This is a genomic window from Streptomyces sp. NPDC060198 (assembly GCF_042728415.1).
In the GTDB taxonomy this organism is placed as follows: Bacteria; Actinomycetota; Actinomycetes; order Streptomycetales; family Streptomycetaceae; genus Streptomyces.
Window position 1 is genome coordinate 1 of record NZ_JBHWZJ010000019.1, and the last position, 41,686, is coordinate 41,686.

33 protein-coding genes and 1 pseudogene are annotated in these 41,686 nt (G+C 70.9%); 20 read left to right on the forward strand and 14 right to left on the reverse strand.

Annotated features, from left to right (window positions below; translation table 11 throughout):
• Position 1: 1 nt before the first annotated feature.
• Positions 2–1,087, reverse strand: a complete 1,086-nt coding sequence (locus ACFWEP_RS04870) for a hypothetical protein (RefSeq protein ID WP_387365626.1) — start codon at positions 1,085–1,087, stop codon at positions 2–4.
• Between ACFWEP_RS04870 and ACFWEP_RS04875 the strand changes: the two are divergent.
• Positions 1,071–1,394: pseudogene (locus tag ACFWEP_RS04875) on the forward strand (transposase); the annotation flags it as partial. The gene ACFWEP_RS04870 and the pseudogene ACFWEP_RS04875 overlap by 17 nt on opposite strands.
• A gap of 39 nt (positions 1,395–1,433) precedes the next feature.
• The gene (locus ACFWEP_RS04880) at positions 1,434–1,727 is read left to right on the forward strand and encodes a hypothetical protein (RefSeq protein WP_387365629.1); all 294 of its coding nucleotides are present in this window, start codon (positions 1,434–1,436) and stop codon (positions 1,725–1,727) included.
• A 440-nt stretch (positions 1,728–2,167) separates the two neighbouring features.
• Here ACFWEP_RS04880 and ACFWEP_RS04885 read toward each other — a convergent pair whose 3' ends face one another.
• Positions 2,168–3,184 (reverse strand): amidohydrolase family protein, encoded by a 1,017-nt coding sequence (locus tag ACFWEP_RS04885; RefSeq protein ID WP_387365632.1) that lies wholly within the window; start codon positions 3,182–3,184, stop codon positions 2,168–2,170.
• 114 nt (positions 3,185–3,298) lie between these two features.
• Here ACFWEP_RS04885 and ACFWEP_RS04890 point away from each other — a divergent pair, with 114 nt between their 5' ends.
• From ACFWEP_RS04890 to ACFWEP_RS04925, 8 genes are all read left to right on the forward strand, one after another.
• Positions 3,299–3,958 carry a GntR family transcriptional regulator gene (locus tag ACFWEP_RS04890; RefSeq protein ID WP_387365635.1) on the forward strand — a complete coding sequence of 220 codons (660 nt, stop codon included), beginning with the start codon at positions 3,299–3,301 and terminating at the stop codon, positions 3,956–3,958.
• A gap of 120 nt (positions 3,959–4,078) precedes the next feature.
• Positions 4,079–5,065: an ABC transporter substrate-binding protein gene (locus tag ACFWEP_RS04895; protein ID WP_387365638.1), complete on the forward strand. Its 987-nt coding sequence runs from the start codon at positions 4,079–4,081 to the stop codon at positions 5,063–5,065.
• 26 nt (positions 5,066–5,091) lie between these two features.
• Positions 5,092–5,868, forward strand: coding sequence for an ABC transporter permease (locus ACFWEP_RS04900; RefSeq protein WP_387365707.1), 777 nt, complete (start codon positions 5,092–5,094; stop codon positions 5,866–5,868).
• A complete protein-coding gene (locus ACFWEP_RS04905) occupies positions 5,865–6,650 on the forward strand; it encodes an ABC transporter permease (RefSeq protein ID WP_387365641.1) in 786 nt (261 codons plus the stop codon). Before ACFWEP_RS04900 ends, ACFWEP_RS04905 begins: the two co-directional genes overlap by 4 nt.
• 3 nt (positions 6,651–6,653) lie before the next feature.
• Positions 6,654–7,544, forward strand: a complete 891-nt coding sequence (locus tag ACFWEP_RS04910; protein WP_387365644.1) for an ABC transporter ATP-binding protein — start codon at positions 6,654–6,656, stop codon at positions 7,542–7,544.
• A complete protein-coding gene (locus tag ACFWEP_RS04915) occupies positions 7,541–8,287 on the forward strand; it encodes a 4-carboxy-4-hydroxy-2-oxoadipate aldolase/oxaloacetate decarboxylase (protein WP_387365647.1) in 747 nt (248 codons plus the stop codon). Before ACFWEP_RS04910 ends, ACFWEP_RS04915 begins: the two co-directional genes overlap by 4 nt.
• Positions 8,284–9,402, forward strand: coding sequence for a 4-oxalomesaconate tautomerase (locus ACFWEP_RS04920; RefSeq protein WP_387365650.1), 1,119 nt, complete (start codon positions 8,284–8,286; stop codon positions 9,400–9,402). Before ACFWEP_RS04915 ends, ACFWEP_RS04920 begins: the two co-directional genes overlap by 4 nt.
• On the forward strand, positions 9,399–10,349 hold the full coding sequence (locus ACFWEP_RS04925) for a VOC family protein (RefSeq protein ID WP_387365652.1): 951 nt from the start codon (positions 9,399–9,401) through the stop codon (positions 10,347–10,349). The genes ACFWEP_RS04920 and ACFWEP_RS04925 overlap by 4 nt, the downstream gene beginning before the upstream one ends.
• A gap of 108 nt (positions 10,350–10,457) precedes the next feature.
• On the opposite strand, the gene ACFWEP_RS04930 is transcribed toward ACFWEP_RS04925, so the two are convergent.
• The gene (locus ACFWEP_RS04930) at positions 10,458–10,910 is read right to left on the reverse strand and encodes a hypothetical protein (RefSeq protein WP_387365655.1); all 453 of its coding nucleotides are present in this window, start codon (positions 10,908–10,910) and stop codon (positions 10,458–10,460) included.
• Positions 10,911–11,337: 427 nt separating this feature from the next.
• Between ACFWEP_RS04930 and ACFWEP_RS04935 the strand changes: the two genes are divergently transcribed.
• On the forward strand, positions 11,338–11,604 hold the full coding sequence (locus ACFWEP_RS04935; protein WP_387365658.1) for a hypothetical protein: 267 nt from the start codon (positions 11,338–11,340) through the stop codon (positions 11,602–11,604).
• A 276-nt stretch (positions 11,605–11,880) separates the two neighbouring features.
• Here the strand turns inward: ACFWEP_RS04935 and ACFWEP_RS04940 are convergent, their stop codons facing one another.
• On the reverse strand, positions 11,881–12,855 hold the full coding sequence (locus ACFWEP_RS04940; protein ID WP_387365661.1) for a hypothetical protein: 975 nt from the start codon (positions 12,853–12,855) through the stop codon (positions 11,881–11,883).
• A gap of 612 nt (positions 12,856–13,467) precedes the next feature.
• On the opposite strand from ACFWEP_RS04940, the gene ACFWEP_RS04945 reads away from it, so the two are divergent.
• Together ACFWEP_RS04945 and ACFWEP_RS04950 are read left to right on the forward strand one after the other, a co-directional pair.
• Positions 13,468–14,496: a hypothetical protein gene (locus tag ACFWEP_RS04945; protein ID WP_387365663.1), complete on the forward strand. Its 1,029-nt coding sequence runs from the start codon at positions 13,468–13,470 to the stop codon at positions 14,494–14,496.
• Positions 14,497–14,949: 453 nt separating this feature from the next.
• Positions 14,950–18,231, forward strand: coding sequence for a GH92 family glycosyl hydrolase (locus ACFWEP_RS04950; RefSeq protein ID WP_387365666.1), 3,282 nt, complete (start codon positions 14,950–14,952; stop codon positions 18,229–18,231).
• Between the two features lie 154 nt (positions 18,232–18,385).
• Here the strand turns inward: ACFWEP_RS04950 and ACFWEP_RS04955 are convergent, their stop codons facing one another.
• Complete coding sequence (locus tag ACFWEP_RS04955) at positions 18,386–19,636, reverse strand: MFS transporter (RefSeq protein WP_387365669.1); 1,251 nt, start codon at positions 19,634–19,636, stop codon at positions 18,386–18,388.
• Between the two features lie 396 nt (positions 19,637–20,032).
• On the opposite strand from ACFWEP_RS04955, the gene ACFWEP_RS04960 reads away from it, so the two are divergent.
• Both ACFWEP_RS04960 and ACFWEP_RS04965 read left to right on the forward strand, forming a co-directional pair.
• The gene (locus ACFWEP_RS04960; RefSeq protein ID WP_387365671.1) at positions 20,033–21,952 is read left to right on the forward strand and encodes an ABC transporter ATP-binding protein; all 1,920 of its coding nucleotides are present in this window, start codon (positions 20,033–20,035) and stop codon (positions 21,950–21,952) included.
• A 195-nt stretch (positions 21,953–22,147) separates the two neighbouring features.
• Positions 22,148–22,786 carry a DUF998 domain-containing protein gene (locus ACFWEP_RS04965; protein ID WP_387365674.1) on the forward strand — a complete coding sequence of 213 codons (639 nt, stop codon included), beginning with the start codon at positions 22,148–22,150 and terminating at the stop codon, positions 22,784–22,786.
• Positions 22,787–22,795: 9 nt separating this feature from the next.
• On the opposite strand, the gene ACFWEP_RS04970 is transcribed toward ACFWEP_RS04965, so the two are convergent.
• The 6 genes from ACFWEP_RS04970 to ACFWEP_RS04995 all read right to left on the reverse strand — a co-directional run bounded on the left by ACFWEP_RS04970 (position 22,796) and on the right by ACFWEP_RS04995 (position 29,173).
• A complete protein-coding gene (locus ACFWEP_RS04970) occupies positions 22,796–23,824 on the reverse strand; it encodes a LacI family DNA-binding transcriptional regulator (RefSeq protein WP_387365677.1) in 1,029 nt (342 codons plus the stop codon).
• A 93-nt stretch (positions 23,825–23,917) separates the two neighbouring features.
• Entirely contained in the window at positions 23,918–24,238 is a 321-nt protein-coding gene (locus ACFWEP_RS04975; protein ID WP_387365680.1) for an L-rhamnose mutarotase, read from the reverse strand.
• Between the two features lie 73 nt (positions 24,239–24,311).
• The gene (rhaS, locus tag ACFWEP_RS04980; protein ID WP_387365683.1) at positions 24,312–25,400 is read right to left on the reverse strand and encodes a rhamnose ABC transporter substrate-binding protein; all 1,089 of its coding nucleotides are present in this window, start codon (positions 25,398–25,400) and stop codon (positions 24,312–24,314) included.
• A gap of 131 nt (positions 25,401–25,531) precedes the next feature.
• On the reverse strand, positions 25,532–26,599 hold the full coding sequence (locus ACFWEP_RS04985; protein WP_387365686.1) for an ABC transporter permease: 1,068 nt from the start codon (positions 26,597–26,599) through the stop codon (positions 25,532–25,534).
• Positions 26,592–27,641, reverse strand: a complete 1,050-nt coding sequence (locus ACFWEP_RS04990) for an ABC transporter permease (RefSeq protein WP_387365710.1) — start codon at positions 27,639–27,641, stop codon at positions 26,592–26,594. The genes ACFWEP_RS04985 and ACFWEP_RS04990 overlap by 8 nt, the downstream gene beginning before the upstream one ends.
• A 2-nt stretch (positions 27,642–27,643) precedes the next feature.
• Positions 27,644–29,173 (reverse strand): sugar ABC transporter ATP-binding protein, encoded by a 1,530-nt coding sequence (locus ACFWEP_RS04995; protein WP_387365689.1) that lies wholly within the window; start codon positions 29,171–29,173, stop codon positions 27,644–27,646.
• Positions 29,174–29,525: 352 nt separating this feature from the next.
• On the opposite strand from ACFWEP_RS04995, the gene rhaI reads away from it, so the two are divergent.
• The 3 genes from rhaI (at position 29,526) to ACFWEP_RS05010 (ending at position 34,451) form a co-directional block, all read left to right on the forward strand.
• Positions 29,526–30,692, forward strand: a complete 1,167-nt coding sequence (gene rhaI, locus ACFWEP_RS05000) for an L-rhamnose isomerase (RefSeq protein ID WP_387365692.1) — start codon at positions 29,526–29,528, stop codon at positions 30,690–30,692.
• Positions 30,693–30,779: 87 nt separating this feature from the next.
• Positions 30,780–32,825 carry a bifunctional aldolase/short-chain dehydrogenase gene (locus tag ACFWEP_RS05005; RefSeq protein ID WP_387365695.1) on the forward strand — a complete coding sequence of 682 codons (2,046 nt, stop codon included), beginning with the start codon at positions 30,780–30,782 and terminating at the stop codon, positions 32,823–32,825.
• A 129-nt stretch (positions 32,826–32,954) separates the two neighbouring features.
• Positions 32,955–34,451 (forward strand): rhamnulokinase family protein, encoded by a 1,497-nt coding sequence (locus ACFWEP_RS05010; RefSeq protein ID WP_387365698.1) that lies wholly within the window; start codon positions 32,955–32,957, stop codon positions 34,449–34,451.
• 76 nt (positions 34,452–34,527) lie between these two features.
• Here ACFWEP_RS05010 and ctaD read toward each other — a convergent pair whose 3' ends face one another.
• On the reverse strand, positions 34,528–36,216 hold the full coding sequence (gene ctaD, locus ACFWEP_RS05015; RefSeq protein WP_387365713.1) for a cytochrome c oxidase subunit I: 1,689 nt from the start codon (positions 36,214–36,216) through the stop codon (positions 34,528–34,530).
• Positions 36,217–37,112: 896 nt separating this feature from the next.
• On the opposite strand from ctaD, the gene ACFWEP_RS05020 reads away from it, so the two are divergent.
• Positions 37,113–38,768 (forward strand): GAF domain-containing protein, encoded by a 1,656-nt coding sequence (locus ACFWEP_RS05020; RefSeq protein WP_387365716.1) that lies wholly within the window; start codon positions 37,113–37,115, stop codon positions 38,766–38,768.
• A 51-nt stretch (positions 38,769–38,819) separates the two neighbouring features.
• On the opposite strand, the gene ACFWEP_RS05025 is transcribed toward ACFWEP_RS05020, so the two are convergent.
• The gene (locus ACFWEP_RS05025; RefSeq protein WP_387365701.1) at positions 38,820–39,551 is read right to left on the reverse strand and encodes a response regulator; all 732 of its coding nucleotides are present in this window, start codon (positions 39,549–39,551) and stop codon (positions 38,820–38,822) included.
• A gap of 255 nt (positions 39,552–39,806) precedes the next feature.
• Here ACFWEP_RS05025 and ACFWEP_RS05030 point away from each other — a divergent pair, with 255 nt between their 5' ends.
• Positions 39,807–41,159: a globin domain-containing protein gene (locus tag ACFWEP_RS05030; protein WP_387365704.1), complete on the forward strand. Its 1,353-nt coding sequence runs from the start codon at positions 39,807–39,809 to the stop codon at positions 41,157–41,159.
• Positions 41,160–41,189: 30 nt separating this feature from the next.
• Here the strand turns inward: ACFWEP_RS05030 and ACFWEP_RS05035 are convergent, their stop codons facing one another.
• Positions 41,190–41,669: a hypothetical protein gene (locus tag ACFWEP_RS05035; RefSeq protein ID WP_387365719.1), complete on the reverse strand. Its 480-nt coding sequence runs from the start codon at positions 41,667–41,669 to the stop codon at positions 41,190–41,192.
• Positions 41,670–41,686 lie beyond the last annotated feature (17 nt).

A 41,686-nucleotide genomic window follows, 5' to 3' on the forward strand; every position in this document is an offset into this window, starting at 1 on the left:
CCTACAACTTGGTCTTGATGCACTTGTCGTAGATGGTGTCGATGCCGAGTATGGAGGAACTGGCGGTCAGCATCATGATGGCGATGCGCTGCCCCTTGAGGTACGTGGTGCGTGCGCTCATCACACGAGTGACGGCCGCACGGATCCCACCCCAGCGCTTGATGGCTCGCCAGATCCTTCGGATCTTGGTGACGGCGAAGTACGAGGTGCCGAGCAGTGACAAAACGGCTCCCACGCACACGGTGATACGCCAGGCTCGGCCCCAGGAGAACCAGCCCTTGCCGTTCAGGTCGTACATGGTGACCGGGTCGAGCTGCAGGAACCGGCCGGTCGTGGAGTCGTAGAGACGCGCGCCCATCAGCGTGAGTCCGGAGAGGGTCTCGCCGGAACGCTGCTGAGCGCCGAGCCAGCCATAGCGTGCAGGCACACTGCTGGCACGGACGTTGCCGTACTCATCCGTGTCCTGCGAAGTGGCTGCCTTGCTGGTGTCCAGCGGTAGCTGGAGGGCGATGTCGCCGTGGATGTCGCTGAGCGGCAAGACGGTGTCGCCAGTCTTGCCGGTGGTGGCGACGAGACCACCGCCGACAGACTCGACGTATCGGGTGACAGCGCCTTGGGTGTCCTCGGTAATCCAGGACGGGCTGTCGCAGCCGCAGTCGTAGCGGTTGACCTTGGACGCGCTGGTCGTCCACGTGCCACCGCTGTTGGTCTCGGCGATCGAGGAGCGGAGGCGCTGGGTTCCATCGAGCTGCCAGGTCTGGCGCTTGGTGCCGACGGTCTCCTGGTGGACCATGTCGCTGTTGTCGTAGCTCAGGCTCACGCCACCCGGCTGGGCAGCGGTGCGGCCGAAGGCGTCGTAGGGGTAGCCGGTGTCGACCTGTCGGTCGCCGCTGTCGTAGGTGTAGTTGGTGGTTGCTGCTCCCGTAGTGGTGCAGTCAGCGCCGGGGGTGCTGGTGGCACTGGCGAGGGACTTGCGGTTGGAACGTTCGTCGAAGGTGTAGGTGCGGGTGGTACAGACCGTCTCAGCGGTGTCCTCGGCCGTGGCCAGGCGGCCGATCGCGTCGTACCGGGTCGGTGACGGCAGCACCTTCCCGAGTGCCGGCCACCTCGCCGCCTACGCAGGACTCGCTCCGGCAACCCGCAGTTCCGGGTCCTCGATCCGCGGCGAACAGCCTTCCCGGAGAGGAAACAAGCAGCTCAAACGTACCTTCCTCCTCTCCGCGTTCGCCTCTCCGGGCGATCCTGCCTCCCACGCCTACTACGACAAGAAGATCGCCCAAGGGAAGCACCACACCCAGGCCCTGCTCTGCCTCGCCAGACGCCGGGCCGACGTCCTCTTCGCGATGCTCCGCGACGGAACCTTCTACGAACCCCAACCCGTCCGAGCGACTTGAGACCTGCTTGCCCTCCGCCCAAGCCCATGGTCAGCGGCCATGGGGGACGAGAATTCCGAGCACTTGGCACTCATCCGTCGCTGGCTCGCGGGCGAAACCGTCAACAACACCGTCGGCATCAAGGTCGTCAGCGGCCCCTTCCACGGACGGACCAAAATCGTCGAGCTCGACCAGTCAGGACTGCCGCCCGCAGGCTTCCGAGGTCGCCCCGGTCGAACATCAGGACCCTGGAACTCCGCCGCCAAACACACTTACCTGGCAGTTCCAGCCCCCGACACCTCTGCGGGCTGGAACTACGAATACGCAGGCATCGACACAGCCGCAGATGCATGACGCACGCCCGACACCGGGGCCACCCCAACAGCTTGACCAAAGAGATGGGAACACCCCCCAGGCCGGGGGACGGACTCCGTTCGGCCATCATCGAGGGCAGAACTCTCCGATCCGGCCGGGGCTGGAAACGTGCGCCGTCCGATGTCGGCCTCGGACGCGATGTCGTACAGCGTGGTCTCGTCGAAACCCTTGCGCTCGAAGGGCGCGAAGCCGATGCGTTCGAGCTCGGTCCTGGAGGTGGCCCGTGGACGACCACTCGCGGACACTCATCGACGCTGGTCCGTCCCTCTCCCGGTACCCGCGGCACGAACCGTGGCCCACCTCCACCCGCGTGGAGAGCACCCGGCCGTCAAGCTCACCGAAGAGCAGAACGACGGTTCACCTCCGCTCGCGCGGAGAGCACGCCGCCCTCTCCCGCCGGGCCCCGCCGGGAGAGGGTATCAACGGCCCTGCCCCCGCAGCAGGGCGTCCAGCCGCGGGTAGACCCGGCGGGCGTTGCCCGAGAAGATCGCCGCACGCTCCTCGTCGGGCAGGTCGGCCGAGTCCAGGTAGCGCTTGGTGTCGTCGAAGTGGTGGCCCGTCCCGGGATCGATCCCCCGTACCGCGCCGACCATCTCCGAACCGAACAGGATGTTCGCCGGGTCGATGACCTTCAGCAGCAGGTCGATGCCGGGCTGGTGGTACACGCAGGAGTCGAAGAAGACGTTGCGCATCAGATGGGTGTCGAGCGTCGGACGGCCCAGCATGTCCGCCAAACCCCGGTAGCGGCCCCAGTGGTACGGCACCGCGCCGCCGCCGTGCGGGATGACGAGCCGCAGGCCGGGGAAGTCGGCGAAGAGGTCGCCCTGCAGCAGCTGCATGAACGCCGTGGTGTCGGCCGCGAGATAGTGGGCGCCCGTGGCGTGGAACGCGGGGTTGCAGCTGGCCGAGACGTGCACCATGGCCGGTACGTCCAGCTCGCACATGGCCTCGTAGAGGGGATACCAGTACCGGTCGGTCAGCGGCGGCGCGGTCCAGTGGCCGCCGCTGGGGTCGGGGTTGAGGTTGAGGCCGACGAATCCCATTGCCACGCACCGGCGCAGTTCGTCGACCGCGTCCGCGAGCGGGGCTCCGGCGGTCTGCGGCAACTGGCACACCCCGACGAAGGTGTCGGGGAAGAGTTCCGTGACCCGGGCCACCAGGTCGTTGCAGGCGCGGGCCCAGGCGGCGGAGACGGCGGCGTCGCCCTCGTGGTGGGCCATGGCCGAGGCGCGCGGTGAGAAGAGGGTGAGGTCGGCGCCGCGCTCGGTGAGCATGCGCAGCTGGTTCCGCTCGATGGAATCGCGGATCTCTTCGTCCGATATACGCGGGTACGCGGCGGCCTTTCCTCCCTCGAGGTGGGCGGCGAGCTGGTCCCGCCGCCAGTCGCCGTGGGACGCCGGGGCGGTGGTGTAGTGCCCATGGCAATCGATGATCATCCGCGAACCGTCCTTGCTGTGAGTGCTGGGGGCGAGCGCACGCGCATCGTACGACAAAATTGTGCGCAATTTGAGATGGCGATAGTGTTGCCCATCCAGCCTCTGGAGGTATTCATGAGCTTTGCCCCCGAACGTTCCCGCAGCGGGAGACCCGCCAAGGAGGCGGCCGACCGGATCCGCGCGGGCATCCTCGCCGGAGACTTCGCCCCGGGTCAGCGGCTGATCGAGGCCGAGCTGTGCGAGCAGTACGGATGCAACCGGGGGGCCGCGCGAGCGGCGCTCGTGGATCTGGAGCACGAGGGCCTGGTGGAGCGCATCGCCAACCGGGGAGCCAGAGTGCGGGCGGTCGGCGTGGAGGAGGCCGTGGCCATCACCGAGGTGCGGATGGTCCTGGAGGGCCTGTGCGCCGCGAAGGCGGCCGAGCGGGTGACCGAGGTGCAGGCGGCGGAGCTGCGGGACATCGGCCGACGCATGCGGGACGCGGTGTCGCACGGCGAGGTCATGGTGTATTCGGGGCTCAACTCCCTGCTCCACGACCGCTTGCGGGAGATCGGCCGACAGCCCGTCGCCTCGGACCTGCTGGCCAACCTGCTGGCCCGCAACGTGCGCCGGCAGTTCCAGCTGGCGCTGCGGCCGGGCCGGCCCCAGGTGTCACTGCCGCAGCACCTGGCGATCATCGACGCCATCTGCGCGCGGGACCCCGCCGCGGCGGACCGCGCGGCCCGCGAACACGTCGCCGACGTGATCGTCGCGATGCGGGAGATCGACGGATGATTTAGTCCGCAACATTGCCTTCACAATTGTCAACAATCTCTGTACCGTCTCCTCCACGCGGCCGACGGTGGCCCGTCCCTCGCCCCACGGGCGGGGGTCTGAGCTCTGCGAGGAGTCCCGATGCAGCGAAACCTCCGCGGCCGCACGAAGCCCGGACGAGGTGTGTGCGCCCTCGTCGTCCTGACCATGAGCCTCGGCCTGGCGGCGTGCGGCAGTGACAAGGAGAAGGCGACGGAGGCCGGCGGTACGACTACCGTCAAGGTCGGCGTCATCCCCATCGTCGACGTCGCCCCCATCTACCTCGGCATCAAGCAGGGCTTCTTCGAGGAGGAGGGCCTGGAGCTGAAGCTGGAGACCGCGCAGGGCGGCGCCGCGATCGTGCCCGGTGTGATGAGCGACCAGTACCAGTTCGGCTTCAGCAACACCGTCTCCCTGCTGCTCGGCGGCTCCAAGGGGCTGGGCCTGCAGGCCGTCGCCGCGGGCGTGTCCTCGACGGGCGAGAAGGGCAAGGACTTCGGCGGCGTCGTCGTCAAGGGCGACAGCGCCATCAAGTCCGCGGCCGACTTGGCGGGCAAGAAGATCGCCGTCAACACCCTGCAGAACATCAACACCATCACGGTCAACGAGGCGGTCCGCGCCGCCGGCGGCGACCCGTCCGGCATCGAGTACGTCGAGCTCGCCTTCCCCGACATAGCCCCCGCCGTGGCGAAGGGCGACGTGGACGCCGGGCAGCTGGTGGAACCGTTCCTGACCATCGCTCAGGGCCAGGGTGACCGCCAGGTCACCTCCAACTACGCCGAGACCGACCCGGGCCTGCTGGTCGGCGCGTACTTCACCTCCGACACGTACGCCAAGCGGAACCCGAAGGCCGTGACCGCCTTCGGCGCGGCGATGAAGAAGTCCATGGCGTACGCGACGGAACACCCGGACGACGTCCGCGCGATCCTCACCGAGTACACCGACATCGCCGCCGACGTGCAGAAGAACGCCGTTCTGCCGAGCTGGCCCACAGAGATCGAGACCGGGTCCCTCCAGAAGCTCGCCGATCTGATGGCCGAGGACGGTCTCGCCGACTCCGCTCCCGACGTCAAGAGCCTGCTCCCGTGACCGACGTGAAGAAGGGTGGGGCAGCGATGCCCCGCCCCGGGCGCGACACCGTCCTCGGAGTGGTCGGTCTGCTGGCCGTCGTCGCCCTGGTGGAGATCCTGCCGCGCGGCGGCATCGTCGACGACAACTTCCTCCCGCCCGCCGACGCCATGGGCGACGAGCTGATCGGCCTTCTCGGCCGGGAGTCGTTCTGGACCGCTCTCGGCCAGACCCTGCGCGGCTGGGCCATCGGCCTGGCCGTCTCCATGGCCGCCGGCATCGTGGTCGGGATGCTCGTCGGCAGCAGCCGGGTCCTGCGTGAACTGACCGCCTCCACGGTCGAGTTCCTGCGTCCGATCCCCTCGGTCGCCCTGATACCGCTGGTGGTCCTGATCTACGGCAGCCGCCCGCAGTCCGCGCTGGTGCTCGTGGTGTACGCGGCCTTCTGGCAGGTGCTGGTGCAGGTGCTGTACGGCGTGGCCGACGTCGACCCGGTGGTCCGCGACACCGCCCGCTCCTACCGGTTCTCCCGCTGGACGGTGTTCCGCACGGTGGTGTGGCCGACCGCGCTGCCGTACGTCGTCACCGCCTTCCGGCTCGCCGCCGCCGTCGCCCTCATCCTGGAGATCACCGCCGAACTCATCATCGGGGTCCCCGGACTCGGGCAGCGCATCGGCGTGGCCCAGTCCTCCGGCGCCGTGGCCACCACGTACGCCCTGGTGGTCGTGGTCGGACTGATCGGCGTCCTGGTCAACATCCTCGCGCGCGCGGCCGAACGCCGTGTCCTGCGCTGGCACCCCTCGGTGAGGAGGGAACTGACGTGAAAACCCGTGCCGCGCTCCGGCAGTCGGTACTGGTCCTGGCGCTGCCGGCCGTCCTGGTGACCGTCTGGTGGTTCGCCTCGGCGGGCTCCACCAGCTTCTTCTGGCCGCCGCTGGCCGACATCGTCGAGGCCTTCCCGAAGACCTGGAACGGCGACCGGTTCACCCACGACGTGCTGCCGAGCATGTCCCGGCTGGCGCTGGGCTACGCCATCGCCCTGGTGGCGGGCGTCGCCCTGGGCGTCGCGATCGGGCTGTCGCGCACCGTCCGGGCACTGCTGGAGCCCACCCTGGAGTTCTTCCGCGCCGTGCCGCCCCCCGTACTGGTGCCGGTCATCGCCCTGTTCGCCGGTTACACCGGCTGGACGTCGAAGATCGTCACCATCGCGCTGGGCTGTCTCTGGCCGATCCTGCTGAACACCGTCGAGGGCGTACGCGGCCTGGACGAGGTGCTGCTGGACACCGCCCGCTGCTACCGGATGCGCAGGAGCACCCGGCTGCGGCAGGTGGTCCTGCGCGGCTCCAGTCCGCAGATCGCGGCCGGCGCCCGGCAGGCGCTGTCCATCGGCGTGATCCTGATGGTGATCAGCGAACTCTTCGGCGCCAACCGGGGCCTGGGCGCGTCCATCGTCCAGTTCCAACGGGGTTTCGCCATCCCCCAGATGTGGACCGGGATCATCCTGCTCGGCCTCATCGGATTCCTGCTCTCGGTGCTGTTCCGCGCCGTGGAGCACAAGATGCTGGCCTGGTACCGGGGCCTGCGGCAAGCGGATCGAGGAGCCTGAGCCATGTCCGTACCCAAGACGTCCAAGAAGGCCGACGGGCCGGTCGGTCCCCCTGCGCCGGGAGTGGCGGCGTCGGCCACCGACGCCCTCGACGTGCGTGGCCTGCGCAAGATCTACGGCGGGGCCGGCGGCGTCGAGGCCGTGCGCGACCTGACGTTCCGTGTCCGCAGCGGCGAACTGGTCTGCATCGTCGGCCCGTCCGGCGCGGGCAAGACGACCCTGCTGCGCTGCATCGCCGGTCTGATGGACCTGACGGAGGGCGAGGTGCTGCTGGACGGCGCCGTGGTCTCCGGCCCGCCCGAGGGCATGGCCGTGGTGTTCCAGGAGTACGGCCGCAGCCTCTTCCCCTGGCTGACGGTCCGCCAGAACGTCGAACTGCCGCTGAAGGAGAAGGGCCTCGGCCGTGCCGAGCGGGCCCTCAAGGTCGACGAGGCGCTGGCCGCCGTGGGCCTGTCGGACAGCGCCGGCTCCCATCCGTGGCAGCTCTCCGGCGGTATGCAGCAGCGGGTCGCCATCGCCCGCGCCGTGGCGTACGAGCCGTCGGTGCTGCTGATGGACGAGCCGTTCGCCGCCGTCGACGCGCAGACCCGCGCCGACCTGGAGGACCTGGTGCGCTCGCTGTGGAACCGGCTGGGCGTGACGGTGCTCTTCGTGACGCACGACATCGACGAGGCGGTCTATCTGGGCCAGCGCGTGCTGGTGCTCTCCAACCGTCCCACGGTGGTACTGGAAGACGTCACCGTCGACCTCCCCTCCACCCGTGACCAGTTGGAGACCCGCTCCACCCCGCGCTTCGCGGAGCTGCGCCACCACGTGTACGAACTGATCCAGCGCGCCAAGGCCGGGCACCGGCCGGAAGCGGGCACCGAGACCGACGAGGTGCGGAAGCCGTGAACGACCACCGACTCGTCATCACCGACGTCCCTCGCCCCGACCCCCGGCTGGTCGACCGGCTGCGCGTCTACGGTGTGGCCACCGTCCACGAGGCGTTGGGCCGCACCCACAGCCTCGGCCCCGACCTGCGCCCGATCCAGCAGGGCCTGACCATCGCGGGCGCCGCGGTCACCGCACTGTGCTGGCCCGGCGACAACCTGATGATCCACGCCGCGGTCGAGCAGTGCGGCGAGGGCGACGTCCTGGTGGTCGCCGCCGCCGCGCCCAGCACCCACGGCATGTTCGGCGAGCTCTTCGCCACCGCCCTGGCCAGGCGTGGCGTCACCGGCCTGGTCATCGACGCCGGAGTGCGCGACACCAGGGAACTGCGGGAGATGGGCTTCGGCGTGTGGTCGCGCCACGTCTCGGCGCAGGGCACGGTCAAGGCCACCGCGGGCAGCGTCAACCTGCCGGTCGTCGTGGCCGGTCAGCAGATCGCGCCCGGCGACATCGTGATCGCCGACGACGACGGCGTGATGTGCGTACCGCGCGCCCGGGCCGAGGAGGCGGTGGCCGCCTCGCAGGCCCGCGTCGAAAAGGAGGCGGAGAGCCGCGCCGCCTTCGAGCGCGGCGAGCTGGGGCTCGACCGTTACCGTCTGCGGAAGGTGCTGGAGAACCAGGGCGTGCGCTACCGGTCCTGGCAGGAACAGCACCCCGACGCGGAACCCTCCCCCGCCGCCGGTTTCGACAAGGACGGCCGGTGACCGCCACGGACGGGGTCCGCTGCGCTCTGATGCGCGGCGGGACGTCCAAGGGCGCCGTCTTCCTCGCCCGGGACCTGCCGTCCGATCCCGCGGAACGGGACGAGCTGCTGCTGCGCATCATGGGCAGCCCGGACCTGCGGCAGATCGACGGACTGGGCGGCGCCCACCCCCTGACCAGCAAGGTGGCCGTGGTCTCGGAAAGTTCCGAGTCCGGCGTGGACGTCGACTACCTGTTCCTGCAAGTGGTCGTGGACCGGCCGGTGGTGACCGACTCCCAGACCTGCGGCAACATGCTGGCGGCCGTCGGCCCGTTCGCCGTCGAACGCGGTCTCGTACCGGCCGGCCCGGACCACACCGACGTCCGGGTACGGCTGGTCAACACCGGGTCGGCCGCGGTGTTGCGCGTGCACACGCCCGGCGGGCGCGTCTCCTACCGCGGCGACACCGCGATCACCGGCGTACCGGGCACCGCCGCGCCGGTGGTGATCGTCGCCGAGCCCTCCGGCGCGCCCCTGCTGCCCACCGGGCGAAGCCGTGACGAGTTCGCCGGGTACTCCGTCACCTGCGTGGACAACGGCATGCCCTCCGTACTCGTACGGGCCGCCGACCTGGGCCTGACCGGCGCCGAGTCTCCGGCCGAGCTGGAGGCCGACGAGTCGCTGCGCCACCGGGTACGCGCGATTCGCGCCGCCGGCGCCGAGGCCCTGGGCATCGACCCCGACCCCGACGCCACCACGGTGCCGAAGATCGTGCTGGTGGCACCGCCCGAACAGGGCGGGGCCATCACCACCCGCAGCTTCATCCCGGAACGGGTCCACCAGGCGATCGGGGTACTCGGCGCGGCCTCCGTGGCCGCCGCCGTCCGGCTGCCGGACAGCGTCGCGGCCCAGGTCGCCGAAGTACCGCCGGCCGGCGAGCCGGTACGGATCGAACACCCCACCGGATTCCTCGACGTGGGCGTCGCGCCGGGGCCGGACGCCCACCACCCGGTGGGCGCCACGTCCGTGATCCGCACCGCCCGAATGATCTTCGACGGGACCGTCCACCCCGGTCCCGTCCGCACCCGACAGCACTCCGGCCGCACCTGGCCGGCCCCCACGGAGGTACCCGCATGAACAGCGCACGCGGCGACATCGCCCACCTCGGACACGTCGAACTGCTCACCCCCGAGCTCGACGGCACCGTGTGGTTCTGCACCGAGATCCTCGGCCTGACGGAGACCGGCCGCGTCGGCGACTCGGTGCACCTGAGGGCCTTCGACGACTACGAGCGGACCAGCCTGGTCGTCACCGCGCACTCCACCTCCGGGGTGCGCCGCACGGCGCTGCGGGCGTCGAGCCCCGAGGCGCTCGAGCGCCGGGCCGCCGCGTGCCGCGAGGCAGGCCGCGACGGCGAATGGGTGGACGGCGAGGCCGGCACCGGCCGCACGTTCCGCACCAGCGACCCGGACGGGCACGTGCTCGACCTCTACTACGAGACCGAGTGGTACGAGGCCCCGCCGGAACTCCGGCCCGCTCTGAAGAACCAGCCGCAGGCCAAGCCCAACCGCGGTGTGGGTGTCCGCAGGCTCGACCACATCAACTTCCTGGGGGCCGACGTCCTGGCCAACGCGGAGTTCACCGAGCAGGTCCTCGGGGCCCGGCCGACCGAGCAGATAAAGCTGGACTCCGGCCGGGTGGCCGCCCGCTGGCTGACCTTCAACAACAAGTCGTACGACGTGGTGTACACGGAGGACTGGACCGGCTCCGAAGGGCGCCTGCACCACATCGCCTTCGCCACCGACACCCGCGAGGACATCCTGCGCGCCGCCGACCTGGCCATCGACAACGGCGTGCACATCGAGACCGGCCCGCACAAGCACGCCATCCAGCAGACGTTCTTCCTCTACCTGTGGGAGCCCGGAGGCAACCGGATCGAGCTGTGCAACCCGCTCACCCGACTGGTCCTCGCCCCCGACTGGCCCCTGATCACCTGGACGGAACAGGAGCGCAAGCGGGGACAGGCGTGGGGCCTGAAAACCATCGACACCTTCCACACCCACGGCACCCCGCCGATCGCCTGACCGGAGGGGCGGGCCGCGGACGCCCCCTCGCGGCGCGGAACCCGCGGCCTCCGGCCCGCCCGGCCCCGGGCAGGCCGCGCCGGTGCGCCGGCCGGCTTCGGACCCCGCCTACCGGAGGGGCAGTCCCTCCGGATCGGTGAGTCCGGCGGGTTCGGCGCGGACCGTGGCGGTCCAGGCCGTGGGGTCGCAGCCTTCGCCGTTGGGGTGCTGCTCCTTCAGTTCCGCCTCGGTCCCGTCGGTCACGATCTCCTTGCCGTCGGCGGTGGACGTGACGGTGAGCCGTACCTGAACGGGGCCGGGACCGTCGGCCTCCGGGAGCGGGATCGACAGGTGGTTCGTCGGATCGCCCGGGTTGCCGGACTTCCGTTCCTCACAGACCTCGCCGACGCAGAAGCGGAGGGAGGCCGCGTTCGCCGGACCGAAGTCCGAAGCACGCCAGGCCAGCGAAACCTGCGAATCCATGCCGAGGAGGGTGCAGGCGGTCTCGCCGGCCCCGGAACAGCCGCTCAGGACCGCTGCCGCCAGCAGGACGGGCAGGACGGGCAGGACTGATCGTCTCATCTCAGTACCTCGCGATCGGGTCGGGAAGGGCGACGCCGGAGCCTCCCCCGATGAGGCGGACGCCTGATGTTCCCGTGGTGACGACCGCACGGGGCGCACTGGTTCCCCCGCCGGACCTCTCCCGGTGGCCCGGGGGCGAGCACCTCCCCGCCCGCACCGGCCTTCGGCCCGCGCTCCCCGGTACGCCCCTCGTCGCCGCTCCGAGCCCGACGCCTTTCCCGTGGCGCCATTCCGCGAGGTGCGTCGCGGCGGTGATCACGGGATTCCCGATTGCAGCGACGGCTCGCAGCTGGACCCGTAGGTGGCCACACTCGCGACATCTGGGTTCCATCCTGGCGGCGGGCTGGGCAGGCTGCGGCTTGCCATGATCCACTTCGGTCGAACGGTTCGCCCGCCATGCCCGTCCGCAGCGTTCCCGAACACAGTCATGGTCCACACACCCGTACATGCCTCCTGGCTGAACCAGGTGGAGATCTACTACTCCGCCGTCCAGCGCAAGGTGGTCTCACCCAACGGCTTCGCCGACCTCACCGAGGTCAGGGACCGGCTCCGGGAATTCGAAGACCGCTACAACGCCACGGCACAGCCACTCCGGTGGAGGTTCACCACCTCCGACCTGGACGGCCTACTGGCCAGGCTCGACCGGCGCACCGCCGATCACTACGAAGAATCCTCCGTTGCGTCGACAGCGTGATCAACCCCCGAAGGATCTGCGGAGCCGACCACTTAGTTCGCTGCTGTCGACGGGGGTGACATCCGGGTGGGCACGAGCGTGCTGGGCGGCGCCGAGATGCGGCTGCGCATCCAGCGCGACGACGTGGGCTCCGGTCCCCGGTCCCGCGGTGGTGCGAGGGGCAGGCGGCGCCTGCCCGCCGGCCGGGGCGGGGCTTCCCGCTGGGGCCTCGGGAAGGTCGCCTCCGGAAGCAGGTGACAGGCTGCGCACCGGTCTGCGACTCCGTCCGGCCGGGCGTCAGGAGACCTTTGCCCGCCAGCCGGTGAGGCCCTCTTCCTCGCCCGCGACCTGGAAGCCCACCACGAACGGCTCGTCGCCGTCGGCCGTCAGGTAGACGGTGCACTCTTCCACGGTGCCGCCGGGCGGGATCACGTCCTCGCCCTCCTCCGAGGGGCAGGCGTCGATGTCCAGCCCGTCGGCGAACGATCGCGGAATCCCCCCGATCTGCTGGCCGCCCTCGGTGATCACGCGAACGCTGTCCGCCTGACCGGCGGAGAGATCGGTCTCGCCGGGATTGCGGTAGGAGATCGTCACGTAGTACGGGGTGCGGTGCAGCTCGGCGCCGTCGAAAACGGTACCGGCGAGGTCGTCGGGGCTGCCCTTGCGTACGGACTCCAAGGTGGCCGGCAGTTCGACGATGCCCCCGTCCTCCTTCCCCGCGTCCCATCGGACGGTGATGGCGTCGCCCTGCGCCGCCACGTCCTCCGCCGCCTCGGCGAAACCACCCTCGACCGGCCAGGTCGTGACTTGGGAGGCCGGGCCGATCCCGCCCCCGACAAGGTGCGTCACCGCCATCACGCCCACGCCCTTCGTCAGCATGTACGTCCCGCAGGAGGTGTACGAGGCTCCGGGGGCCAGCGTGTCCGGCGCCGAGTCCTCGCAGGACGCCGAGGCACGCGCGGTGCCGCCGGTCAGGCGGACCTGCGTGCCGGGCAGCCAGTCGGTACCGGTCACGGTGAGGTTGCGGAACACCTCGTAGGGGGCCGGTATCTCCTTCTTGCCGGTGTTGGTGACCTCGTAGGTGAGGTAGTACGGGACCTTGCCCTTGAGACCGTCACCCAGGCGTACGCCGTCGAGGGCGTCGTCCGAACCGCGGACGAGGCCTTCGACGGAGAGTCGGATCGGATACGTCTTCTCGTCGATGGCGGTGTGCACGACGTCCCGGGCTCCGGTTTCCACCGGCAGCTCGGCCCGGTGGTCCGGGCCGTTCATCTTGTTCAGCAGAGTGTGTGCATCTGCGCATCCAGCAAGGAGAACCACTCCCGCCGATCCCGCGACAATCCCTCTGAAGCCGCTGGTCAGAAACATGAAGATCCCCCGTTGCAAAACGTTCACTAGATTGGCACATGCTATGTGATTGCTGTGCGTCGCCATGTCACACCCCGGACCCGGCCCTGTGGTTCCGTCACCTCGCGAGGGGGCGAGCACAGCCGGGCGCGCGGAAGCGCCGGGGCGGCCCGGGGCAATGCGCTCCGCGGCACGGGCAGAGGAATCCGGAATCGCCGGTCATGACGCGGGCCCTGACCGTTCGTTCCGCCATGCCGTCCCGCGGGGACATCGCCTGCCCCATGGGACAATCCCTTCCGCGACGGGCTCAGGGGGATGGCGCACAGGGAACGGGCCGGGACCGCACGGGACTTCGTCCACGGTCCGGACACGATCGACCGGGGCGCGTGTCGAAATGGCGATCCGGCTGTGCTCCGGCTGCGGATCGCGGCGCCCCGGCAGCGCCGCGCGCCCTATTCGAAGGAGTGTCTCCCTTGCCCTTCCCGCCCAGTGACATGGTCGCCGCTTTCGGCCGGCACCTGCATTTCAAGAGCTTCGGTGTGGCCGCTGGACACTCCTGACGAGGTACTCGTCGACGCCCTGCACGCCGTGGCGGCGGCACACCTCACCGGCGAACCGATTCCCTCGCCGTGGCGCTGGAACGAGAGCGAGCCGTCCGACATGACCGAACTGGCCGATCTCCTCGACGCCCGGGGTGTGCGGGTGGGGCGCGTGGCAGCGGGGAACGGCTATTTCGCGTACGGCCCTCGGCACTCACCCCAACTCGACATCGTGGGCGGGCGCGACGGCTGCTTCGTCGAGGCCGACTTCCCGGACTCCTTCGTCCGTGTCTCGCTGAAGCCCGCTCTCGGCTGGCTGGTGGATGTGTACTTCGAGGAATGCGGGGCCTGGGGCCGTGTCGATCTGGGCTGGAATCTATGGTGCAGCACGCGGCCCGGACCAGGAGTGCCCCGTGCGACGGCATCGGTGGCGGACATCGCCGACGTGCTCGGCAAGGGGCCGAACGCCTGGGACGTGGAGGTGCCGTGCGTGCCGGCCGCTCACGGGGACACGGTTCCCACCGGGCCCCGGTCCGAGTGGCAGGATTCCCTCTTTGCGGACCTGGCCGCTTCGCCCGCGCGGCCGGGAGGCGTCGGTCGGTCCGACGACGACGCCGAGCCCCGGACCTTGCCGCAGCCGCCCGGTCCCCGCCGTATCACCGACCTGGTTCTCGAACAGCTGTCGGCATTCGGCTTCGGGGACGTCGAAGAGGGGGACGCCGACGTCCCCATCCGGTCCGACGCGTTCCACATCGAATGGCACAGTCGCGCCAAGAGTCTGTCCACGTCCGAGGTACAGCGGCTGAACGGCCTCGCCGCGGCGGCCGGCGACGATGTCCCCAAGCGGCTGATCGTGATCACGACATCCGGCATCAGCCGGCCGGCGGCGGCTTTCGCCGACGACGCCAAGGCGTTCGTCTTCTTCCTCGACAGCACCGCCGACAAGCTCGTGTCCTTGAACTCCCGCGCCGGAGAAGCGCTGTTGCCCCGTACCGATCCGGCCGATCGAACACTGAAGCCCTGGTGACCCGACCCACGACCGGCGGTCTCGCCGGTCGGCACGGAATGCGACCTCGCCGGGCAGGCCCACGACCAGCCCCGTGGACCTGCCCGCTAGGGGATCGCCGTCCTCGCCGGTACGCGTCCGGCCCGGCGAGGACGGGCCGACCGCGCGCGGCACGGCTGGACGTCCGGGAGGTTGCGGACCGAGCCCGAACCGTCCGCCTCTCCTCTTCCGGTGGCCCCGCGCCGAGGGCGCGCGCACGGATTCCGCGAGGGCCTTGACACCCCGGTGTGGCAGGAGGAGCATCCTCCCGTTCGTTGACAACGTTGTCGGGACAGGGTGCCGGGCAGGCAACGGTGCTTCCGATCCCGCCCGTTGACCGTCCGTCACACACGAAGGGCAGGATCGGTGTCAGACACGCACAACCGTCGGACGCATCCCGGGCTCAGGGCTGCTCGCTGCGTCGCGGTGACCGCCATGGCAGCACTGGGGATGGCCGCCACAGCCGTCCCCGCGTCGGCAGCGTCCTCGTACCCCACCGTCAAGGACCCGGTTTCGTACGTCCACCCGCTGATCGGCACCGCGAACGCCGGCAACACCTATCCGGGCGCGGTGCAGCCGTTCGGCATGCTGGCCTGGAGTCCGCAGAACTCCCGGGGCAAGCAGGTCTCGACCCCCGCCCCCGGCGGGTACCAGTACGACGCGACGAAGATCCGCGGCTTCAGCCTGACGCATCTGAACGGTGTCGGATGCTCCGGCGCGAACGGCGACATCCCGATCATGCCGTACGTCGGTGACGTCGACACCTCGCCCACCTCGGACGCGACCGACGCGAAGTACGCGAGCGACTTCTCGCACGCCGACGAGACCGCGACCCCCGGCTACTACAAAGTGGGGCTGGCAGGCGGCGCTTCGGCGGCGCTCACCACGACCGCCCGTACCGGCACGGGGCAGTTCGGCTTCCCGGCGGACAAGCCCGCCAGCATGCTCTTCCGCACCTCCAACTCGGAGAGCGGCAGCACCGCCGCCACCGTCACGATCGACAAGGCCGCGCGGACGGTGACGGGCTCCGTCACCGCGGGCAACTTCTGCGGGCCGCAGAGCGCGAACAACCGCAAGGACCTCTACACGCTCTACTTCACCGCCCACTTCGACAAGGACTTCGCGAAGGTCGGCACCTGGACGGACGGCACCGTCGCGCCCGGCTCCACCTCGGCCTCCGGAGGTACGGGATACAGCTCGTCCGGCAACCCGGTGGCCGGGAAGGGCTCCGGCGCGTACATCACCTTCGCCGACGGCACCACCAGCGCACAGGCCAAGGTCGCCGTCTCCTACGTCAGCGCCCAGAACGCCGAGGACAACCTCCGGGCGGAGAACGGACGTCACCAGACCTTCGACTCCGTCAGGAAGCAGGCCGCCAAGAACTGGAACAAGGCGCTGAAGGCGATCGAGGTGGGCGGCGGCACCGACGCCCAGCGGTCCACCTTCTACACCGCGCTCTACCACTCCATGCTGGAACCCACCCTGACCAGCGACGTGGACGGCCGCTACCTCGGTTCCGACCGCAAGCCGCACCGGCTCGCCAAGGGGCAGAAGGCGCAGTACGGCACCTTCTCCGGCTGGGACCAGTACCGCGCGCAGGTTCAGCTGATGACCCTGATCAACCCTCGGGCGGGCAGCGACTACGCGCAGTCCCTCTACAACTACGCGAGCCAGAACGGCGGCGAGTGGGACCGCTGGCTGCTGGAGAACGGCAAGACCAGCGTGATGTCGGGTGACCCGTCCGACGCGGCGCTCGCCGGGATCTACGCCTTCGGCGGCCACGACTTCGACGTCAAGGGGGCCCTGAAGTCGTTGGTGACGGCGGCTACGGTGCCGACGGCGAACGACTCCGACAGCTCGGGCTGCAACGTCGAGTGCGTCGGCCAGCGGCCCGCGCTCGACAAGTACCTGGAGCTCGGTTACGTACCGGCGGACGGCTGCCACTGCTGGGGCGGCGCCGCCGAGACGCTGGAGGACGCGGCGGCCGACTACGGCCTGTCCGAGCTGTCCCGGCAGACCGGGAAGACCGCCGACGCGAAGAAGTTCCTGGAGCGCTCGGGCAACTGGTCGAACGTCTTCGACGCCAACGCCACCCCGGACGGCGGCTACATCCGCGACCGCAAGGCCGACGGCACCTGGGCCGGCACCTTCACGCCGGGCACCGGTACCGGCTTCGTCGAGGGCACCAGCGCGCGCTACACCTGGATGGTCTACTCGGACGTCGCAGGTCTCGCCAGCGCCATGGGCGGCAAGGACACGGCCGCGAAGCGGCTGGACGCCTTCTTCCGTACGCCGGACGGGAAGTTCGACTTCACGGCGAAGGACGCGACGCGGTACGACGCGACCAACGAGCCCGACATCAACGCCCCGTACCTCTACAACTACCTGGGCACTCCCTACAAGACGCAGGAGACGGTCCGCGCCGAGGTGGACCAGCTGTGGACCGACACCCCGGGCGGCATACCGGGCAACGACGACGCCGGCACCATGTCGTCCTGGTACGTGTTCTCGGCGCTGGGCATGTACCCGCAGAACCCCAGCCGCGCCGACCTGGTCCTCACCGCTCCGCTGTTCCCGCACGCGGTGGTGCACACCGGCCACGGGAAGACCATCACGATCAAGGCGCCGGCCGCTTCCGCGACCAACACCTACATCCACGGTCTGAAGGTCGACGGCAGGAAGACCACGAAGTCGTGGGTCCCGGCGTCGTTCGTCACCCGTGGCGGCACGCTGGACTACACGCTGGGCGCCACGGCGGACACCTCCTGGGGTGCCGCGGCGGCCGACGCTCCGCCGTCCTTCCCCGGCGGCGGCGTGAAGTACTTCACCGGCGCCACTCCGGAGCAGGTGAAGACCGAGCCCGGCACGGGCAGCGCGGAGACCACCGTCAAGGTGCAGACCCTGGAGACCGAGGCCACCTCGGTGCACTGGACGGCGACGGCTCCGGCCGGTGTCACCGTCACGCCCGCGGAGGGCGACTTCACCGTCCCGGCGGGCGGTTCGGTGAGCGCGAAGCTCACCGTGTCGGCCGGGGCGGACACCGCCGAGGGCCACTACGCGGTCCCGGTGACACTGAAGTCCTCCGCCGGGGCCGAGCTCCCGAAGACGTCGTTCGCGGTGACCGTCGCCGAGAAGAACGGCATGCTGTGGAACCGCAACAGCACCGGCATCTCCACCGACGACACGAACCCGCAGGCCAACTTCGACGGTGAGGGCTGGAGTTACTCGGCCGCCGCGCTCGCCGCGGCAGGCACGACGCCGGGCGGAACCGTCTCGTCCAACGGCTTCTCCTTCACCTGGCCCACGGCCGGCGCCGGCGATCCCGACAACATCGAGGTGACCGGCACGACCCCGCAGGTGCTGAACGTCCCCTCCGCCGAGGGCGACACGAAGCTGAGCCTCCTGGGCAGCGCCGCCGAGGGCGCGGCCAGCGGCAAGCTGACGCTGACGTACACCGACGGCACCACGCAGCAGGCCGACATCGGCTTCAGCGACTGGACGCTGGGCGGCGGTTCGCAGCAGCCGTCGTACGGCAACACGGTCGCGGTCCACACCGCGTACCGCGACGTCCAGGGTGGCGGAAAGGACCCGGTGGGCACGGAGGTCTTCTCCTCCGCGCCGATCGCGCTCCAGGCGGGCAAGCGGCTGGCGAGCGTGACGCTTCCGTCCACCACGAACGGCGGCATCATCCACGTCTTCGCGGTGGCGACCGCCTGATCCGTCCGTCCTGAACAGCCGATGAACGACCATGGGTCCGGTCCCGCCGCGATGAGCGGGACCGGGCCCGTGCTGTCGCTCGGGACGTCCTGGGCCGTCCCACATCCGCCGGGGTGCGCTGGACGGCCCGCCACCCGCATCCGCCGCTCCCGGTTCATCCCTGCGCTTGTGCGACGCCGTCCGGCTGAGGCCGGGTCCCCGTCCCCCAACGGGCTAGCGGCGGGCCGGCGGCTCCCAGCACCGCGAAGAACAACGCCAGCAGCAGCCAGCCGGTCGTGCCGAGACCGAGCACCACCGTGGTGAGGATCGCGGGGGCAAGGGCCTGGCCCGCGTCGAAGCCGAGGCCGAGGAGGCCCTGGTACTGGCCCTGGGCATGATCGGGGGCGAGACCGAAGCCGAGGGCGAAGCCCGCCGAGGACTCCCACACCTCTCCCAGGCTGTGCACGAGGACCGCCGCCAGGATCAGTGCCGCTGCCGCCCAGACCGGGGTGTGGGCCGCGAGCGCCATCAGCGGGCAGCCGGCGAGGAAGAGCAGGCCCGCCGTGCGGAACGCCCGGCCGCCGTCGTGCGGGGTTTCGACGCGGGAGCCGATCCTGGTCTGCGTCAGTACGCAGAAGGCGGCGTTGACGGCGAACAGCGCGGCCACCGTCCAGCGCGGGGCCTCGGTGTGTTCGGAGATCCAGATCGGCAGGAGCAGCGAGATCACCGGGTACTGGAGTCCCATGGCGCCGTGGAGGACGGTGAACGTCAGGAACGGGCGGTCCGTGACAGCCGACCGGCGCCCCTCCCGCGGCGGTGGCGGCAGCACCGGATACCGGGGCAGCAGGAGCAGCAGCACCGCGCCGAGGGCGAAGCTCGCCGCGTTGCCGAGTACCAGCGTGAGGTAGGCGGCACGGCTGTCCACGGCCAGCGCCAACCCGGCACCGGCCGTTCCGAGCAGGACGCCCAGGTTGACAAAGGTGCGCAACCTCGCCCGGAACAGAGCCGGGCGGTCTCCCCCGACCCGGGCCACCAGGGCTCCCCAGGCCGCCCCACCGACCGCCGCCGCGATCCGGTCCACCGTCGCGATGGCGGTCAGCGCGGCCCAGCTGTCGACGAGGACGAGGGCCGCCATCGACACCGCCTGGACCGTGAGGGCCAGCATCATGACCGTGCGCGCTCCGCGCCGGTCGGCGAGATGGCCGCCGGGTATCCCCGCGCACAGGCCGGCCACTCCGGCGATCGTGAGCGCGGCGCCGACCTGCGCGGCGGGCAGGCCCACGACCGCGGTGAAATAGAGCGCCGACGCCGCGTTGAACAGGCCGTTGCCGACCCGGTTGACGAAACTGGCGGCGATCAGCACGCGCTCCGGCCCGCTGTCCCTGCTCGTGCGTGCTGTCCGGCCCTCCGGCTCATCTCTGATCATGGGCGCAGGCTACCGGCTGCCGCAGTGGCCGCCCACGCTCGCGCCCGGGGCCACCGGACGTCACCGGAGCGGGTCAGCACCGACGGCATTCGGCCACAAACGGCCGTCGCGGAGCAGGACTCGGGCATCGCGGCCGGTGGTTTCGGGGACCGGCGCACCACCCGGCACGCTCCGGTGGCCGCGGGCGTCCCCTTCGAGGCCGCCCATCAGGCGTGAGCCTCCGTCACTCACGCACGGACGGAGGAGCGTTCGCTCCGGAAGCGACCTCCAGAACGTCAACGATTGACGCTGCGTGCACCTTTGGGGTGACAGAACTGGACAAAAACCCTTGGACGGCGGGGCAGCGGCTGCGGAAGACTCCGCTCCCTCATTCACCACAGGACGAAACGGGTCGCGATGGGATCAATCGAATCGGGCGAAGGTCTGCCGAGCAAGGGCTCGGTCATCCTCGCCGTCCGCTACTACACCCGGGAACTCTCCCGGCTCCGACGGCTGGCCGCGCCGGCCCTGCTGCTGCCGGCCCTGGGCAACATCGGGCTCTACTACATCGCCCCACTGATCGTCGCCAAGCTCGTGGGGAAGGTGGCGGGCAAGGGCGGAGACGGGATCGGCGTCGGTGCGATGCTGCCGTACGTCCTCGGCTTCGCCGGGGTCCTGCTGCTCTCGGAGACCCTGTGGCGGATCGGTCTGCACTGCTTGAACCGCGTCGAAGGTCGGGGCATCGCGCGCCTCTACGTCACCGGTATGGACGAGATCTTCGTCAAGGACTCCGCGTTCTTCCACGACAACTTCGCGGGGTCGCTGACCAAGCGGGTCCTGAGTTTCGCCACGCGCTTCGAGGAGTTCGTCGACACGCTGACGTTCTCCCTCATGGGCAACCTCGTGCCGCTGACGTTCGCCTCGGTGGTGCTGTGGAGTTACGACCCGATGCTCGTCGTCGGACTCCTGACGCTCATCGTGCTCACGGCGCTGATCGTGACGCCGCTGATCCGGCGCCGTCAGGCGATCGTCGCCAAGCGCGAGCAGGCGGTCGCCCGGGTGTCGGGCCACGTCGCCGACAGTCTGACCAACATGGAGACGGTCCAGGCCTTCGCCGCCGAGGACCGTGAGGCCGCCGAACACCGCTCCCGGGTCAAGGAGTTGTCCGGACTCATGGTGCGTTCGTGGGATTACGGGAACCTGCGCATCGACACCCTGGTGGCGCCGCTCTCCGTGCTGACCAATGTGGTGGGCCTGATGCTCGCCATCACCCTGGCGGACGGGAACCTCGGGGTGGAGGCGATCATCGTCGCTTTCACCTACTACGCCAACGCCACGCGGATCATGTTCGAGTTCAATCAGATCTACCGCCGGCTGGAGAGCTCGATGACGGAGGCCGCGCAGTTCACCGAACTGCTGATGGAGCCACCGACCGTCGTCGACCCACCGGATCCCGAACCGCTGGTGTCCAAGAGGGCGGACGTCCGCTTCGAGAACGTGACCTTCGCCCACGGGGGCGGGAAGCCGCTCTTCGACGGGCTCGACCTGGACGTCGCCGGAGGGACGAAGATCGGTCTCGTCGGCCGGTCCGGCGGCGGCAAGACCACCCTCACCCGCCTTCTGCTGCGGATGGCGGACATCGACGGGGGACGCATCCTGATCGGCGGTCAGGACATCAGCAGGCTGCGCCGGGCCGACCTGCGCAGTCGGATCGCGTACGTCCCGCAGGACCCGGCGATGTTCCACCGCACCCTGCGGGAGAACATCGCCTTCGCCCGGCCCGGCGCGACCGAAGCCGAGATCCGCCGGGCGGCCGAGGCGGCCCACGTCACGGAGTTCGCGGACGCGCTCCCGGAGGGCTTCGACACGATGGTGGGCGAGCGCGGGGTGAAGCTCTCGGGAGGCCAGCGCCAGCGGGTCGCACTCGCCCGGGCGATCCTCCGTGACGCGCCGATCCTGCTGCTCGACGAGGCGACCAGTGCCCTGGACTCGGAGAGCGAGATCCTGGTCCAGGACGCCCTGTGGCGGCTCATGGAGGGACGGACCGCACTCGTGGTGGCGCACCGGCTGAGCACCGTCGCCACCATGGACCGGCTCGTGGTCCTCGACCGGGGCCGGATCCTCGAAGAGGGCACGCACCAGCAGCTGCTGACCGCCGACGGCGCCTACGCCAAGCTGTGGCAGCACCAGTCGGGCGGCTTCCTCGACGAGAGCGACGTCGTGGATTCCCCGGCGGCGAGCGTCACGCGTCCCGACGGGGACTCCTTCGCCAAGTCCGCCCCGGGCCCCGACGGGGACTCCTTCGCCGCAACGGTCGTGGAGGCCGAACTGCGTTGAGTCCCGGGCGTCGCCCCTTCGCTGTCCCGTTTTCCCCGCCCCGTTCTCCCAGCCCCCCGTTCTTCCGGGCCCCCGTTCTTCCGGGCCTCGTGCCCGGGAGAACGGGACGGCGGCCGGGCGTCCGGCCGGCTGATCACCGATGCCGCCCGCGTGTACAGCGGGAATCGTGGCCCGTGGCCGTTCTACCGTTCACCGATGCGATATGTCCCCTGGTGGGTTCTCTTCTCCTCGGTGTGCGCTCCGATCCTGCTCGTCGGAGGCTGGTCGGTATCCGCGGAGCTGGAGGGGCCCCGGTACGACCCCGCCTCGACCACCATCAGCATCCTCGCCGCCGACGGGACGCGCGGTTACTGGGTGATGACGTCTGCGCTGGTCGCGCTGGGTGTCTGTCACGTGGTCACCGCCTGCGGACTGCGTCCCGCGGCGCCGTTCGGCAGGGTGGCGTTGGCGGGCGGCGGGCTCGCCGCGATGTTGCTGGCGCTCTTCCCGGCACCGGTCAGCGGCGGTTCGTTCGCACACGGTGTGGTGGTGACGGTGGGCTTCTCGCTGCTGGCGCTGTGGCCGGTGCTGGGCGCGCGCTGGAGCGCGCAGGGGCCGCCGGGGCGGCTCGTCCCCCTCTCCGGCGGGTCCGTGCCGTGGGGCCTGCGGCCCGGACCCTCGGTCGGTGCGAGCACGTTGATGTGGCTGGGCGGCGGATGGTTCCTGCTCGCCCTCTTCGTGCTCGACATCGCCGGAGCGGCCGAGCGCGTCATCACGTTCGCCCAGTCGTTCTGGCCCCTCGTGGTGGTCCTCTCCTGCGCCCGGAGGATCGGCGGACAGGGAACCGACCGCTGACCGGAGGGATCAGCGCGGAACGAACGTGGACTGACGCACGACCAGTTCCGGCCGCAGGACGACGTGCTCGTGCCGGTGGGCCAAGGCGTCCTCGGCCGACTCCCTCAGCAGCAGTTCGGTGGCCCGCGCGCCCATGGTGAGGGCGGGCTGGCGCACCGAGGTGAGGGGAACGGTGGCCGCCGCGGCGAACTCGATGTCGTCGTAGCCGACGATCGCCAGGTCTTCGGGTACCCGCACTCCGGCCGCGTACAGGGACTGCAGCACCCCCAGCGCCAGGAGGTCGTTGGCGCAGAAGACACCGGTGGGGCGCTGGGCCAGACCCAGCAGCCGGGCTCCGGCGTCCCGTCCCGCCGCGACGTCGAGGCGGGCGGCGGGCACCTCGCGCAGAGCCTCGGGAGTCAGGCCCGCCCCGGCGAGCGCGGTGAGGGCCCCGGCCCGCCGGTCCCGCACCTGGTTCAGGTGGTCCGGCCCGCTGACGTAGGCGAGGGACCGGTGGCCCGCGGACGTCAGGTGACGGATCGCCAGGGCGCCGCCGGCGACGTCGTCGACGGAGACGGAGCAGCCGTCGCCGTCCCCGCCCACGCGGTCCACGAGTACGAGGGGGATGCCGTGCCGGCGGAATTCCCTGAGGTTGCTTCCGTCGGAGTCGGCGGGGGTCACCAGCACTCCGCGGACGCGCTGCTCGGCGAAGAGGCCGAGGTACTCCGCCTCGTCCCGAGGGTTCTGGTCGCTGTTGCAGACCATGACCCCGAGGCCGGCGGCCCGGGCGGCGCGTTCGGCTCCCCGGGCGACGTCGACGAAGAACGGGTTGCCCATGTCGAGGACGAGCAGCGCCATGATGCGGCTGCGCCCGGCCCGGAGTTGACGGGCGTGCTCACTGCGTACGTATCCCAGGTCGGCGATGACCCGTCTCACGTGGCTCCGGGTCTCCGCCGATACGCGTTCCGGCTGGTTGATCACGTTGGAGACGGTGCCCACGGAGACGCCCGCCTCGCGTGCCACGTCCTTGATGCTCACCGCCCGTGCGGCTGCCGCCACCGGTCCCACCCGATCTTTCGCTCTGCGGTCTCCCCTCCTGGCGGCGGTCTGCCGCCCGGCGGGCTTGTTCCCCTGCGGACAGCTCTCAGCTCCTCAGACGAGGTGGAAGACCTCGGTGAGCGGTCGCATGGCCGCGTCGGGCGCCTGGCCGTCGAGCGCCTCGAAGAAGTCCGCCATCTCCCTCTGCCAGCGGGCGTTCACCTCGGTGGCGTCCATGGCGGCGCGGGCCTTGTCGAAGTCGGGCGTCTCCAGGTAGCCGACCAGGAGTCCGTCCTCGCGCAGGAAGAGCGAGTAGTTGTGCCAGCCCGCTTCGGTGAGCGCGGACCGCATCTCGGCCCAGACGGACTGGTGCCGTCGGCGGTACTCCTCGCTCCGCTCGGCCCTGACCTTCAGCAGGAAGCAGACGCGCTGCACGGTGACACCTTTCGGGAACGGGGACGGTGGTGGGGCCGCTCCGGCCGGTGCGGCCCCACATCGGGGACGGGGATCAGAACTGGAACTGGTCGATGTTGTCCTGGGTGAAGACGGTCGGCTTGCCGAGCGAGACGACGCTGTCCTTCCCGATCGTGAACGAGCCGAGGTCGCCGGCCTGGTAGGTCTCGCCCTCCGCACCGGTGATCCGGCCCGACTGCAGGGCGACGGCGGTGTGGGCGGCGAGCGCGCCGAGCTTGGCCGGGTCCCACAGCTCGAAGCCCTCGACGGTGCCGTTCTTGACGTACGCGCGCATGTCGTTGGGGGTGCCGAGGCCGGTCAGCTTGACCTTGCCCTTGTACTTGGAGCCGGACAGGTACTGGGCGGCGGCCTTGATGCCGACGGTGGTGGGCGAGACGATGCCCTTCAGGTTCGGGTGCTCCTGGAGGAGGCCCTGGGTCTGCTGGAAGGACTTCTGGGCGTCGTCGTCGCCGTAGGCGGTCTTGACGAGCTTGATGTCCTTGTACTCCGGCTTCTTCAGCTCGTCCTTCATGAAGTCGATCCAGGTGTTCTGGTTGGTGGCCGTCTGGGCCGCCGAGAGGATCGCGATCTCGCCCTTGCCGCCGATCTGCTTCGCCAGCAGCTGGATCTGAGTGCGGCCGAGGTCCTCGGCGCTGGCCTGCGAGACGAAGACCTGCCGGCAGTCGGCCTGGGTGTCGGAGTCGTACGTGACGACGCTGACGCCGTTCTTCATGGCCTGCTTGAGGGAGGTGCACAGGGCGCCCGGGTCCTGCGCGGACACGGCGATGGCGTCGACCTGCTGCTGGGTGAGGGTGTTGACGTAGCTCACCTGGCCGGAGGTGTCGGTGCCGCTGCTGGTGCCGACCTCCTTGTACGTGGAGCCGAGCTCTTCCAGGGCCTTCTTGCCGCCGTTGTCGGAGGTGGTGAAGTAGGGGTTGTTGACCTGCTTGGGGAGGAAGGCGACCGTGAGGCCCTTCTTGGTGGCGCTGTTGGGGTCGGCCTTCCCGGTGGCGGCGGCCGGGCCGGCCTCCTTGCTCGCGGAGTCCTTGGTCGTGCCCGAGCAGGCGGTGGCACCGAGGGCGAGGACGGCGGCGGTGGCGAGGGCGGCGGTCAGCCGGACGCTTCTGGCGGTGTTGCCGTACATGGCGGGTTTCCTTTCGCTGCCGCGAGCGGCAGGAGGCGGTCGGACGGGTGCCCGAACGGTGGCGGGGTGCGCAGGGCTGAGTACGCCCGCGGTGGTGCGGGCGTGTGGCGGTGCTTGAGGGTGCGGGTGGGTCAGGAGGTGCCGGGCGCGGGCAGGACGGCCGTCGCGGAGGCCGGTTTCCTGCGGGCCCGCGCCTGGGCGACCTGGCGGCCGACCCGGGGAGCGAGTACGGAGACCACCAGCAGGACCCCGGTGACCACGATCTGCGACTGGGCGGAGACGTTGACCAGGCTCATGACGTTCTGCAGGGTGCCGAGCAGGAGCACACCGGCGATGGCGCCGCCGAGCGTGCCCTTGCCGCCGTCGAAGTCGATGCCGCCGAGCAACACCGCGGCGATGACCGAGAGTTCCAGGCCGGTGGCGTTGTCGTAGCGGGCGCTGGCGTAGTGCAGGGTCCAGAACACGCCGGTGAGCGAGGAGATAACACCGGTGGTCACGAACATCGAGAGCTTGAGCCGCTTGACGCGGATGCCGGCGAACCGGGCCGCGTCCTCGGCGGCGCCGGTGGCGAACAGCGAGCGGCCGACCGGGGTGGCGTGCAGCACCGTCACGGCCACGACGAGGAGGACGACGAAGGGGATGGCGGCGTACGGGACGAAGGTGTCGCCGATCCTCCCGGCGCCGAAGTCGAGGTACTGGGTGGGGAAGTCGGTGACCGAGTCGGAGCCGAGGATGATCTGCGCGATGCCACGGTAGGCCGCCATGGTGCCGATGGTCACGGCGAGCGAGGGCAGTCCGAGCCGGGTGACGAGCAGTCCGTTGACCAGGCCGCAGACCACGCCGAGCACCAGGCAGAGCGGGATGATCGTCTCGATCGCCATGCCGTTGTTCCAGAGCGCCCCCATCACCGCACCCGACAGGCCTGCGGTGGAGCCGACGGAGAGGTCGACCTCTCCGGAGACCACCAGCATGGTCATGGGCAGCGCGATCAGCGCGATCGGCAGGGTGTTGCCGATGAGGAACGACAGGTTCAGCGCGTTGCCGAAGTTGTCGACGAACGAGAACGAACAGATCAGCAGGGTCAGCAGCAGCGCTCCGACCGCGGTGTCCCAGCGGACCGCTCCGCCGAGGCGGGCGAGGGCCGGGAGGCGGCCGGGCACCGGGGGCTGTGCGGACGCGTTCTTGGTGGTGTCAGGCATGGCGGGCGCTCCTCATCTGTGCGGCCTTCTTGCGCAGCCCGGCGGCAACCCGCAGGGCCAGGATCCGGTCTGCGGCGATCGCGAGCAGCAGCAGGAGGCCGTTGATCGCGGTGACCCAGACGGAGCTGACGCCGATGGCCGGGAGCACGCTGTTGATGGAGGTGAGCAGGAGGGCGCCGAGGGCGGCTCCGTAGACCGTGCCGGAGCCTCCGGTGAAGGCGACGCCGCCGACGACGACGGCGCTGACGACGGTGAGTTCGTAGCCGTTGCCGGTGGCGGAGTCGACGTTGCCGAACCGGGCGAGGTAGAGCGCGCCGGCGAGTCCGGCGAGCGCGCCGCAGAGCACGTACGCCGTCATGATCCGGGACCGGACCGGGATGCCGGCGAGCCGGGCGGCCTCGGGGCTGGAGCCGAGCGCGTAGAGGTCGCGTCCGCTGTGGTAGCTGCGCAGGTAGTAGGCGACCGCGGCCAGTACGGCGACGGCGAGCAGGGCGAGGTAGGGCAGCACCCAGATCCCGTCGTGCCCGAAGGCGACGAAGCGGTCGGGCAGGGCGTCGGCGGTGATCTGGCGGGAGCCGACCCAGATGGAGTCGATGCCGCGGACGATGTAGAGGGTGCCCAGGGTGACGACGAGTGCGGGCACCTTGCCGAGGCTGACCAGGGCGCCGTTGAGCATGCCGAAGAGCACGCCGAGGGCGACGGCGATCACCACCGCGACGAGGGGGTTCCCGCCGTCCTGGAGGTAGACGCCGGCACCGAAGGCTGAGATGCCGAGGACGGAGCCGACGGAGAGGTCGACGTTGCGGGTGATGACGACCACTGCCTGGCCGACCGCGACGAGGACCAGGATGGTCGCGTTCAGCATCAGGTCCTTGATGCCCTGTTCGGACAGGAACTCGGTGTTGGACAGCTGGGTGACACCGAGCATCACGACGAGGACGAGGACGACGGCCAGTTCGCGGGCCTTGAACACCTTGTCGACGAGTCGCCGCGAGGCGACGGCCTGGGGTGCGGGTTCGTGCCGCACCGGCTCTGCAGCCATGGTCATGCCGCGTTCCTTCCTCGGGCGGCGCGGCCGGTCGCCGCCGCCATGACGGTCTCCTCGGTCGCCTCGTACCGGGGGATTTCGGCGGTCAGGCGTCCTTCGTGCATCACCAGCACCCGGTCGGCCATGCCGAGGATCTCCGGGAGGTCGGAGGAGATCATCAGTACCGCCACGCCTTCGGCCGCGAGGGAGGAGAGCAGCCGGTGCACCTCGGCCTTGGTGCCGACGTCGATGCCGCGGGTGGGTTCGTCCACGATCAGCACCTGGGGGCGGGTCGCCAGCCATTTGGCGAGGACGACCTTCTGCTGGTTGCCGCCGGAGAGGGTGCCGACGACGTCGGCGAGGCGGGCGTACTTGACCTGAAGCCTGACCGCCCAGTCGACCGCCCGGTCGCGTTCGGCGGTGCGGCTCATCAGCCCGGCGCGGGTGGTCGAAGCGAAGCCGGTGAGGCCGATGTTGCGTTCGATGGACATGTCCATCACCAGTCCCTGGGCCCGGCGGTCCTCGGGTACGAGGGCGAGGCCGGCGGCCATCGCCAGGCTCGGGGCTCCGGGCTTCAGCTTCTTGCCGAGGACCTCGACCTCGCCGCCGTCGAACCGGTCGACGCCGAACACGGCGCGGGCCACCTCGCTGCGACCGGCGCCGACCAGTCCGGCGAGGCCGACGATCTCGCCGCGGCGGACGTCGAAGGAGACGTCGGTGAAGACTCCCTCACGGGTCAGCCGACGCACGCTGAGGGCGATTTCGCCGATTTCGGTGACCTGCTTCGGGTACAACTCGTCCAGGTCACGGCCGACCATGCGGCGTACCAGGTCGTCCTCGCCGAGGCCGTCGAGCGGCTCGCTGGAGATCCAGGCACCGTCGCGAAGTGTCGTGACGCGCTGGCAGAGCGCGAAGATCTCTTCCAGTCGGTGCGAGATGAACAGCACCGCCGCGCCCTGCGCGCGGAGCGTCCTCACGACACCGAACAGCCGGGCGACCTCGCTGCCGGTGAGTGCGGCGGTGGGCTCGTCCATGATCAGGACACGGGCGTCGAAGGACAGCGCCTTGGCGATCTCGACCAGTTGCTGGTCGGCGATGGAGAGGCCACGGGCCGGCTGGTCGGGGTCGAGGTCGACGCCGAGGCGTTCGAAGAGCTCGGCCGCGGCGCGCTTGACCGCACGGTGGTCCACCCGGCCCAGCGAGCGGCGGGGCTGGCGGCCCACGAAGATGTTCTCCGCGACGGACAGGTCCGGGAAGAGAGTCGGTTCCTGATAGATCACCGCGACTCCGGCGTCGCGGGCGTCGGCCGGTCCGTGGAACTCGACGGGCGTGCCGTCCAGGAGAACCGAGCCCGCGTCGGGTCGGTGCACACCGGCCAGGGCCTTGATCAGGGTCGACTTCCCGGCGCCGTTCTCGCCGGCAAGGGCGTGTGCCTCGCCTGCGTACAGCCGCAGCGACACGCCCCGCAGGGCTCGGACGGCACCGAAGGACTTGCTCACCCCCTCCAGTGCGAGCACCGGAGTGGTCTCCGGTTCGGGGTGCGTCATGGATCTCTCCCGTGCTTGTGTCGAGCGGAGGGCCCGACATGAAATGTTTCAGTGGAGTTGCCGGGAAGCTAGCCCCGCCCCGTCGAACACGTCAAGGGGTGTTCCGCACCGAAGGCCACGAAACCTCCGGCGCACCCGGGAGAACCACTCGCCCTCAACGCTGAACTGCGCATGCGGGAGCAGAGGGGCGGCTGGGGCCGCCGCGACGACACGATCCGGTAACGCGCCGGCCACCTTGCCGGAACTCTTGACGGCCTCCTCGCGGGCGACTAACTTCTCCCACGCAATGAATCGATTCATCGCATCTTCCCGGCGGCTGTTGCTCGGGCCGCCCGCACATCCCGAGGTGGACATGCCTGACATCGCCGCAGTGAAGGCCGTACTTGCCGGACAGCGGATCGAGACACCGTCCTGGGGCTACGGCAACTCAGGCACGCGCTTCAAGGTGTTCGCGCAGGCCGGCGTACCCCGGACCCCGTTCGAGAAGCTCGACGACGCGGCCAAGGTCCACGAGTTCACCGGGATCGCGCCCGTGGTGTCACTGCACATCCCCTGGGACCGGGTGGACGACTTCGCCGCGCTCGCCGCGTACGCGAAGGACCGCGGCCTGGAACTGGGAGCGATCAACTCCAACACCTTCCAGGACGACGCCTACAAGCTCGGCAGCGTCTGTCACCCGGACGCGAAGGTCCGCACCAAGGCCGTGGGCCATCTGATGGAGTGCGTCGACATCATGGACGCGACCGGCTCCCGGGACCTGAAGCTCTGGTTCGCGGACGGCACCAACTACCCCGGCCAGGACGACGTCGTGGCGCGTCAGGACCGCCTCGCCGAGGCGCTGGCCGCGGTGTACGAGCGGCTCGGCGACGACCAGCGGCTGCTCCTGGAGTACAAGCTCTTCGAGCCCGCGTTCTACACGACGGACGTGCCGGACTGGGGCACCGCGTACGCCCACTGCCTCAAGCTGGGACCGAAGGCGCAGGTCGTCGTGGACACCGGGCACCACGCGCCGGGCACCAACATCGAGTTCATCGTCGCGACGCTGCTGCGCGAGAAGAAGCTCGGCGCCTTCGACTTCAACTCCCGTTTCTACGCCGACGACGACCTGATGGTCGGTTCGGCGGACCCCTTCCAGCTCTTCCGGATCATGCACGAGGTGGTCAAGAACGGCGGGCTGGACCCCGAGACCAACGTCAACTTCATGCTCGACCAGTGCCACAACATCGAGGCGAAGATCCCGGCCGTCATCCGCTCGGTGACCAACGTCCAGGAAGCCACCGCCAAGGCGCTGCTCGTGGACATGGACGCGTTGACCGCCGCCCAGCACGACGGTGACGTACTCGGCTCCAACGAGGTACTGATGGACGCCTACAACACCGACGTACGCCCCCTCCTGCGCGAGCTGCGCGAGGAGCAGGGCCTCGCGCCCGACCCGGTCGCCGCCTACCGGAAGTCCGGCTGGCAGGAGAAGATCGCAGCCGGCCGCGTCGGGGGCGACCAGGCCGGCTGGGGCGCCTGACCGCACAGCCGACCGCACGGGCCGGCAAGTCTCGGCCCTCCGCGCCCCCGCGCTCTCCCGCACCCCAGATCCCGAAGGATTCCTGCCATGGCCTCCGCCACCCACTCCACGGCCGCCGCACTGATCGCACGATCCCGCCGTCTCGGCTCCGACCCGCGCAACACCAACTACGCGGGCGGCAACACCTCCGCCAAGGGCACCGGGACCGACCCGGCGACCGGCGACGACGTCGGACTCCTCTGGGTCAAGGGGTCCGGCGGCGACCTCGGCACCCTGACCGAATCCGGTCTGGCGGCGCTCCGCCTGGACCGGCTGCTCGCCCTCAAGGACGTCTACCCGGGGGTGGAGCGCGAGGACGAGATGGTCGCCGCCTTCGACTACTGCCTGCACGGCAGGGGCGGCGCGGCCCCTTCCATCGACACCGCGATGCACGGCCTGGTCGACGCCGCGCACGTGGACCATCTGCACCCGGACTCGGGCATCGCGCTGGCCTGCGCCTCGGACGGCGAGAAGCTGACCGCCGACTGCTTCGGCGACAAGGTCGTCTGGGTGCCGTGGCGCCGCCCCGGATTCCAGCTCGGTCTGGACATCGCCGCGATCAAGGAGGCGAACCCCGCGGCCGTCGGATGCGTCCTGGGCGGTCACGGCATCACCGCGTGGGGCGACACGTCCGAGGAGTGCGAGGCCAACTCGCTCTTCATCATCCGCACCGCCGAGGAGTACCTCGTGCGGAAGGGCAAGGCCGAGCCCTTCGGCCCGGTGCTCCCCGGGTACGAGCCGCTGACCGCGGCCGAGCGCCGGGAGCGCGCCGCCGCCCTGGCCCCGGTGATCCGCGGCCTGGCGTCCCAGGACCGCCCGCAGGTCGGGCACTTCGACGACACCGAAGGCGTGCTGGACTTCCTGTCCCGGGCCGAGCACCCCCGGCTCGCCGCCCTCGGCACGTCCTGCCCCGACCACTTCCTCCGTACCAAGGTGCGCCCGTTGGTCCTGGACCTGCCGGCCGGCGCCCCGCTGGACGAGGCGGTCGCCCGGCTCAACGAGCTGCACCAGGAGTACCGGGCGGAGTACCGCGCCTACTACGACCGGCACGCCACCGCCGACTCCCCCGCCCTGCGCGGCGCGGACCCGGCGATCGTGCTGGTGCCGGGCGTGGGCATGTTCTCCTTCGGGAAGGACAAGCAGACCGCCCGGGTGGCCGGGGAGTTCTACCTCAACGCCGTCAACGTGATGCGCGGCGCCGAGGCGGTCTCCCGTTACGCGCCCATCGAGGAGTCCGAGAAGTTCCGCATCGAGTACTGGGCACTGGAGGAGGCCAAGCTCCGGCGGATGCCGAAGCCGAAGCCCCTCGCCACCCGGGTCGCGCTCGTCACGGGCGCCGGGAGCGGCATCGGCAAGGCCATCGCGCACCGTCTCGTCGCCGAGGGCGCGTGCGTCGTCGTCGCCGACCTCAACGCGGAGACCGCCGCGGCCGTGGCCGAGGAGCTGGGCGGCCCCGACAAGGCGGTCGCCGTCACGGTGAACGTCACCTCCGAGGAGGAGATCACCGAGGCGTTCACGACCGCGGCCCTCGCGTTCGGCGGGGTGGACCTGGTCGTCAACAACGCCGGGATCTCGATCTCCAAGCCGCTCCTGGAGACCACGGCGAAGGACTGGGACCTCCAGCACGACATCATGGCCCGCGGCTCGTTCCTCGTCTCGCGCGAGGCCGCCCGCGTCATGATCGCGCAGGGGATCGGCGGCGACATCGTCTACATCGCCTCCAAGAACGCCGTGTTCGCCGGACCGAACAACATCGCCTACTCCGCCACCAAGGCAGACCAGGCCCACCAGGTCCGGCTGCTCGCCGCCGAACTCGGCGGACACGGCATCCGGGTCAACGGCGTCAACCCCGACGGGGTCGTCCGGGGATCCGGCATCTTCGCCGCCGGCTGGGGCGCCCAGCGCGCCGCCACGTACGGCATCGAGGAGGAGAAGCTCGGCGAGTTCTACGCCCAGCGCACCCTCCTCAAGCGCGAGGTGCTTCCCGAACACGTCGCGGCCGCGGTCTTCGCGCTCACCGGCGGCGACCTCACCCACACCACCGGCCTGCACATCCCGGTCGACGCGGGGGTGGCTGCGGCCTTCCTGCGCTGACACCCGGTGAGGGGGTGCCCGGCGGAACACGCCCGGGCGCCCCCGCTTCCTTCCCCCTGCTTCCTCTTTCCCGATACCCGGTCCTGTTCTCCCTTCCCCGATCGGCCGTTCGCCGCGGAGGTAAATCCCGTGACCACCACACCGCCCTCCTCGGCCTTCCGTTCCGCGTTCGCCGCGGTCGACCTCGGGGCCACGAGCGGACGGGTGATCCTGGGCCGGGTCGGCCCGGACAGCCTCGGTCTCACCGAGGTGCACCGCTTCCCCAACACTCCGGTGCGCCTGCCCGACGGACTGCGCTGGGACGTCCTCGCCCTCTTCCAGGGAGTGCTCGACGGTCTGCGCGAGGCGGCGGGGGCGGGCGGGGTCAGCTCCGTCGGCGTGGACACCTGGGCCGTGGACTACGGGCTCCTCGACGCGGACGGCGCCCTCCTCGGCTCGCCCCACCACTACCGGGACACCCGCACGGACGGCGTGGCCGAACGGGTGTGGGCCACGGTCGGCCCCGAGGAGCTGTACCGGATCACCGGCTTGCAGCACCTGCCGTTCAACACGGTGTTCCAGCTCGCCTCCGCCGCCGGCAGCGCCCAGTCGGCCGCCGCGCGCACGCTGCTCCTCGTCCCCGATCTGCTGGTCCACTGGCTGACCGGTTCCGTCGGTGCCGAAGAGACCAACGCCTCCACCACGGGTCTCTTCGACGCCCGTACCGGAAGCTGGTCGAAGGCCGTCCTCGAACCGCTCGGGATCGACCCCGCTCTGCTGCCCGAACTGCGGGCCCCGGGAGACCCGGCCGGCACGCTGTTGCCGCATGTCGCCGCGTACACCGGTCTGGACCCCCGTACCCCGGTGACCACCGTCGCCTCGCACGACACCGCGTCCGCGATCGTCGCGGTACCGGCCACCGAGCCGGACTTCGCCTACATCTCCTGCGGCACCTGGTCGCTGGCGGGCCTCGAACTGGACGCCCCGGTGCTGACGGAGGCTTCCAGGAACGCCAACTTCACCAACGAGCGCGGTATCGACGGCACCATCCGCTATCTGCGGAACATCATGGGCATGTGGCTGTTCGAGGAGTGCAGGCGCACCTGGGAGCAGCAGGGGCTGCCCACACACATCCCAACCCTGCTCGCCGACGCCTCCCGCGCCACGCCGTTCGCCGCGCTCATCGACCCGGACGCCCCCGAGTTCATGGCCCCCCAAGACATGCCCGGCCGCATCGAGGAGTACTGCCGCCGCACCGGCCAACCGGTCCCCGCCGGCCAAGGGCCGCTGGTCCGCTGCATCCTGGAGAGCCTCGCCCTGGCCCACCGGCGCACGCTGCGCCAGGCGGCCCGACTCGCCGGCCGTACCGTCTCCCGCGTCCACCTCGTCGGGGGCGGATCGCGCAACGACCTGCTCTGCCAACTCACCGCCGACGCCACCGGTCTGCCCGTCGTCGCCGGTCCCACCGAGGCGACCGCGCTCGGCAACATCCTCGTCCAGGCGAGGGCCGCCGGCCTCGTCGGAGACCTGGCGTCGATGCGCCGTCTCGTCGCGGCCACCCAGCACCTGCGGCACTACCGCCCCGGTGGCGACGCGGCGGCCTGGGACGCGGCCGCCGCCCGGCTGGAGGGTGGTGCCGGCGTCTGATCGCCGTCCGGCCGCGGCCGGGGCCCTGGAGCGCACGGGCGTGTTCGTGGGTCCCGCCCGGCCCGAGCGCTCAGGCTCAGCGGGTCCCCGCGTGGTCGAGTGCGGCGATCTCCGGGTGGTGCAGGTCGAACGCCGGGCTCTCGCTGCGGATACGGGGCAGCGAGACGAAGTTGTGCCGGGGAGGCGGGCAGGTGGTGGCCCACTCCAGCGAACGGCCGAATCCCCACGGGTCGTCGACGTTCACCCGCTCGCCGTACTGCGAGGTCTTCCAGACGTTGTAGAGGAAGGGGAGGAAGGAGAGGCCGAGCAGGAACGACCCGATGGTGGAGACGGTGTTGAGCGCGGTGAATCCGTCTGCGGCCAGATAGTCCGCGTACCGGCGGGGCATCCCCTGGGCGCCCAGCCAGTGCTGGACGAGGAACGTCAGGTGGAAACCGGCGGTCAGCACCCAGAAGGTTATTTTCCCGAGTCGTTCGTCGAGCATTTTCCCGGTGAACTTGGGCCACCAGAAGTGGAATCCGGCGAACATCGCGTACACCACGGTGCCGAAGAGCGTGTAGTGGAAGTGCGCGACCACGAAGTACGAGTCGGAGACGTGGAAATCCAGTGGTGGTGACGCCAGGATGACCCCGGTCAGCCCGCCGAAGAGAAAGGTGACCAGAAAGCCCGTCGCCCAGAGCATCGGCGCCTCGAACGACAGGGACCCCTTCCACATCGTGCCGATCCAGTTGAAGAACTTCACCCCGGTCGGCACGGCGATCAGGAACGTCATGAAGGCGAAGAACGGCAGCAGCACTCCGCCGGTGACGTACATGTGGTGGGCCCAGACGGTGACGGACAGCCCGGCGATGGACACCGTGGCGGCGACCAGTCCGATGTAACCGAACATCGGCTTGCGGGAGAAGACCGGCACGACCTCCGAGATGATGCCGAAGAACGGCAGCGCGAGGACGTAGACCTCCGGGTGGCCGAAGAACCAGAAGAGGTGCTGCCACAGCAGGGCGCCGCCGTTCGCGGCGTCGAAGACGTGGGAGCCGAACTTCCGGTCCATCTCCAGGGCGAGCAGGGCGGCGGCGAGGACCGGGAAGACCAGGAGGATGAGCACCGCGGTGAGCAGCACGTTCCAGGTGAAGATCGACATGCGGAACATGGTCATTCCCGGCGCCCGCATGCAGATGATGGTGGTGATGAAGTTGACCGCGCCGAGGATCGAGCCGAATCCCGACAGCGCCACGCCCATGATCCACATATCGGCCCCGATGCCCGGGGAATGCACGGCGTCGGACAGGGGAGCATAGGCGAACCAGCCGAAGTCCGCGGCTCCCTGGGGTGTGAGGAAGCCACCTGCCGCGATGAGCGAGCCGAAGAGGAACAGCCAGTAGGCCAGCATGTTGAGGCGGGGGAACGCCACGTCGGGCGCGCCGATCTGCAACGGCATCAGCCAGTTGGCGAACCCGGTGAACAGCGGCATGGCGAAGAGCAGCAGCATGATCGAACCATGCATCGTGAACGCCTGGTTGAACTGCTCGTTGGACATGATCTGGGTACCGGGACGGGCCAGTTCGGCGCGCATCAGCAGCGCCATCGCGCCACCGACGATGAAGAAGGCGAACGCGGTGACGAGGTAGAGGGTGCCGATCTGCTTGTGGTCGGTCGTGGTCAGCCAGGACACCACGAGCCGTCCGCGGGAGGGGCGGTCCCCGGGCGGACGCGACGAAGCCGTGCGCCCGCGGTGCGGAACGGGTGTGCCACCCGGATCGGACACGGCGTCCGGCACATACGGGTGAGGCGCACCGCCCGCGGGGCCGAGCGGGCCGGGTCCGGCGGTCAGGGGCCCGCCCTGTTCGGGTGCGGTCCCGCCACCCTGCGAATCGATTGCGTCCACCGGACCGTGTCCTCCAGCTCTCGGTTCTCCTGCGCGCCCCGCCCGGGGCGGCCGGAGCGGGGGCCGGAAAGATCCGCGATCACGCGGGGGACGGGGCGGGCCTTTCCGGCCGGGACCATGCTGTCCGCGATCGGTGCCGGTCCCCAGGGGCCGGAAGGCACCTGGAGACCGGGCCTGCGGGTCACCTCCGCAGGGCCGACCGGCAGCCGGAAAGGGCCGACCGGCCCTGTCCGGTCCGGGGCACGAGCCGGACGGGCGCGCGCACGGGCCGACCACGGACGGCCTGACCACGGACGGCCGGACCACGGAAGGGCCGGACCACGGAAGGGCCGGACCACGAACGGGCCGGGCTCGGGCCCCGGGTCTCGGCCACGCGCCGACCCGATGGCCACGCGGCCACCGATGGCCACGCGCCCACCGATTGCCGCGCCACCGCCCCGAAGGCCGCGCCACCCGGCCGGCGTGGTGCGGGCACCGGCCGCGCCGGGGCGCGCGACCGACACCGTACGTCCCGGCTCGTCCCGCCACCACCCCTGCGCGAGAGGGACCCCGCGTAGACTGACGGGCTGTGGACCGGGCACGTCGGCAGCGTGGCGAACCGCCGCCCGGCGGCACTCGGACAAAGAGAACGGCACCCCATGACAGATCCCGTATGCCCGGTGTCGCACTTCTCCGGCCCGCTCTCCCCCGCTCCTGCGCCGCCCGCCCCGGACGAGGCTTCCGACCCCGCCGGAGGTCACCCCGGGACCTGGCCGCAGCCCAGCCGTCCGGACCGGATGCGCGGGCTGCTCGATGCCGTGATGGGCCTCGGCCGGGGCCTCGAACTTCCCGAAGTGCTGCGCGGCATCGTGGAGGCCGCGGTGTCGTTGACGGACGCGGAGTACGGGGCGCTCGGCATCGTCGGGGACGGGGAGACGCTGCAGGAGTTCCTGACCGTCGGCATGGAGCCCGAGCTCACCGCACGGATCGGGCGGACGCCGTGCGGGCGGGGTCTCCTGGGCGAGCTCATCCAGCATCCGCGGCCACTGCGCCTGGACGACCTCAGCACCCATCCGAACAGCTTCGGGTTCCCTCCCCACCACCCGCCGATGCGCAGCTTCCTCGGCGTGCCCGTACGGGTGCGTGACGAGGTGTTCGGCAACCTGTACCTCACCGAGAAGCGGCACGGGAGGAGCTTCGACGCCGACGACGAGGCCGTGCTGACCACTCTCTCCATCGCCGCCGGGGTCGCCATCGACAACGCCCGGTTGTACGAGGAGAGCCGCCGGCGCGAGCGGCGGCTCGAAGCCCTGGGCGAGATCACCCGCGCCCTGCTCTCGGGTACGGACGCCGACGAGGTGCTGCATCTGGTCGCCGAGCGGGCGATGGAGGTCGCGGACGCGGACCGGGCGGCGATCCTGCTGCCCGCCCCGCTGTCGGGCGTACCCGCGCGGGCGGGGCGGCAGCCGGCGGACGCGGCGCGCCTGGCGGTGGCCGTCGCGCACGGGCGGGACGCCGAGCGGGCGCGTGGGCTGTCCGTCCCGGCGTTCGGATCGCTGACCGGGCTCGCCGCACGCACCGGGAGGCCGGTGCACTGCGCGGACGTACGTACCGATCCCCGGGCCCATCTGTTCGGCGACGGCGCCGACGAGGGGCTGGGGCCGGTGGTGGCGGTCCCGCTCCGGGTGGACGACGGGGCCATGGGCGCGCTGCGGCTGGGGCGTCCCGTGGGCCGGCCGCCGTTCGACGAGTCCGAGGTGGATTTGGTGTCCGGCTTCGCCGATCAGGCGGCCATCGCGCTGGAACTGGCGCGCGGGCGGGCGGAGTCCGAGGAGCTCGCGGTCATGCACGACCGGGACAGGATCGCCCGCGATCTGCACGATCTGGCCATCCAGCGCCTGTTCGCGACCGGGATGACCCTGCAGAGCACCACCCGGGCCATCGCCGACCGCCCGGAGGCCGCCGAGCGCGTGCGGCGTGCGGTGGACGATCTGGACACCACGATACGGATCGTCCGGTCCACCATCTTCGACCTGCGGACGGCGGACGGCTCCGGCCGCAACGGGCTGCGCCGGCGCATTTCGGAGACGGCTCTCACCGCTGCCCGCGTGCTCGGCTTCCGGCCGTCGGTACGCATCGACGGGCCGGTCGACACCACGGTCCCGGACGATGTGGCGGAGCATGTGGTGGCCGTCGCGGCGGAAGCGGTTTCCAACGCGTCCCGGCATGCCCGGGCGAGCCGTATCGACATCGCGCTGACCGCCGACGAGGCGGTGACGCTGACCGTCACGGACGACGGCACCGGCCTGGGGGACCGTGCCGCCGCTGGAAAACCGGGGGGCGGCGGGCTGGCCAACATGCGGACCCGGGCGGAACTGTGCGGCGGCACGCTGACGGTCGAGCAGCCGGACGCGGGCGGCACCCGGATCAGCTGGAGCGTCCCGCTCCGCTGAGACCGCGCGCCGGACCGCTCGCCGCCCAGCCCTCGCGCGGCCGGGATCCGCCTACCGCTCGCCGCGCTCCCGGATGCGGCCGGCGAGCATCGCAGCCTGGATGCGGCGGCCGACGCCCAGTTTGGCGAGGATCGCGGAGATGCGGTTCTTCACGGTCTTCTCGGCCAAGTAGAGCCTTGTCGCTATCTCCCGGTTGGTGAGCCCCTCGCCGATGAGATCGAGGATCTGCCGCTCCCTCGGTGTGAGCCTGTCGAGTTCGGACGGCTCGGTCTCCGCGGCGGGCGGCTGCGAGGTCCCCCGCAGCCGTGCCATCACCCGGGCCGTCGTCCGCGGGTCGAGCATGGAGGTGCCGGACGCGACGGTGTGGACCGCCGAGACCAGGCCGGCACCGTTGATCTGCTTCAGTACGTAGCCGGCCGCGCCCGCCATGATCGCGTCGAACAACGCCTCGTCGTCGTCGAACGAGGTCAGCATCAGGCAGGCGAGTTCGGGCATCCGGGCGCGCAGTTCGCGACACACCTCGATCCCCGCGTGGTCGCCGCCGTGGCCGTCGCCGAGCCGCACGTCCAGCACCGCGACCTGCGGTCTGGTCGCGGGCACCCGGGCCAGCGCCTCCCTGGCGTCACCGGCCTCGCCGACGACTTCGATGCCGCCGTCGGCCTCCAGGAGGTCGCGTACACCGCGCCGCACGACCTCGTGGTCGTCGAGGATGAACACGCGGACCGGAAGGGCGGGCTCCGGCGAGGAATCGCTGGGCCGGGACTGCTCGGGATCGTCGTTCACACCATGCTCGATCGGTCGGGGGCGGGTGGTGTCCGGAGGGGGACGCGCACCAGTATGTGCCCGCTGCCGGACAGGCCCGCGCGGGGGTGTCGAGGCATGTCCCGGCGCCGGGCGGAAGGGGCCGAACGGCCCTGTGGCCTGGGCCGTTCAGCGGTGCGGGTCCGGTGCCATACTGACGCCGCCCATCCGGTGGGCAGCCCGTCGGACATCCTCCGCGCACGTCCCCCGCCATGCTGTCCCGAGGAGCGGACCGTCATGAACAACACCCCGAGCGAGAGCTATCACGCTCTCTTGGCACGCCACGAGGCGATGCGGCTGCGCCGGAACATCCTGGCGCCCGCGCGCGACGGAGCGAGACCCCGCAGGACGGACCCCCCGCAGATGTACGGCGGTCACGACGCGCCCGCCGACCAGTCGTTGATCGGGGCTTCGCTCGGGGTCGTGGGCCCGCTGGAGGAGCTGATCACCGGGCTCTACCAGGTGCTCTTCGACCGGCATCCGTACCTGCGCTCGTTCTTTCCCGAATCGATGGCGTTTCAGCAGGCCCATCTGGCGGGCGCCTTCCGCTTCCTGATCGGCGAACTGCACCGGCCCGAGGCGGTGACCGGGTACTTCACCCAGCTGGGGCGCGACCACCGCAAGCTCGGGGTGCGGCCGGCGCATTTCGCGGCGTTCGAATCGGCTCTGGTCGAAGCGCTTCGCGCACGGGCCGGCGCGCGGTGGAGCGCTGCCGCGGAGGACGCGTGGCTGCGGATGCTGGGGCTGGCGGTCTCGTCGATGGTCAGGGGGGAGAACGAGGCGGTCGCGGAGCTCGCCAGCTGGAACGCGACCGTCACCTCGCACGAACTCCGCGCCCCCGGTCTCGCGGTCCTGCGGGTACGTCCGCAGCAGCCCTACGTCTTCCGCGCCGGTCATTACGCCTCGCTGGAGACGCCTCTGCTGGAGCAGGCCTGGCGGCCGTACTACCTGGCGCGCGCTCCGCACCCGGACGGTGAGCTGGAGTTCCACGTACGGGCCCGGGACACGGGCGGGGTGGGTGACGCCCTGGTCCACGGGACGCGGAGCGGGGACACCGTCAGGATCGGCGCGCCTCGGGGCATGCTGCCGCTGCCCGAGGGGGCGCAGCCCGGCGAGCTCCTGCTGATCGCCTCCGGTACGGGATGGGCGCCGATGAAGGCGCTGCTCCAGCAGCTCGCCGCGCTGCCGGTGGCGGCGCCCCGGGTGCGGCTGCTGCTGGAGACGGGGGCACGGTCCGGGGACGCGAGGGCGGCCGAGGACTTCTACGACAGGGCGTGGCTGGAGACGTTCCGGCGGAGGTGCCCCTGGCTGACCGTCATGCCGGCGGACGCGGCCGGGTGGACGGCCGGGGCCCCGCTGAGGGCCCTGGGCGGTGTCCTGCCGGCCCGCCCGGGCGCCGCCGAACATCTGCGCGTCCTGATGGCACTGGAGGCCGGACGGCCCGGGGACGAAGCATCCGGGGCCGAGGGGGTACGGACCGTCGTGGCGGCGCTGACAGCCGCCGGGGTGCCGACGGAGCGCGTCCACCGGGACGGGCCGGGGATCGCCGAGACCGGCAAGATGTCCGGTTCCTGGTCGTCGCCGGTGTGACGGGGACGGTCGTGGTGGTGGGGCGTCGGATCAGGCGCTCCCCCGCGCGGCCCCGTCCGGCCAGACGACCTCCACGGGAATGCCCCGGGTGCGGGCGAAGGCGACCAGATGCGCGGTGGCGTCGCTGCCGTCGGACGGGGAGCCGTCCCAGACCGCGAGCACGCTCCGGCTCCCGCCCACCAGGGTCTCGTCGGCGCCGACGCACGCGTCCCGGTTTTGGGGGTCGAAGGCCAGCAGTCGGACACAGGCGGCGAGGACCAGCATTTCGCCCGTGGCCCGCCGGTCCGGCTCGGGCAGCACGGCCGGCACCGCGCCCTGCGCCGGCAGCAGTACGGTCAGCGCCCGGCCCGCCTCCCGGGCGGCCCTGGCGGACGCCAGCGGGAGCCCCGCTCCGGCACGTACGCAGGCGGGCGCACCCCCCGTCAGACGTGCCAGGCGCGCCCTCAGTTCGGTCTCCACCAGTTCGAGGGTGTGAGCGCTGAGGTCCCTGTGTCCTACGACCGCTATCACCGCGTGCCCTCCCACGT

What these genes read in the sequence shown, in the direction of transcription:
- ACFWEP_RS04880 (WP_387365629.1), top strand. Translation starts at nt 1,434, where the DNA reads ATGGGGGACGAGAATTCCGAGCACTTGGCACTCATCCGTCGCTGGCTC.
- ACFWEP_RS04885 (WP_387365632.1), bottom strand. Translation starts at nt 3,184, where the DNA reads ATGATCATCGATTGCCATGGGCACTACACCACCGCCCCGGCGTCCCAC.
- ACFWEP_RS04890 (WP_387365635.1), top strand. Translation starts at nt 3,299, where the DNA reads ATGAGCTTTGCCCCCGAACGTTCCCGCAGCGGGAGACCCGCCAAGGAG.
- ACFWEP_RS04895 (WP_387365638.1), top strand. Translation starts at nt 4,079, where the DNA reads ATGCAGCGAAACCTCCGCGGCCGCACGAAGCCCGGACGAGGTGTGTGC.
- ACFWEP_RS04900 (WP_387365707.1), top strand. Translation starts at nt 5,092, where the DNA reads ATGCCCCGCCCCGGGCGCGACACCGTCCTCGGAGTGGTCGGTCTGCTG.
- ACFWEP_RS04910 (WP_387365644.1), top strand. Translation starts at nt 6,654, where the DNA reads ATGTCCGTACCCAAGACGTCCAAGAAGGCCGACGGGCCGGTCGGTCCC.
- ACFWEP_RS04925 (WP_387365652.1), top strand. Translation starts at nt 9,399, where the DNA reads ATGAACAGCGCACGCGGCGACATCGCCCACCTCGGACACGTCGAACTG.
- ACFWEP_RS04930 (WP_387365655.1), bottom strand. Translation starts at nt 10,910, where the DNA reads ATGAGACGATCAGTCCTGCCCGTCCTGCCCGTCCTGCTGGCGGCAGCG.
- ACFWEP_RS04935 (WP_387365658.1), top strand. Translation starts at nt 11,338, where the DNA reads ATGGTCCACACACCCGTACATGCCTCCTGGCTGAACCAGGTGGAGATC.
- ACFWEP_RS04940 (WP_387365661.1), bottom strand. Translation starts at nt 12,855, where the DNA reads ATGAACGGCCCGGACCACCGGGCCGAGCTGCCGGTGGAAACCGGAGCC.
- ACFWEP_RS04950 (WP_387365666.1), top strand. Translation starts at nt 14,950, where the DNA reads ATGGCAGCACTGGGGATGGCCGCCACAGCCGTCCCCGCGTCGGCAGCG.
- ACFWEP_RS04955 (WP_387365669.1), bottom strand. Translation starts at nt 19,636, where the DNA reads ATGATCAGAGATGAGCCGGAGGGCCGGACAGCACGCACGAGCAGGGAC.
- ACFWEP_RS04960 (WP_387365671.1), top strand. Translation starts at nt 20,033, where the DNA reads ATGGGATCAATCGAATCGGGCGAAGGTCTGCCGAGCAAGGGCTCGGTC.
- ACFWEP_RS04965 (WP_387365674.1), top strand. Translation starts at nt 22,148, where the DNA reads ATGCGATATGTCCCCTGGTGGGTTCTCTTCTCCTCGGTGTGCGCTCCG.
- rhaS (WP_387365683.1), bottom strand. Translation starts at nt 25,400, where the DNA reads ATGTACGGCAACACCGCCAGAAGCGTCCGGCTGACCGCCGCCCTCGCC.
- ACFWEP_RS04985 (WP_387365686.1), bottom strand. Translation starts at nt 26,599, where the DNA reads ATGCCTGACACCACCAAGAACGCGTCCGCACAGCCCCCGGTGCCCGGC.
- ACFWEP_RS04990 (WP_387365710.1), bottom strand. Translation starts at nt 27,641, where the DNA reads ATGGCTGCAGAGCCGGTGCGGCACGAACCCGCACCCCAGGCCGTCGCC.
- ACFWEP_RS04995 (WP_387365689.1), bottom strand. Translation starts at nt 29,173, where the DNA reads ATGACGCACCCCGAACCGGAGACCACTCCGGTGCTCGCACTGGAGGGG.
- rhaI (WP_387365692.1), top strand. Translation starts at nt 29,526, where the DNA reads ATGCCTGACATCGCCGCAGTGAAGGCCGTACTTGCCGGACAGCGGATC.
- ACFWEP_RS05005 (WP_387365695.1), top strand. Translation starts at nt 30,780, where the DNA reads ATGGCCTCCGCCACCCACTCCACGGCCGCCGCACTGATCGCACGATCC.
- ACFWEP_RS05020 (WP_387365716.1), top strand. Translation starts at nt 37,113, where the DNA reads ATGCGCGGGCTGCTCGATGCCGTGATGGGCCTCGGCCGGGGCCTCGAA.
- ACFWEP_RS05030 (WP_387365704.1), top strand. Translation starts at nt 39,807, where the DNA reads ATGAACAACACCCCGAGCGAGAGCTATCACGCTCTCTTGGCACGCCAC.